This is a genomic window from Psychrobacter sp. JCM 18900, from assembly GCF_904846625.1.
Taxonomy (GTDB): domain Bacteria; phylum Pseudomonadota; class Gammaproteobacteria; order Pseudomonadales; family Moraxellaceae; genus Psychrobacter.
In genome coordinates, this window is record NZ_CAJHBL010000005.1 from 230686 (window position 1) to 284943 (window position 54258).

General features: G+C 42.3%; 54 protein-coding genes (1 of these 54 only partly in view). 27 read left to right on the forward strand and 27 right to left on the reverse strand.

What is annotated here, in order from left to right:
• Both JMX96_RS11040 and JMX96_RS11045 read right to left on the reverse strand, forming a co-directional pair.
• Nucleotides 1-53, reverse strand: partial view of an antibiotic biosynthesis monooxygenase family protein gene (locus JMX96_RS11040; RefSeq protein ID WP_201569050.1) — the 5' end (the start) only. 430 nt of this gene lie to the left of the window's left edge; only the first 53 of its 483 coding nucleotides appear in the window; it begins with the start codon at nt 51-53; its stop codon lies off the left edge, out of view.
• Nucleotides 54-354: 301 nt separating this feature from the next.
• Entirely contained in the window at nt 355-1098 is a 744-nt protein-coding gene (locus JMX96_RS11045; protein ID WP_201569051.1) for an outer membrane protein, read from the reverse strand.
• Nucleotides 1099-1298: 200 nt separating this feature from the next.
• Between JMX96_RS11045 and JMX96_RS11050 the strand changes: the two genes are divergently transcribed.
• Together JMX96_RS11050 and JMX96_RS11055 are read left to right on the forward strand one after the other, a co-directional pair.
• A complete protein-coding gene (locus JMX96_RS11050) occupies nt 1299-2204 on the forward strand; it encodes a LysR family transcriptional regulator (RefSeq protein ID WP_201569052.1) in 906 nt (301 codons plus the stop codon).
• 353 nt (nt 2205-2557) lie between these two features.
• Entirely contained in the window at nt 2558-3454 is an 897-nt protein-coding gene (locus JMX96_RS11055) for a 3-hydroxyacyl-CoA dehydrogenase (protein WP_201569053.1), read from the forward strand.
• A 164-nt stretch (nt 3455-3618) separates the two neighbouring features.
• Here the strand turns inward: JMX96_RS11055 and JMX96_RS11060 are convergent, their stop codons facing one another.
• Nucleotides 3619-3864 (reverse strand): hypothetical protein, encoded by a 246-nt coding sequence (locus JMX96_RS11060; protein WP_201569054.1) that lies wholly within the window; start codon nt 3862-3864, stop codon nt 3619-3621.
• Nucleotides 3865-4119: 255 nt separating this feature from the next.
• The gene (locus tag JMX96_RS11065) at nt 4120-4371 is read right to left on the reverse strand and encodes a hypothetical protein (RefSeq protein ID WP_201569055.1); all 252 of its coding nucleotides are present in this window, start codon (nt 4369-4371) and stop codon (nt 4120-4122) included.
• A 364-nt stretch (nt 4372-4735) separates the two neighbouring features.
• On the opposite strand from JMX96_RS11065, the gene pqqA reads away from it, so the two are divergent.
• From pqqA to JMX96_RS11095, 6 genes are all read left to right on the forward strand, one after another.
• Complete coding sequence (gene pqqA, locus JMX96_RS11070; protein WP_082894360.1) at nt 4736-4810, forward strand: pyrroloquinoline quinone precursor peptide PqqA; 75 nt, start codon at nt 4736-4738, stop codon at nt 4808-4810.
• Between the two features lie 71 nt (nt 4811-4881).
• A complete protein-coding gene (gene pqqB, locus JMX96_RS11075) occupies nt 4882-5793 on the forward strand; it encodes a pyrroloquinoline quinone biosynthesis protein PqqB (protein ID WP_201569056.1) in 912 nt (303 codons plus the stop codon).
• 42 nt (nt 5794-5835) lie between these two features.
• A complete protein-coding gene (gene pqqC, locus JMX96_RS11080) occupies nt 5836-6594 on the forward strand; it encodes a pyrroloquinoline-quinone synthase PqqC (protein ID WP_102078380.1) in 759 nt (252 codons plus the stop codon).
• Nucleotides 6591-6887, forward strand: coding sequence for a pyrroloquinoline quinone biosynthesis peptide chaperone PqqD (pqqD, locus tag JMX96_RS11085; protein WP_201547112.1), 297 nt, complete (start codon nt 6591-6593; stop codon nt 6885-6887). Before pqqC ends, pqqD begins: the two co-directional genes overlap by 4 nt.
• Nucleotides 6884-8056, forward strand: a complete 1173-nt coding sequence (gene pqqE / locus JMX96_RS11090; RefSeq protein ID WP_201569057.1) for a pyrroloquinoline quinone biosynthesis protein PqqE — start codon at nt 6884-6886, stop codon at nt 8054-8056. Before pqqD ends, pqqE begins: the two co-directional genes overlap by 4 nt.
• Nucleotides 8053-9108, forward strand: coding sequence for a dipeptidase (locus JMX96_RS11095; protein ID WP_201569058.1), 1056 nt, complete (start codon nt 8053-8055; stop codon nt 9106-9108). The genes pqqE and JMX96_RS11095 overlap by 4 nt, the downstream gene beginning before the upstream one ends.
• Before the next feature lie 79 nt (nt 9109-9187).
• On the opposite strand, the gene JMX96_RS11100 is transcribed toward JMX96_RS11095, so the two are convergent.
• Entirely contained in the window at nt 9188-10102 is a 915-nt protein-coding gene (locus tag JMX96_RS11100; RefSeq protein ID WP_201569059.1) for a LysR family transcriptional regulator, read from the reverse strand.
• A 175-nt stretch (nt 10103-10277) separates the two neighbouring features.
• Here JMX96_RS11100 and JMX96_RS11105 point away from each other — a divergent pair, with 175 nt between their 5' ends.
• The 3 genes from JMX96_RS11105 (at nt 10278) to JMX96_RS11115 (ending at nt 12771) form a co-directional block, all read left to right on the forward strand.
• A complete protein-coding gene (locus JMX96_RS11105) occupies nt 10278-11252 on the forward strand; it encodes a hypothetical protein (protein ID WP_201569060.1) in 975 nt (324 codons plus the stop codon).
• A gap of 304 nt (nt 11253-11556) precedes the next feature.
• Complete coding sequence (nfsB, locus tag JMX96_RS11110) at nt 11557-12213, forward strand: oxygen-insensitive NAD(P)H nitroreductase (RefSeq protein WP_201569061.1); 657 nt, start codon at nt 11557-11559, stop codon at nt 12211-12213.
• A 168-nt stretch (nt 12214-12381) separates the two neighbouring features.
• Nucleotides 12382-12771, forward strand: a complete 390-nt coding sequence (locus JMX96_RS11115) for an ester cyclase (RefSeq protein ID WP_201569062.1) — start codon at nt 12382-12384, stop codon at nt 12769-12771.
• Between the two features lie 170 nt (nt 12772-12941).
• Here JMX96_RS11115 and JMX96_RS11120 read toward each other — a convergent pair whose 3' ends face one another.
• On the reverse strand, nt 12942-13835 hold the full coding sequence (locus JMX96_RS11120) for a LysR family transcriptional regulator (protein ID WP_201569063.1): 894 nt from the start codon (nt 13833-13835) through the stop codon (nt 12942-12944).
• A gap of 147 nt (nt 13836-13982) precedes the next feature.
• Between JMX96_RS11120 and JMX96_RS11125 the strand changes: the two genes are divergently transcribed.
• Nucleotides 13983-14858: an MBL fold metallo-hydrolase gene (locus tag JMX96_RS11125; protein WP_201569064.1), complete on the forward strand. Its 876-nt coding sequence runs from the start codon at nt 13983-13985 to the stop codon at nt 14856-14858.
• 133 nt (nt 14859-14991) lie between these two features.
• A complete protein-coding gene (locus JMX96_RS11130; RefSeq protein ID WP_201569065.1) occupies nt 14992-15606 on the forward strand; it encodes a GNAT family N-acetyltransferase in 615 nt (204 codons plus the stop codon).
• 20 nt (nt 15607-15626) lie between these two features.
• Here JMX96_RS11130 and dddP read toward each other — a convergent pair whose 3' ends face one another.
• Both dddP and JMX96_RS11140 read right to left on the reverse strand, forming a co-directional pair.
• Nucleotides 15627-16976: a dimethylsulfonioproprionate lyase DddP gene (gene dddP, locus JMX96_RS11135; RefSeq protein ID WP_201569066.1), complete on the reverse strand. Its 1350-nt coding sequence runs from the start codon at nt 16974-16976 to the stop codon at nt 15627-15629.
• A gap of 197 nt (nt 16977-17173) precedes the next feature.
• Nucleotides 17174-18043 (reverse strand): DMT family transporter, encoded by an 870-nt coding sequence (locus tag JMX96_RS11140; RefSeq protein ID WP_261863267.1) that lies wholly within the window; start codon nt 18041-18043, stop codon nt 17174-17176.
• 131 nt (nt 18044-18174) lie between these two features.
• On the opposite strand from JMX96_RS11140, the gene JMX96_RS11145 reads away from it, so the two are divergent.
• The gene (locus tag JMX96_RS11145; protein ID WP_201569067.1) at nt 18175-19065 is read left to right on the forward strand and encodes a LysR substrate-binding domain-containing protein; all 891 of its coding nucleotides are present in this window, start codon (nt 18175-18177) and stop codon (nt 19063-19065) included.
• A 121-nt stretch (nt 19066-19186) separates the two neighbouring features.
• The gene (locus JMX96_RS11150; RefSeq protein WP_201569068.1) at nt 19187-19933 is read left to right on the forward strand and encodes a carbon-nitrogen hydrolase family protein; all 747 of its coding nucleotides are present in this window, start codon (nt 19187-19189) and stop codon (nt 19931-19933) included.
• Nucleotides 19934-20104: 171 nt separating this feature from the next.
• On the opposite strand, the gene JMX96_RS11155 is transcribed toward JMX96_RS11150, so the two are convergent.
• Nucleotides 20105-20692 carry a 2-hydroxychromene-2-carboxylate isomerase gene (locus JMX96_RS11155; RefSeq protein WP_201569069.1) on the reverse strand — a complete coding sequence of 196 codons (588 nt, stop codon included), beginning with the start codon at nt 20690-20692 and terminating at the stop codon, nt 20105-20107.
• A 63-nt stretch (nt 20693-20755) separates the two neighbouring features.
• Nucleotides 20756-21484, reverse strand: a complete 729-nt coding sequence (locus tag JMX96_RS11160) for an SDR family oxidoreductase (protein ID WP_201569070.1) — start codon at nt 21482-21484, stop codon at nt 20756-20758.
• Nucleotides 21485-21586: 102 nt separating this feature from the next.
• Between JMX96_RS11160 and JMX96_RS11165 the strand changes: the two genes are divergently transcribed.
• Together JMX96_RS11165 and JMX96_RS13755 are read left to right on the forward strand one after the other, a co-directional pair.
• Nucleotides 21587-22060: a winged helix-turn-helix transcriptional regulator gene (locus JMX96_RS11165; RefSeq protein ID WP_201569071.1), complete on the forward strand. Its 474-nt coding sequence runs from the start codon at nt 21587-21589 to the stop codon at nt 22058-22060.
• A gap of 34 nt (nt 22061-22094) precedes the next feature.
• Nucleotides 22095-22307 carry a zinc-binding dehydrogenase gene (locus tag JMX96_RS13755; RefSeq protein ID WP_224737985.1) on the forward strand — a complete coding sequence of 71 codons (213 nt, stop codon included), beginning with the start codon at nt 22095-22097 and terminating at the stop codon, nt 22305-22307.
• 166 nt (nt 22308-22473) lie between these two features.
• Here JMX96_RS13755 and JMX96_RS11175 read toward each other — a convergent pair whose 3' ends face one another.
• The 9 genes from JMX96_RS11175 to JMX96_RS11215 form a co-directional block, all read right to left on the reverse strand.
• A complete protein-coding gene (locus JMX96_RS11175) occupies nt 22474-22779 on the reverse strand; it encodes a putative quinol monooxygenase (protein ID WP_201569072.1) in 306 nt (101 codons plus the stop codon).
• A gap of 99 nt (nt 22780-22878) precedes the next feature.
• Nucleotides 22879-23928, reverse strand: coding sequence for a zinc-binding alcohol dehydrogenase family protein (locus JMX96_RS11180; RefSeq protein ID WP_201569127.1), 1050 nt, complete (start codon nt 23926-23928; stop codon nt 22879-22881).
• A gap of 137 nt (nt 23929-24065) precedes the next feature.
• Nucleotides 24066-24929: an SDR family NAD(P)-dependent oxidoreductase gene (locus JMX96_RS11185; RefSeq protein ID WP_201569073.1), complete on the reverse strand. Its 864-nt coding sequence runs from the start codon at nt 24927-24929 to the stop codon at nt 24066-24068.
• Nucleotides 24930-25418: 489 nt separating this feature from the next.
• The gene (locus JMX96_RS11190; protein WP_201569074.1) at nt 25419-26336 is read right to left on the reverse strand and encodes a LysR substrate-binding domain-containing protein; all 918 of its coding nucleotides are present in this window, start codon (nt 26334-26336) and stop codon (nt 25419-25421) included.
• A 297-nt stretch (nt 26337-26633) separates the two neighbouring features.
• Nucleotides 26634-26984, reverse strand: coding sequence for a cupin domain-containing protein (locus tag JMX96_RS11195; protein WP_201569075.1), 351 nt, complete (start codon nt 26982-26984; stop codon nt 26634-26636).
• Between the two features lie 19 nt (nt 26985-27003).
• Nucleotides 27004-28320, reverse strand: coding sequence for an NAD(P)/FAD-dependent oxidoreductase (locus JMX96_RS11200; RefSeq protein WP_201569076.1), 1317 nt, complete (start codon nt 28318-28320; stop codon nt 27004-27006).
• Nucleotides 28321-28330: 10 nt separating this feature from the next.
• A complete protein-coding gene (locus JMX96_RS11205) occupies nt 28331-29686 on the reverse strand; it encodes an FAD-dependent oxidoreductase (RefSeq protein WP_201569077.1) in 1356 nt (451 codons plus the stop codon).
• Between the two features lie 26 nt (nt 29687-29712).
• Complete coding sequence (locus tag JMX96_RS11210; protein ID WP_201569078.1) at nt 29713-31143, reverse strand: aldehyde dehydrogenase family protein; 1431 nt, start codon at nt 31141-31143, stop codon at nt 29713-29715.
• A gap of 1 nt (nt 31144) precedes the next feature.
• Nucleotides 31145-32338: an aromatic ring-hydroxylating oxygenase subunit alpha gene (locus JMX96_RS11215; RefSeq protein WP_201569079.1), complete on the reverse strand. Its 1194-nt coding sequence runs from the start codon at nt 32336-32338 to the stop codon at nt 31145-31147.
• A gap of 326 nt (nt 32339-32664) precedes the next feature.
• On the opposite strand from JMX96_RS11215, the gene JMX96_RS11220 reads away from it, so the two are divergent.
• Together JMX96_RS11220 and JMX96_RS11225 are read left to right on the forward strand one after the other, a co-directional pair.
• A complete protein-coding gene (locus JMX96_RS11220; protein ID WP_201569080.1) occupies nt 32665-34254 on the forward strand; it encodes a BCCT family transporter in 1590 nt (529 codons plus the stop codon).
• 426 nt (nt 34255-34680) lie between these two features.
• Nucleotides 34681-35289: a Crp/Fnr family transcriptional regulator gene (locus tag JMX96_RS11225; RefSeq protein WP_201569081.1), complete on the forward strand. Its 609-nt coding sequence runs from the start codon at nt 34681-34683 to the stop codon at nt 35287-35289.
• Here JMX96_RS11225 and JMX96_RS11230 read toward each other — a convergent pair.
• From JMX96_RS11230 to JMX96_RS11240, 3 genes are all read right to left on the reverse strand, one after another.
• On the reverse strand, nt 35286-36275 hold the full coding sequence (locus tag JMX96_RS11230) for a dihydrodipicolinate synthase family protein (RefSeq protein ID WP_201569082.1): 990 nt from the start codon (nt 36273-36275) through the stop codon (nt 35286-35288). The genes JMX96_RS11225 and JMX96_RS11230 overlap by 4 nt on opposite strands.
• A 24-nt stretch (nt 36276-36299) precedes the next feature.
• Complete coding sequence (locus tag JMX96_RS11235) at nt 36300-37484, reverse strand: L-lactate dehydrogenase (RefSeq protein ID WP_201569083.1); 1185 nt, start codon at nt 37482-37484, stop codon at nt 36300-36302.
• A 121-nt stretch (nt 37485-37605) separates the two neighbouring features.
• Entirely contained in the window at nt 37606-38787 is a 1182-nt protein-coding gene (locus JMX96_RS11240) for an alpha/beta fold hydrolase (RefSeq protein WP_201569084.1), read from the reverse strand.
• 363 nt (nt 38788-39150) lie between these two features.
• On the opposite strand from JMX96_RS11240, the gene ampC reads away from it, so the two are divergent.
• Nucleotides 39151-40326 carry a class C beta-lactamase gene (gene ampC, locus JMX96_RS11245; protein ID WP_201569085.1) on the forward strand — a complete coding sequence of 392 codons (1176 nt, stop codon included), beginning with the start codon at nt 39151-39153 and terminating at the stop codon, nt 40324-40326.
• Nucleotides 40327-40458: 132 nt separating this feature from the next.
• Here ampC and JMX96_RS11250 read toward each other — a convergent pair whose 3' ends face one another.
• Together JMX96_RS11250 and JMX96_RS11255 are read right to left on the reverse strand one after the other, a co-directional pair.
• Nucleotides 40459-41676 (reverse strand): acetamidase/formamidase family protein, encoded by a 1218-nt coding sequence (locus JMX96_RS11250; RefSeq protein ID WP_201569086.1) that lies wholly within the window; start codon nt 41674-41676, stop codon nt 40459-40461.
• Nucleotides 41677-41949: 273 nt separating this feature from the next.
• Nucleotides 41950-43131 (reverse strand): MFS transporter, encoded by a 1182-nt coding sequence (locus JMX96_RS11255; protein ID WP_201569087.1) that lies wholly within the window; start codon nt 43129-43131, stop codon nt 41950-41952.
• A gap of 265 nt (nt 43132-43396) precedes the next feature.
• On the opposite strand from JMX96_RS11255, the gene JMX96_RS11260 reads away from it, so the two are divergent.
• The 4 genes from JMX96_RS11260 (at nt 43397) to JMX96_RS11275 (ending at nt 48563) form a co-directional block, all read left to right on the forward strand.
• Nucleotides 43397-44776 (forward strand): PLP-dependent aminotransferase family protein, encoded by a 1380-nt coding sequence (locus JMX96_RS11260; RefSeq protein ID WP_201569088.1) that lies wholly within the window; start codon nt 43397-43399, stop codon nt 44774-44776.
• Nucleotides 44777-45031: 255 nt separating this feature from the next.
• Nucleotides 45032-46000: an EamA family transporter gene (locus JMX96_RS11265; RefSeq protein WP_201569089.1), complete on the forward strand. Its 969-nt coding sequence runs from the start codon at nt 45032-45034 to the stop codon at nt 45998-46000.
• A gap of 278 nt (nt 46001-46278) precedes the next feature.
• The gene (locus JMX96_RS11270) at nt 46279-47709 is read left to right on the forward strand and encodes a patatin-like phospholipase family protein (RefSeq protein ID WP_201569090.1); all 1431 of its coding nucleotides are present in this window, start codon (nt 46279-46281) and stop codon (nt 47707-47709) included.
• A 422-nt stretch (nt 47710-48131) separates the two neighbouring features.
• Complete coding sequence (locus JMX96_RS11275; RefSeq protein ID WP_201569091.1) at nt 48132-48563, forward strand: DUF6789 family protein; 432 nt, start codon at nt 48132-48134, stop codon at nt 48561-48563.
• A gap of 191 nt (nt 48564-48754) precedes the next feature.
• Here the strand turns inward: JMX96_RS11275 and JMX96_RS11280 are convergent, their stop codons facing one another.
• From JMX96_RS11280 to JMX96_RS11290, 3 genes are all read right to left on the reverse strand, one after another.
• A complete protein-coding gene (locus tag JMX96_RS11280; protein WP_201569092.1) occupies nt 48755-49882 on the reverse strand; it encodes a M14-type cytosolic carboxypeptidase in 1128 nt (375 codons plus the stop codon).
• 208 nt (nt 49883-50090) lie between these two features.
• Nucleotides 50091-51638: an ATP-binding protein gene (locus tag JMX96_RS11285; protein WP_201569093.1), complete on the reverse strand. Its 1548-nt coding sequence runs from the start codon at nt 51636-51638 to the stop codon at nt 50091-50093.
• A gap of 1 nt (nt 51639) precedes the next feature.
• The gene (locus tag JMX96_RS11290; RefSeq protein WP_201569094.1) at nt 51640-52362 is read right to left on the reverse strand and encodes a heavy metal response regulator transcription factor; all 723 of its coding nucleotides are present in this window, start codon (nt 52360-52362) and stop codon (nt 51640-51642) included.
• 408 nt (nt 52363-52770) lie between these two features.
• Between JMX96_RS11290 and JMX96_RS11295 the strand changes: the two genes are divergently transcribed.
• The 3 genes from JMX96_RS11295 to JMX96_RS11305 form a co-directional block, all read left to right on the forward strand.
• On the forward strand, nt 52771-53055 hold the full coding sequence (locus JMX96_RS11295) for a hypothetical protein (RefSeq protein ID WP_201569095.1): 285 nt from the start codon (nt 52771-52773) through the stop codon (nt 53053-53055).
• 177 nt (nt 53056-53232) lie between these two features.
• Nucleotides 53233-53511: a hypothetical protein gene (locus JMX96_RS11300; protein ID WP_058025813.1), complete on the forward strand. Its 279-nt coding sequence runs from the start codon at nt 53233-53235 to the stop codon at nt 53509-53511.
• Between the two features lie 194 nt (nt 53512-53705).
• Nucleotides 53706-54258 (forward strand): c-type cytochrome (locus JMX96_RS11305; protein WP_201569096.1); only part of this gene is annotated, 553 nt, incomplete at its 3' end.

Consider the following 54258-nt stretch of genomic DNA (forward strand, 5'->3'; position numbering starts at 1 on the left):
GAATAGATTGATGATTTAAAATTTGTTTTAAATAGGGTCTGTTGAACATTCAAATATTAGGGCTGCTGATTGCTAAAATTGCACCAAATTAGGCGCAAGCCGACGATAATGTCGAGACCTTAACTAGGATTGCAACAACGTTTGGGGTGATTTTAGCATCAGCCTTTCAGGGCAGTACTATTTTCTGCCAATATATGGCGAAATTATTTAACCTAGAATGACTAGGCGTCAAAAATTTCACTGCATATTGTCTAAAAAATAGTGACTGCCAGCACCACATTTGAATGTTCAACAGACCCTATTTAGATACAGATGAAATATCGAGACTAAGATAAGTTGATAAATTAAAAAACCTTAAAACTGATAGCGTAAGCCTAGGTTAAATTCATGAGCAGAGGCGTCGTTGATCTCAAAGCCATCGCTGAAGCCGTCTTGCCCTGTTTGTACGTCGCCACCAAAATCGATGTATTGATACTCTCCATATAGATGGGTGCTTGGGGTCAATGCATAGCTTGCACCTGCTCCGATATTCCATGTAAATTCGCTAGAGTCGCCATCAGCGTAGTTGTCATAATAGCCATCTGCTTTGCCATCAAATGCGTCAAATCCTGCTACGCCAGTTCCGCCCAAACGAGCAGAATAGTCATTTTTTGAAAGTCCAATACCTGCCTTAGCGTAAGGGGTAAATGAGGCACTAATAGGGAAATCATAAAACCCTTCAAGAGTCATCGTTAAGCTTTCAAACTCACCATCTAAAATGTATTGCTCGCCATCACGAGCGCCCGTACCGTAACGTGAGTCATCAATATCAAAGCTACGTTTTGCCAATCGACCTTCTATACGTAGGTTCTGGTTAAACTGATAACCCAACCCTATACCGCCGACCATACTATTATCAGCTTCAAATGAACTTGGGAAATCGTCATCGGTTGCAATGTTATTACCATAGGCTTTTGAATCAGTGTCCGCAATGCTATAGCCTAGTTGTGCTGTGCCATATAGACCTTCTGTCATATCTGCCATGGCAACTGTAGGTAGTGCAAATAAGCCCAAAACAGCAAAGGTAGATAATGCTTTTGCATTGGTTAAAGATGTCATAAGTGTTCCCTAATTAAGAATGTATTCAAAGCCAATGGTTAATGACTGCTTTATTAAAGACGTACTATTTAATAAAGCAGTATTTAATTAAACACTGTTTAAGACTTAGGGTTTTTGGAATATTAAATTCTTGCAACCCGATGACAACCATCATATGCTACCAACTCATGAATAAAAACAGAGGTTTGTTTATACTTATTATGAAAGATTTCGATTATTTAGCGTTAAGTGGACAGCACTTGTTGGTATTCACCACCTTGCACGAGGTCGGCACAGTGACTAAAACTGCCGAACAACTGGATCTGACACAATCGACCATTAGCCATAGTTTGCAAAAACTAAGGCTAATATTTGACGATGAGTTGTTTGTGCGTTCAGGTAGAAGCGTGATGCCGACCCAAAAAAGTGAATATTTATATCAAGAAATTAAGCCGTTATTAGTTCGACTAGATGAGTTAACGCAGACCCAAGAGTTTGAGCCAAATCTGGCTCATTTTGATTACACGATTTTGGCAAATGATTATCAGGTGGGTGTATTTTTAACACAGGCAATGCAACAAATTAGCGCACAAGTGGCCTCATTTCGCTTGAATATATTGCCTTCTCGCAAGCCTAATATTGAGCAACTTCGGCAACATAATGTTGATGTGGCGTTTTCCCCCTTTGCCCCTGATCACAATGACATTATGAGCGTACGCTTATTTGACGACGTGGCACGGTGCTATTACGATCCTGCGTACCGCTCACCTCCAGTAACCGAGCAAGATTTTGATAACGCTCGCTACGTGGGGCTAAGCTTTACCAAAGGCGCGTCTGCTAGTCAAACGGATAAACGCATTATCCAAGCGATAGATGCCAATACCATCATACGCACCAATAGCTTTGCGACGATGGCAACGTTCATTAAAGGGTCAGAGTTAATGGCGATTGTCCCCAGTAAATTGAATACGTTGGGATTTGAGCATTTAGACAGCGTGGCATTACCTTATCAACCCACACCGATTACCATGCGGATGCTGTGGCACAAAAAATATCAAAAAGACCCTAAGCATCAGTGGTTTAGGGAACAGATTGTCGCGTCTACTGATATTTTTAGAACGCCCTAGAGTCTGTTGAGTACTATTACATCACTGCTTATGTCATTCTTCACGTCGATAGAATTTTGACATCAGCAGTCATTAAAAATGTCGTTATGATATTAAATTAGCCTTCAGTTATCATAAAATCATTAGGTATGAAGCTAGCAATACAGTCAGCAAGTTATTGAATTATTTAATAATATAATAAGTCAAGTAGTATGAAATTATTTGATACTTGCATAGCGATATTTTTGGGTTTTCTTTAATGTTTTTATAAAAATGAAGGTTGAATAATAAGGTAAAACCATCTAATAATAGATCTATGAGTTCTAGACATTTATCTAGCGGCTTATATCCACTACTATTAGGAAATAAATACAATGACGTATAAAAATGTAACTGTCGCTGGAAGCGGCATCCTAGGCTATCAAATTGCTTTTCAGGCCGCATTTCATGGTTTTAATGTCAGTGTCTATGACATCAATGATGAGGTTTTAGAAAAAGCAAAGTCAAAATTTCAATTGATGTGCAAGGCTTTTAGAAAGGATCTGAGGGCAACTCAAGAGCAGTTGGATAAGGCTTTTGATAATCTAAGCTATACCTCAGATTTAGCAGAAGCGGTCAAAGATGCTGACCTAATGATTGAAGCCATACCCGAAATTCCTGAAATTAAAATCGAATTTTATGAAAAACTTGCCAAACTAGCGCCAGAGAAAACCATCTTTGCCACCAATACCTCTACCTTACTTCCTAGTCAGTTTGCAGAGTCAACGGGACGACCTGCGCAGTTTTTAGCGCTACACTTTGCCAATAAAATTTGGATGCATAATGTCGCCGAAATCATGGGGCATCCTGGCACAGATCCTAAAGTATTTGATGAGGTTGTTGCTTTTGCTACTGCCATCGGTATGGTGGCAATGCCGCTGGATAAGGAGCAACCCGGCTATATCATGAACAGTTTGTTAGCGCCTTTTATAGATGCAGCTTTGCAATTGGTTGCAAAAGAGGTTGCCGATCCACATACGATAGATAAAACGTGGATGATAGTAACTGGCGCGCCGTCAGGTCCCTTTGCCATATTGGACACTATCGGTATCAACACTGCATACAACATCACAAAACTATCTGCTGAAAAAACTCAAAATCCTGTGAGGTTCAAGGCTGCTCAATATTTAAAAGAGCAATTAATCGATCAAAACAAACTAGGATTCGCGACTGGTGAAGGTTTCTACACTTATCCAAACCCAGCCTTTATGCAACCTGAATTTTTAAAATAATAGATAGCTTTCAAACTGGCTCTAAAACACAAAAGGCCATTCAAGCTTTATATTGCATCGCTTGAATGGCCTTGTCAGTCGCGCATTTTATTTAACTAAATATCTTAATATTAGGATTTACTTTCGGCGATAACTATTCAAACCTATCTAAGTTATGTTGTTCACTAAAGAGAAAAGTCATATTTCGTCAATGCCACTATCTCAATTGGCACTGCATACTTCCAAGGCATACCGCCCGTACAATAGAACTGGCCATCTTCAAAAGCCACAATGCGAGATGTGAAGTCATTACCTACCTGATCTTCTAGAGCATTCTCATCACTCTCATCACTTACAGCACACCATATATTTTTATGACCGTCCTCAAGCATTGAACGAGTTAGTTCGCTTCCAACAATTACCGTATCCATGTTGTTACTCCTATTCAATGACAATGATTAGTAAGCTAAACAAGCGGTTTTATAACAGCAATCACTTGATCATCTTCGAACCTGTTTTATCTATCGTTGCAGAATATTGGTGGTTAGACAGATGAGCTTATAAATAGATAGTACAGATGTATTGTCAGCTAGAACAAGAAGTTGTAGACAGATGGTAGATTTTCATGCATAGGCTGTAAAACTAATCTGTATGTAGAACGTAACAGTCATTATATTGATAATGAGTTATAGCCCTACATCATCATGAGTAAGTGCCACTCTCTTTACTGAGACAGCGTACTCCCATAGATCACCTTTATCACAAACGAACTGGTCATTATTAAAGGCTACAATAGGAACCAATAATTCGTAGTAACCATTATCTATGGTTGCTACAGCATAATCATCACTAACGTTGCTGACAGCACACCATACATAGTTGCTGACATTTTCCAAGATTGCTTTGGTTAACTCACTGCCTTGTAATTCAGCAATCATCTTCAGGCTCCAGTATCTATCAAGTTAATCTATTACTTTATAGATAAATTCGGTTTTTGCAATATATCTGTATAACTCATAAGTTCTCGAAATACGCTTAACTCACTTCGAGCAGATTTTTTATAGTTATAATTTATACTCAAACTATTCAAAGATATTTTTCATCTTATGCTCGATATACTGTCTTTTCGGTATGATAAATAGGCTTTCATTTGTGCTATAAAAGACTGCTTAATCGATGCTCGTTAACGCTTTACTAACATCTAAGAAATTGACAGCGGGGGGCAGCTTATACTACCCTTTATCACTCATTCACTTTATTAATCTTACTTCTTAAATAGTAAGATCGTTCCGGAGTAATCCCATGCAGTGGACCAAACCAGCTTTTCAAGACATTCGTATCGGTTTCGAAGTGACTATGTATTTCGAAGCACGCTAAAACTCATTAGCACTCAATCCATTAAAAGCCCTAGATGATTAGGGCTTTTATTTTTTTGGAAATATTGATTTATGTATATTCACGTTTTAGGCTCAGCTGCTGGTGGCGGTTTCCCGCAGTGGAACTGTAACTGCGATAATTGCCACGGTGTGCGTCAAGGCACGATTCAGGCAAAAACCCGCACCCAATCTTCGATAGCCATATCAGAAAATGGTGTGGATTGGATCTTATTCAACGCATCCCCTGATATCCGCCAACAATTATTTGAGTTCAAGGCGGCACAGCCAGCACGTCAATTGAGAGATACAGGTATCACCAATGTAGTCTTAATGGACAGTCAACTTGACCATACGACGGGGCTATTGACCCTGCGTGAAGGTTGTCCAATTCCTGTTTGGTGTACTGACATGGTCTATCAAGATCTAACAACAGGATTTCCTCTCTTTAACATGTTGAAGCACTGGAATGGCGGCTTGCAATATAATCAAATTGATCCAGAAAAGACGTTTAAGATTGAAGGATTTGACAATTTAGAATTGACGCCTTTAGTGATTAGAAGCTCTGCACCGCCCTACTCTCCGCACCGCAACGACCCGCATGATGGCGACAATATTGCCCTGATTGTAAAAGACTTAAAAACACAAAAACAACTCTTTTATGCGCCAGGTCTCGGTAAAATTGACGAGCAAGTGATGCAGATTATGAAAAGCTCTGATTGCGTAATGATTGACGGTACGCTCTGGACTGACAATGAAATGCAAGAATGCGGCGTCGGTACGAAGACCGGCCAAGACATGGGGCATTTACATATTAGTGGTGAAGATGGCTCGCTGCATTATCTAGATCAGCTCGATAATGCTCGTAAGGTGCTGATCCATATCAATAACACCAACCCGATATTGAATGAACAGTCTGAACAGGCTGCGACATTAAAACAACATGGTGTTGAAGTAGCATTTGATGGTATGCAGATTGAGCTTTAAGACAAACGGTAAGGCAAAGATAGCAATCGTAAGGTGAGAACAATGCAAGAAGAAAACACAGCGCTAAGCCCAGAAGCGTTTGAACAAGCGATTATGGCTAAGGGTCAGTATTATCATATTTACCATCCTTTTCATATCATGATGCATGAAGGCAAAGCGACCCAGCAGCAAATCCAAGCGTGGGTCGCTAATCGATTTTATTATCAGATCAATATCCCATTGAAAGACGCGGCCATTATGGCAAACTGTCCTGATCAACGCGTGCGTCAAGAGTGGATCCAGCGCATGATTGATCAAGATGGCGTCTATCCTGATGGGGGTGGTCGCGAAGCGTGGCTCGGTCTGGCAGAAGCGGTTGGTTTGACCCGTGAGCAGGTGATCTCTGAAGAGCTAGTCCTACCAGGTGTACGTTTTGCCGTCGATGCTTATGTGAACTTTGCACGGCGTACCTCATGGCGAGAAGCGGCGAGTAGCTCACTTACAGAGTTGTTTGCCCCGCAGATTCACCAGTCGCGTTTAGAGTCCTGGCCCAAGCACTACCCTTGGATAAAAGAGCAAGGCTATACCTATTTCCGCTCACGCTTGAGTCAAGCGCGCCGCGATGTTGAGCATGGTCTGACCATCACACTCGACTCATTCAAAACGGCCGAGCAACAAGAGCGTATGCTAGAGATCCTACAGTTTAAGCTCGATATCTTATGGACGATCTTGGATGCCTTAAGCTTGGCCTATGTGCATAATCAAGCCCCTTATCAAAGCGTTACCACTGACAATGTCTGGCATAAAGGATTGTTCAAATGAGTATACCTGCTAGTTTACCTAAGCTGGATCAATCCATCGTACCGGTATGGCGTCACGGTTATCGTTTTCAGTTTGAGCCTGCGCAAAACGCGTATGTCTTACTGTACCCTGAGGGTATGATTAAGCTCAATGACAGTGCCAGCATCATTGGGCAACATATTGATGGTCAAGCGTCCATTGCTGATATTATCCAAAAGGTGCAAGCTATGTTTGGCGATATTCCCGAAATCGAGCAAGACATCATCGAATATATGCTGGTCGCCCAGCGTGAACATTGGATTGATTTAGTATGACTGTGCCAGTCGGGCTACCGCTATGGCTGCTTGCTGAGCTGACCTATCGCTGCCCCTTACAATGCCCTTACTGCTCAAACCCCATTGATTATGCTCAGTATAAAGAGGAGCTAACGACGCAAGAATGGTTTGATGTATTTGATCAGGCGCGGCAAATGGGCGCGGTGCAGCTTGGTTTTTCTGGCGGTGAACCACTGGTTCGTCAAGACCTAGAAGAACTGGTCGCTTATGCGCACAATCAAGGCTTTTATACCAATTTAATCACGTCGGGTATGGGATTGACTGAAGCTCGGATTGCGCGTTTAAAAGAAGCAGGTCTTCAGCATATTCAAATTAGCTTTCAAGCCAGTGATCCAACGGTCAACAATGCCTTGGCAGGTTCAAAACATGCCTTTGAGCAAAAGTATGAGATGTCACGTCTGGTCAAACAGTACGACTACCCGATGGTACTTAACTTTGTCATTCATCGGCAAAACATCGATCAGATTGACCAGATTATTGACCTCTGCTTAGAGCTTGAAGCCGACACGGTCGAGCTGGCTATTTGTCAGTTTTATGGTTGGGCGTTTGAGAACATAGAGGGTTTACTACCAACCAAAGCGCAAGTGGTCCGAGCTGAACGCATTACCAATGAATACCGTAAGCAGATTGAAGAACGTGGTATCAAGTGCAAACTTATTTTTGTGGTGCCTGATTATTATGAAGAACGTCCAAAGCCCTGTATGGATGGCTGGGGCAAGATTTTCTTAACAGTGGCACCAGACGGTACAGCCCTGCCTTGCCATGCTGCAAGACAGATGCCAATACAGTTTCCTAATGTACGACATACACCACTGTCGGATATTTGGTATGAATCTGCGAGCTTCAATCAGTTTCGCGGTGACGATTGGATGCCCGATATGTGCCAAAGCTGCCCAGATAAAGAGCGCGATTATGGCGGCTGCCGTTGCCAAGCGTTTATGCTAACTGGGGATGCCAAAAACGCCGATCCTGTCTGTGGCAAATCGCCTTATCACTACCTGATTGAGGAGGCACGTATCAACAGCGAGACGCCTGTACCTTTTGAAGAACTGCGCTTTCGCAATCCAAAAAATTCTAAGTCACTGAGCAATAAACAGCTGAATAAAGACAAACTGATTCCTACTCGTATGGTGACAGGTGAAATATGAATGCTAATACTAAGCCTGTGATATTTGATGGACATAACGATCTATTGACTCGCCTTTGGCTAAGTTCAGCTGCCGATCCGGTACATGATTTCATTTATGGTACGTTACCGGGACATTTGGATTTACAACGCTGCCAAGAAGCGAATTGGATGGGCGGATTATTTTCTATATTTTTACCACCCTATGCTTATGTGAAAAACAACCATCCTGACAAATTAGCCAACCCATCACATTCAGATTTTACTCCACAAGAAATCGTCGATATCTGCTGTGAGCAATTGAAACTGGCTCAGCAACTAGAGGCAAGATCTGACGGTCAGATTCAGATTTGCACCTCGTTAGAACAAATTCAGGCCTGTCAGCAGAATAAGCAACTGGCCATTGTATTGCATTTGGAAGGTGCTGAGTTTTTAGCCATACAGCCTGACCTGCTGGATGTTTTTTATGAGGCAGGCCTCAGAAGCATTGGCCCACTATGGAATAGAAAGAGTCTCTTCGGTGATGGCTTGAATGCCTCCTTTCCGCACTCTCCAGATACAGGATCTGGTCTGACCGCTCAAGGCAAAGACCTCATTCTTAAATGCAGTGAAAAGCATATGCTGATCGATGTGTCGCATATGAATGAACGCGCTTTTTGGGATACGATAGAGATTGCCTGCCAGCCTATTGTTGCGACACACTCCAATTCGCATGCTCTCTGTCAGCAAGCACGGAACTTAACCGATCAGCAGCTGGCTGCTATTAAACAAAGCGATGGTTTGGTTGGGGTGAATTTCGATGTGGCGTTCCTTCGTGCAGATGGGCAACGTAATACGCAAACCTCACTTGATGTGATTGTCGACCATCTCGATTATCTGATCGACCATCTAGGCGAAGATCACGTTGGGTTTGGTTCTGATTTCGATGGTTGCCTACTACCTGATGAGTTATCTGATATCAGTCAAATCTCTATGTTGATTGAGCGAATGCAGCAACGCCATTTCTCTGATCAACTTATTGAAAAGGTAACGTCAAAAAACTGGTTTACGGTGCTTGATAAGGTATGGCAATAGTCATAATAATCAAGCAATTACTGTCTAGTGACTGTTGTTTTGCTCGTCTGATTAAATAGGGTAACCATTAATTTTTGTTTTACCTTAACACCTGCTCTACCCGTTCAATCAAGTATTCTTTGACCGCATTAAACAGTGGATCGATTAAGCGCCGTTCTGGACAAATCAAATATAGTGGATAGTTGGCCACTTGCCAGCCGTCCAACTCTACCTCAACCAGTCTCCCTGCCTTTAAATCGCCGGCGATATCTAACTGAGACTTTAATGCGATGCCTTTACCCGCGACTGCCCAGCGGCGTACAACGTCACCGTCTTTACTTCTGCGATTGCCATCCACGGCCACACGTTTAGTCTTTCCAGCTTTCTCAAAAGTCCACTCGCTCAAATACTTTTCATCATGACCCAAACGTAAGCAATTATGCTGCGATAAATCTTCCGGCATTTTTGGGATACTAATATCCTTATCAATTTTGCTCAAATACTCCTTTGACGCACATAATATAGGACGATTATTCAACACTATGGGTAATGCGACCAGTGATGAGTCTTTGGGTGCGCCGTAACGTAGTGCCAAATCAATCTGCTGACCGTACAAGTCCACATAGCTGTCAGACATATGTAGCTGCACCGTCACTTTTGGGTGAATGTCTATAAAATCGTCCAACCAAGGCAAAATTAGGTTTCGACCCAAATCTGATGATGCCGACAGCCGAATTGTACCCGTCAGCTCAGCATCATTGTCATGTAGTCCTGCATAAGCATTGTCTAAGATAGCCACCGCATCTCGGCAATGCTTTAAATATTGTTCACCCTTGCTAGTTAAACGCAGCCTACGAGTAGAGCGAACAAACAACACCGTCTCAATTTCCGCTTCTAATCGCTTGACCGCTGCACTCACAACGGCAGGCGATAGATCTAAGTGCCGAGCACAGGCAGATAGGCTACCCAAGCGAGCGGTCTCAATAAAAATACGTAGATCCTGCAAATTTTTCATCGTCATGCCTTCGTTCAATTAACGTCTAACTTAGCAACAACCATCGCTTGCTGCTGCTAGCCTCATTATTATATAAAAATTATTGAAACTGTTTCTCTAAACCTGCTGATTATCAAAATCATTAATTATAGTAGCATGCACCTATAAGATTTACTCACACATTTGGAGATACACGATGGATACTATAATACGGCCTACGAGCACACAGGATACTCAACACCATAGCCACCATGATGGAGATAATCAACAAAGCGCACTACAGCAAGCACGCAACTTACCACTACCTTCAAAATCAGACATGCTTAGACGTGCACCATCGGTAGAGCATTTTTGGCATCAAAACAGCCAGTTACTAGAGCAAGCATGGGCAGAGTGGGAAACCACTGAGCATGACTTGCCTGTACTCGATGATGCATTATTTGATCCAACTTTACGTGATGCAGTGACGCAAGCATGGCGCACTCCTTCTACGGAGACGGCTGTTAAAAATTTATGGCAAGAGATACTACCTGACGTATATCAGGGGCAATTCTTTGACCCAGCACAACTATCAACACTGCGCCGTTATCTGCAAGCAATCGCAGACGCTAACATTCCTGTACGTCCTCCTTACGGTATCGCATTGAACAGTAATGGGGCCATGCTAGATGCGCGCTCGCTAGGCTATCTGGCCACCCCTAATTTTCAGGCGTTTTATCATAGAGTCATGAATCAATATATGCGCCCTATCGCTCGGTTATTATTTGCCAATGTTTATGGCTATGACACTCAGACCTTTGGGTTCTCGATTCAATACCAGCCGACAGGCGACACATCGCTACAACTTCATACCGATGCTTCAGCGGTGACTATGAATATTAACCTAAATCTGCCAGGCGAAGACTTTACTGGATCAGAAGTTGACTTTGTCGATCGCCATTTAGGGCAAACCAAACGTGCCATTTTTAAACCTGGCATGGCGATTATTCATAGAGGCTCGGTGCCACACGCCGCACATCCAATCACTAGTGGCAAACGTACCAATATGGTGCTTTGGCTGTATGGCGATAATATGCAAGTACCACGAGGAGTTGGGCTTAATAGTCATATTGATGCCAATCAACGTTGGACTGCTACGCACAGTCAGCCTGATAATTTCGCGCCGTTTTAAGATGAGCTTATGCGTTTAATGGATTTATCAATTGATAAAGTACCTTCATTATACGTCCTAATATAGCTAATAAATAACCTTTAAACAGATTAGAAACGCCATATTCTCAAAATAATATTGAAAGTGTTTTCTCTTGTAGCTAGTGGTTCTAATGTATGAACTTTACTATTATGAGTCATCGCTAGGACGGGCTAATCATTCAACTTATCTATGCACGAATAAGGATTGAGTGGCACCGTTTGTTAAATCCGTTTGTATTACCAGCTGACTAAAAAAATGAAACTTACTTTACTTAAGGACAATCATGAAAACCATTAATGAAGCGCTAAACTGGCGTTACAGTACCAAAGTATTTGATGCCAATAAAAAGATATCTGCTGAAGATTTTGTGCAGATCAAAGACATGCTACAAATGAGTCCATCAAGCACCAATATTCAACCATGGAGCTTTGTCATTGCAGATGATGACGCAGGCAAAGCACGCATTGCCAAAAGCACGCAAGGCGCCTTTCATTTTAATACACCTAAAGTCCTAGATGCCTCACACGTGGTGGTTTTCTGTACTCGTATTCATGCCGACGATGAATACATGCAGGCGGTGTTAGAAAAAGAAGATCAAGATGGTCGCTATGCGCAGTCAGAACTCAAAGCACAGATGCATCAAGGTCGCCAATTGTTCTTAGATATGCATCGATTCGATACCAAAGATGAGCCACATTGGCTTGCCAAACAGGTATATCTCAACATGGGCGGGGTACTATTGGGCAGCGCGCTTTTGGGTATTGATACCGTCCCTATGGAAGGGGTTGATTTACAGGCGCTTGATACGGAGTTCGACTTACGTAGCAAAGGATATTCTGCTGTGGCAGTGGTATCGTTTGGCTACCGCAGCGATGATGACTTTAATGCCAAAATACCTAAATCACGCTTGAGTGAAGAAACTATTTTTATTAAGGCTTAAGCAATCATTAGGGTCTAAACATTATCAAATGGTCAATAAGCATAATTTTAACGTTGCTATTGGCCGTTTGAGTTTCTGCTATAGATTTTCTGACGTTTTTTGATAATATTTCTTATTAATTTACTGTGTTGCTTTTAAAATAAACATAAATAATAACTGGAGCCGACGATGAATTTGGCAAACAATAAAAAGAATGCTATCGCGTTCTATCAGACCGCTTACGAGGGTAATCCACAAAGAGCCGTCGCTGATTATGTGGGCGATGATTATATTCAACACAATCCCGCCGTAGCCAATGGTAAATCAGGATTTATTGAATACTTTGAACGGATGCAAGCACAGTATCCGAATAAGTCAATTGAGTTTGTACGTTGTATCGCTGAAGATGACTTAGTCTCATTGCATACCCATCAAGTCTGGCATAATGAAGATAAAACCATCGATGAATTCGTGACGATGGATTTCTTTCGATTTGATGATAGTGGGAAAATTGTCGAGCATTGGGATTCTATCCAACAAATACCAAAAGATTCTGCTAATGATCAAACCATGTATTAGTTCATATATATAGAGAGGTGACAACCCCTTTTATGCGTAATCAGACTGTGCATAATCTACGCCTTTAATCCTTAATCATAGTAGTAATAGAGACCTATTGGCTAACGTTAACATTGGAGCCGTCGTAAGATATTTCCTATCTATTAATATCCTAGTTTATGAGTTTCTTGCTACCAATAAGGCGAACGCTTTATTTCTTCGGCAAGAAAATCAATAAACTTTCTTTGTAGTGGTGTCACCTGCTTTCGATTGGCATAAACTACATAAACACCCAAGGTCTTGGGTTTCCATTCAGGCAATAACTCAATAAGTTGTCCAGATGCAATCAAAGATTTGACTGCGCCAGATGGCTGTAAGCTGATCCCGTGTCCGCGCAACGTGGCAGAGAGCAAGACTTCAGAGATATTGGCGCTGATATTGCCAGAGATAGGAACAGACTCTGGACCATTTGGCCCATCAAACACCCATGCCGACCGTCCAAAATACGCAAACGATAGACAGTTGTGATGTACAAGCGACTGTACGTCTGTAGGTCTGCTACGCCTTTGTAAATATTCAGGTGCAGCGCATACGATAGAGTGGCACTCACCGATACGTCTGGCAACGACATTTGGCTCCAAGTCATTGGTGATACGAATCGCCAAGTCAATACGGGCATCAACTAAATTGACCGAATCATCAGTGGTAAGAATATCAATTGCTGTTTGCGGCCAGTGAGAAACAAAGCGACCAACCACATCCATCAAAAGGCTATCAATCAGCGAAAAGCCGGCAGTGATTCGCAGCTGACCTTTTAGCTCCAAAGTGTTTTGATTGCGTATCTGATCCAACGAGTCAGTCAATCCAAGCAACTGATATGCTACCTCAAGCGTCTGCTCACCAGGTGCAGTGAGGCTCAGACTTCTAGTCGTGCGATGTAATAAGCGCACATCCATCCAGCTCTCAAGCTCTGTCAGATAGCGCGTTACCTTAGCTCTAGACATGTCTAAATTGTCCGCGGCACGGCTCAAGCTACCTTGTTCAACGATAGTAACAAACACCTGCAACGCGGTCAGCCTATCCATCTCTTCATCCTTATTTGCGCGAAAACTGAAACAGTAAATGCCAAATTATAGCGTATTTAAACGAAATACAATCGAATAGAATAGCCACTAACAACGAATACCACCATTAACGTGGTCTATTTACTCAAACGAAAATATAGGTGAATTATGAAAAAATTAATGACAGCTTCTATGGCGGCCAGTGTGCTACTGCTTGCAACCCAAGTAAACGCAGCCGATCTACAACTGCAAGCATATAGACCTGATCAAAATGCTATTTTCCCAGTGACCTCTGTGCTGGCAAGTGGCCAGAAAGATGCTATCTTGTTCGATGCACAGTTTAGTGTCAAAGACGGTGAGGCATTGGTTGATATGATCAAAAAAAGCAATAAAGACCTAAAAATGATTTATATCACGGCAGGCGATCCAGATTACTATTTCGGTCTTCAGCCTTTAGTCAAGGCCTTCCCTAATGTGAAGGTTATGTCTAGCCCTTCTATTATTGAACACATTGAGGCGACTAAAGATGCAAAATTAAAGCATTGGGGCCCAATCCTTGGTAAACATGCGCCTACCAAGATCACAGTACCGCAAACACTTGATCAGTCCACATTGACCTTAGAAGGTCACAAAATCGAAATCAAAGAGATGGGAACCCATCAAGCATATATGTGGGTACCAGAGTCAAAAACCGTTTTCGGCGGTGTGTCAGTAACATCAGGTATGCATGTGTGGACTGCTGATACCCAAACTAAAGAAGCTCGTAGCGAGTGGATGCAATCATTGGAACACATGAAGCAATTAAAGCCAAACCTTGTGATACCAGGTCACTATTCAGGCAACCTACTCAAAAAAGACTATGCTGTTGATTTTACCCTCAGTTATCTAAAAACCTTTGAGAAAGCACTGGATGAGGCAAAAAAGCAAGACTCCAAGAAATCAGAAAAAGTGATTTCTACCATGGAAGTAGCTTATCCCGCGTTATCTGGGGATACTAGTTTACAAATAGGCAGTAAAGTAAATACAGGTGAAATGAAGTGGTAAATACGGACTATTAGATAAAAAGAATTATACTTTGCTAAGTCTGTTAGCGAAATACGAGTGTCAAAATGCTGGCGTATGAATGCTTGGTCAATCAGCATACGCTAGCACTTTTAATGATAAATGAGAGTAACTAATGACAATACAGTATCGTCGTGCTACGCCTGAAGACTTTACAGCCATTGTCGACCTTTTTGTCGTCAATATGAATTTGAGTGTATTTACTACTGCAACAGATAAGCAGGTTCTAAAGCAACTGGCTACCCTATTTCTTGCGAAAGACTGTCATCATGCTACTTTTATACAAGTTGCAGAATATGATGACGTCATTTGTGGTGTGGTGATAGGGGTCACTAAACAAGATTCATACAAGGCATTACGATTCGATGATAAGACTATTATTGAACAGATAGAACACAAGCTGGGTCTATCTGAACAAGGACAACAGGTATTAATTGATTTACAGAAAAAAGAGACAGCTAGTACGAAACGAAAGACAGTCAATTTTGATAGCGAATTACAGTTCTTCTGTGTAGACCCAAACTATCGTCGTCACCGTATCGGAGCGGAGCTAATTCAGGCATTTGAGACTTATCTCGTGGCACAGGGCGTAACCACGTATGCACTACATACAGACACCCTGTGCACTTATCAGTACTACGATAATAATGGCTATCAGCGTGTTGATGAGTATCCCAACCATCTAAACCCGCAGATAATGCACTATACCTATGTCAAATCTTTATCTTAACAAGCTTGTATAGACTATCTTTAATTAGCCAATAAAGCAGCTTCGAAAGGATAGTTAGTAAGGTTTTCAAACCCAGTGTCTGTAATAATGATTTGATCTTCAAGTTTGACACCATTTTTACCACCAACTCGACCTACATACGCTTCAACGCAGAGTGCCATGCCCGGCTCCAACACACCACTATAGCCATGGCATTCAAGGTCTTCGGGGTAACGAATAGACGGATACTCATCACAAAGACCAACGCCATGCATCATCACACCATATCTTTGCGCTCTATATTCTTCAGGCAGTAACAAACCAGATTTTGTCACCTCTTCAAATGTCATTCCTGGTTTTAATATAGTCATGTTGTGTTGGATATGTTCATAAGCTACCTGATAGAGATGCTTTTGCTCTGCACTTGGCAAGCTCTCTCCAATCATCCAAGTTCGAGACAAGTCTGCACACATTCCATAAGGGCCAATCAGATCTGTATCGAATGCAAGTAACTCGCCTTCCTTCACAACTCGAGGGCCACTTTCTTGAAACCAAGGATTGGTTCTCGGCCCTGAAGAAAGAATTCGACATTCTATCCACTCACCACCTCGACGAATATTTTCCGCATGAAGAATAGACCATATGTCATTCTCAGTGATACCGGGTACTGTTGCTTCTTGCATGCACTTCATCGCAACCTCTGTTGAGGCAATTGAACATCGCATGGCATTAATTTCATCTTCGTTCTTAATAGATCGAGCAAACTCCATCACTTCCTGACCATCAAAAACATCGATTCCTAACTGTTTTATCTTATTGAAACCAGCAATTTCAATTTTATCGATAGCCAATCTTTTATTGTCTCCAGCATGCTCCTGTAAAATAGATTGAATTTCTGAAGCAAACCTAGAGGCATGTTCGTCAGTTCTATCACCGGTTTCAAAGTAGAAGAAAGAAGCGCCTCCTCTGACTTCTTTGATCAAAGGAAGGTGTGCTGATAAGTGCTCACAATTGTGAAAATCCCATAAAATAAGATGTCCTGATGCAGATACAAAACAGGCTCTAGAGTGATTGTGGGTTACCCATACCTGCATATTTGTGGAGTCAGTCGCATATCGAATATTAAGAGGATCAAATAATAAGATGCCGCCAAGATCTCTTTTCTGTAGTTCTTTTACGATTCTTTGGAGGCGGTATTCGCGCATTCGTGTAAGGTTAGGAGGTGTCAACCCCAGCTCAGCCCACTCATTGAAAGCAAGATCTGTTGGACCTATCTCGACACGGTCATTATCGTTCAGAGAGCCGTCAGCTTTAAACGCGCCACCTCGACGCCGTGAAGGATCGATTTTTCGATTTGAAGATGTGACTGAAAATGTGGTTATATTGCTCATTATTTGGCCTGCCTATAGTAATAACTTCAACAAACAAGAGCTCTCTTAAAGACTAAAGCCTTGCCTGAATGGTTGTATCTATAGTAATTTGCCACAAAAAATGAGTATGAAAAAACGATTTAAACACACGAATTCATGACATAAATTCATGCGAATATTATTATAGATTCTTTCTCCGCTCTCTCTATTGTAAAACGCTATAGAGCTGTTCTTTTATATTTGACAGACTCTCGTGTGGCGAGCCAAATGAGAGGGATAATAATCAATGCTGAACCTATCAATAAGCTGATATCTGGTATCTCATGGAACCACACGATGCCGATGAACACTGCTCCTAACAGACCCGTATATTCTGCACTGGAGATTTTATGTGCTTCCACCGCTCGGTAGACCAGTACGCAGATACCCGCATAGATCAAAATAAACAAATTCGAGCCTGCTGCTATCCATAGCGCGTACCAACTCAAAGGGGCATTTTCCCAAATAGCCAAACCAAGCCCCAACGGTATTCCGACTAAATTGGTCAAAAACAGTGTTTGTGCAACGGTATGATTCGAAGGCAATTTACGAACCAATAGATTGTTTGTCGCCATGGTTAAGGCCACGATCAGCGCAAATATAGCACCCATATTAATTTGTGTTGGTTTTACCACGACAAGAATACCTATAAAGCCTAGTATTGCCACAATGATGCTTGGTGCTGTGAGTCTGTCTTTATAGAACAGAAACCCTAAAGGCAACATCAGTAAAGGCGCAGTATAAAAAATCGCATTGACCGTTGCTAGCGGTAGCGCTTGGATAGACAACACCATAAATACCGCGCCAAATAACCAAATATGCCCACGTACAAAATGCCATTTTACGTTACTAAGTAGCTTGGCTTTTTGGTTGAATAAACAAAACGGTAGCAGCATCAAGACAGCTGTTAGCTGACGCAATAGCACAAACTGATAGACCGCTGCGCCATCTGGCAACTCTTTTATCAGCGCATCTGAAAGGACTGCAATCATGTTTCCTGCAACCAACAGTATCATTGCAAACCCAACACTCATCTTCGGCATTATCATGCTTATACCTATCTCAAAATACATAAAATTTTAAATTAAGCCATTTAATCTAATGGTCAGGTAAATAGTATATTCGCGTATACTCATGACGTATAATGATATAAAAATGTTTAGTATTAGTTGAACTCATAATGAAACTTCCCCCATTACGTGCCATACAATGCTTTGAATCTGTAGCAAGGCTCAATAGTTTTTCTAAGGCGGCAGAAAGCCTCAATGTAACGCAAAGTGCCGTGAGTCATCAGGTTCGAACGCTTGAAGAATATCTTGGTGAAGCGTTGTTTTATAGGCAGGGCCGAACCCTTTCTTTAACAGATATAGGTACTCGCTATTTCACAGAGGTGAATCAATCGCTGAAGGCTCTGTCCAATACCAGTCAAGCCATTCGCCATGATAAGCCTGGCCATATTCGCCTAGCGCTGTATAGTTCAGTGGCTGTCAATTGGTTGATTCCGCGGTTAGAAAACTTCCGCGAACAGCACCCAGAGATTGAGCTGACCTTAAATATGGTGACAGACCAAGACGACTATAATGAGCAATGTTCGGATTGCTTTATTACCGTCAATCCACCAAAACGTAACGTAGTCAGCAAGCTTTTATTCGCTGAGAAGCTATTCCCTGTCTGTGGCCAAAAGCTTTGGGCAGAAATAAAGGATCAGCCATTGCCTGAGGCGTTATGGCAACACCCTATACTGTCCGTAAAGTATTCTGACAAAAGTGAAAGTACGGCTAATGATTGGCTAAAATGGTGTAAAGCAGGCGGGTTTGAGCTGCCAAGCGAGGTAAAGATTAATCAATTTAGCCATGTACTGCTTGCCGCACAGGCTGCACGTTATAACTTAGGTATTACGCTTACCGACAACTATATGATGCTAGAACAAACACATCAGCAAAATCTTGTCAAAATCCCACTGCATGAATTACTCACTGGCGACAGTTTCTATTTCTTTTATAATGACTTAAAGTCAAATCAACCAGACATCATTAAATTGAGTCGTTGGTTAGAGTCACAATGTCTTTAAAAGTGTTTTAAATAGCATTTTAAATAAGTGTTTCTAAAGACCATCATTAACGAGTATTACCTATAATTGCGACCATAAACACTGTGAAAGTATCAACCCCCTACGATAAAGAGCAAGACCTATGCAAATAATCCTCAATCAAATGGATATTACCGATTATCAAGTATCAGTAAATGCTGCTGCGATATTAAAATCAATCCATGATCATCAAGTTTGTGATGGCTTTATGATTTTTCCAGAACTTGCTTTGACTGGCTTTCCGACGCTAGACAATATTGAAGCGTTGTATCATCAATCAACAGAGCACTTTCACAGCATATTGGAAGCAAGCAAAAATACAGATTCAACCATCATTATTGGACATATTGACAAGCAGGATCAACTTTTCTATAACGCATGTTCTTTTATAAAAAACGGCAAAATCATTCATAAACACCGAAAGTCAAAGCTTTGGCTTGATGATGTTGGGGTATTTACAAGCGGAGAAGACTTGTCAGTGGTTAGCATTAATGATGTGGTTTGTGGTGCTCAGATTTGTTTTGAGCTAGAGTTTCCAGAAGGCTCAAGAGCACTGGCAAAAAAAGGCGCACAGATCATATTTATGCCAAACGGCAATATGTCTCCTTATGCAAATACCCACTATGTATTGACTCAAGCTCGGGCTATAGAGAACCAATGTTTTGTGATTACTTGCAATAGTGTCGGCGTCGGTCATGGCGGTCAGTTTGTAGGAGAGAGCCTAATCGTCTCTCCTACAGGACGAATTATCAAAAAACTTGGTTCGTCGCCAGATATAGTAACAGTAAATATAGATTTAGAGGAACTAGAGCAGTCTAAGCAAAACTATCACTATATAGACTTGTCTTAATGTCACCATAGAGCTTAGTCATTAAACTGAGTGGCAAGGTTATTTTCTGGAGAAACCACAGTGAAGAAAAATCACGGTTACTTATCGCGGCTGATGTCTGGTGACTTGAGAGCCGATGGACTATCGTTGAGCTAGTACAGCGCAATCTATATATCCTATGACTTACTATGCTCAGTCTCTCAAAGCATCTTCAACAAAGCTCAACCGGTCTTGACCAAAAAACATCTCACCATTTACGAAGAAACTTGGTGCCCCAAATACGCCTCGTGCTACTGCTTCTTCGGTACTAGATTTTAAACGCGCCTTGACCTCAGGCTCACTAATACGCGCCATAAAATCAGTTGGCTCAATGCCTACTTTCGACAGAACCTCAGCCACAACTTCTGGTGATTCCATATTTAATTTTTCAGCCCATAGCGCATTGAAGATAGCGGATAAATAACTCTCAAATTTAGGTGTCCCCAAATAAGCGGTAACACCGCGCATAAGCTGCATCGTATTGACTGGGAAAAATGGATTGAAGCGAAAAGGCACGTCATAGATAGCTGAAAAACGCTTAAGGTCTTTGAGCATATAAGCGCCTTTAGCAGGTACGGCAGCTGGTGAGGTGTTACCAACGGCTTGGAACACTGCGCCAAGTAACATAGGCCGCCAAACGATCTCGGCATTGTGACGCTGCGCGATACTCGCTAACTGCGTCCATGCCAAGTAACTGGCTGGGCTGCCCACATCAAAGAAAAACTCTACTTGTTTACTCATCTTTGCATTCCTTGCAATATATTAAAAATCCATTAAAATTTGACGGTTACTAATTAGATAAGATCAAAAAGTTTCCATCCATGGGCGTAAATCTAGCTCATGCGTCCAGCTATCTCTTGGCTGACAGTGCAGCTGCCAATACTGCTCAGCGATATGTTCTGGATTTAAGATACCGTCTTGGTCTTTTAGCTCATAGCGCTCAGGAAAGTTGTCACGAATAAAATCAGTATCAATGGCACCGTCAATGATAGGATGTGCGACATGAATACCCTTTGGCCCCAACTCGCGTGCCATGCTTTGTGCCAGTGCCCGTAGAGCAAACTTAGCGCTAGCAAAAGCCGAAAAACCTTTACTACCGCGTAAAGACGCTGTTGCACCCGTAAAAATAATTGTCCCCCTCTCACGTGGAATCATGACTTTTGCCGCTTCTCTACCTGTCAAAAATCCAGCCAAGGCACCCATCTCCCACACTTTTCGATAGACCCTCTCTGTCGTATCTAAGATGGAGAAATGAACGTTTGCCCCGATGTTAAACACTACGACTTCAATCGGGCCAATGTCTTTTTCAATATGAGCAAACAGCTCAACCATCTCTTGCTCGACACGCGCATCACAACCAAATGGCTTGACTACTCCTCCAGCCGCTTCGATATCACTGACTAATGTCTCTAGCTTCTCAACAGTCCTTCTGGTCACACACAAAGTAAAACCTTCTCGCGCAAAACGTTTGGCAACAGCACTGCCAGTGGCATCGCCTGCGCCGATTACAACTGCTACGGGTGCTCTGTTCATGTCTACTTCCTTATAGGTTCCTTTTTAGAACTAACAAAAACATAGCTTTATTTTTGGACCCTGTCAAGCTAACCTATAACTTAAAGATAAAGGAGATAACCTATGCGCTGGGATGAACTGGACCAACAGTCTTGCTCGGTGGCTCGCACTTTAGCAGTCATTGGTGATCGTTGGACGCTCATGATTTTACGTGATTGTTTTTTGGGAGTCAGACGATTCGACGTATTTGAGCAACGCTTGGGCATTACACGCCATGTCCTATCTAACCGTCTTCGTAAATTGGTTGAATACGATATTTTAAAAAAAGTCGCTTATCAGCAGCGGCCACTACGTGAGGAATATAGACTGACAGAGTGTGGATTAGATTTGCACTCTGTCGTACTGGCATTGGTCAGTTGGGGTGATAAACACATGGCTGATGAACGCGGGGCACCGCTGTTGCATAGACACAAGGCATGTGGTCACATTATGCATCCGGTGACAGTATGCTCCGAGTGCGCTGAAGCCGTTACCGCACGTGATATTGAGGTTGAAATAGGTCCCAAATGGATCGGTAATGATGGAGTGAGTATTTAATATAGTAGCGGTTGATGAATAACTGGAGCTAGACATCAGAACACTTTATTTAAAAGACTTAACCTTTTACGGCTGTACCGTACTACAGCCTGAAGTATTCCAAAACCTTGTTAACTGTATCGAACAACGTAAAATAAATCCAATCGTGGCGTGTACCTTTCCATTAAAAGAGATACATACTGCTCAAGCGGTTTTCTTAGAAAAGAAACATGTCGGTAAAATCGTTTTGAACGTTGCTCAAGAATAATCATCGATCAATAGCAAATAAATAGCGTACAAATGGCTTTGAATATTTTATTCAAAGCCATTCATATCTAAATCAATAAACGCTGTTTTGAAGCATAAAAGTCAACCTTATCAGTCATGACTTTCAACCATTCATTTTATTGTTAGCAGCAGAATATAGATCAAACCTATGAAATGACTGTCATTTCAGTGACGACAAATTCATCGACCATCCCATCTGTTACTTGTACATAGTTTTGGAAATGCGGGCTTTGTACATGTTGCTGAAGACACTCGTTGTTTTCCCAAATCTCATAAACCACGAAACCGTTACTATTTGCATTTTCTTGATGTAAGTCATATTGGATACAACCTTGATCATCTTGTGATGCTGCTGTCAGTTTAAGCAGCTCAGTTTTGACTTGTTCAACGTGCTCAGGTTTGGCTTTGATAGTGGCGACGATGGTAAGTGGTTTGTTTGCTTGCGTGCTCATCTATTTATCCTATGTTTATTATTATCATTGATTTAAATAGGTTCAACGTGTCTGCTAAAAGCGTCACATTGGACCTATTAATCTAAATGGCGTTATGCGTTATGCAGACCAGCCTTCTAATACAATCTTGCCATGCGCTTGCTGTTTTTCTAGCATTTGGTGCGCACTACGTAGATGTTCAGCGGTGATAGCCCCAAGATTGTGAGCGACCGTGGTTTTGATCTCGTCTGCATCAATCAATTTTGCCACTGCATTTAATAAATGATGCTGTTCAATCATGTCTGGCGTATTGAACATTGAGCGTGCAAACATAAATTCCCAATGCAGACTTAAGCTTTTGGTTTTAAGAGGGTTGGCATCTAGTGATTTTGGATCATCAATCAATCCAAGCTTACCCTGCGGCTTTAAGCATTTAATGATTTCTTCATAATGATCTTCAGTATTATTGAGACTTACCACATAGTCTACTTCAGCAATACCTGTTTTTTGTAGTTCATCAGACAATGGGTTGCGGTGATTGATAACATGATCAGCACCCAAATCTTTGAGCCATTGCACGCTCTCATCTCTTGAAGCCGTACCAATAATCGTGGCAGACGTTCTTGTCTTTAACAACTGCGTTAAGATGGATCCAACGCCGCCCGCTGCGCCAATGACCAATACTGAGACGTCATTAGCGTTCTCGCTACTACCGCTGTCATTTGCTTTGCTATCAGAGACAGGCACTTGTAAACGGTCAAATAACATCTCCCAAGCCGTAATCGTCGTAAGCGGTAATGCCGCTGCCTCAGCGAAAGACAAGGAGGCTGGCATGTGTCCAACGATACGCTCATCGACCAACTGATATTCAGCATTGCTGCCTGAACGGGTCAAATCTCCAGCATAATAGACGTTGTCGCCTACTGAGAATAAACTGACATCTTCACCGACAGCCGTCACAGTACCAGCAGCATCCCAACCAATAATAGCATACTCACCCTCTGCAGTAGGACGCCCTTCACGGATTTTGTAATCTACTGGATTGACTGATATGGCTTTCACTTCCACGAGAATATCGCGGCCTGAAGCAACTGGTTTATCAAGGGTAATGTCTTGTAGCGACTGTTCGTTATCAATAGGTAGATTGTTTTGATAACCAATGGCTTTGATAGCTTGCATAATATTGTGTCCTGTTTTTAATGAGAAAGTTTCTAATAGTAAAATTTTTGAGAATATAGTTAGTAATGGTTCAATTGTTCGAAATTTATTAATGCTGCTAAATGCAAATTTTATGCATCTTATGCATCTTATGCAAAAATTGACTGCAATACTGTTTGAGTCTGCTGCTCAAGCTCTGTAATGGCTGCTTGGTTTAGAGCATCAGCATGTGGTCGTCCAAACGCCCCTCTTGCATCGCCATGTGCGCCATCTGTTATATCGTTATCAAAGTATTTACCAGTATCATCAGCGAACTCATCCGAGATGGCCAACTCCGTTAAGATATTTGCGCCCTTGTCTGCTGATGACCAATGCTGACCATACGCTTCGTTGGCCATTTTTGTGTTCAGCAGCGAGCCTGGATTGACGGCAATGACATTAATATCGTTGCTAGCGACGGTGTCAGCTAATGCCATACTCCACATCGTGAGTGCCAGCTTGCTTTGGGCATAAGCATCCTTATCATCGAGGCGGGTCTGGCCTGCAAGTGCTTGATAAGATATTGACGCTTGCGCAGCTGAGCTTAAGTTCACGATACGCGCTTTATCAGACTGCTTGAGCAAAGGTAATAAAGCATTGGTCAGCTCATAAGGCGCTAGGTAATTGACTACGAAACGTACATCCAAACCGTCTTTAGTCAATGCTGATGCCGTGGTATAAATCCCTGCGTTATTTATGAGCACGTCAAGCTTGGGCAGTTTTTCATTGACGTCTGCTGCCATCTTTAGCACATCCGTTAAATCAGAAAAATCAGCCACAAACCCATCAATATTATCTACTGCTGCGCCTGTCGCGACTGCTTGAACTTCTGCAATGACGCTAGCAAGTTTGTCAGCATCGCGGCCATGTAGGTAAACTTGATGTCCAGCTTCTGCCAGTTTTAACGCTGCCAATTTGCCAATGCCATCTGTACTGCCAGTAATTAAAATTGTTTTAGTTGTATTCAGAGTCATAAACCGCCCTTATTATTTGTTTGAATTATTGTTTCAGTTTTGGATACCTGTTCTATTTTATCCGTCGTGATAGCGTCCATTGTAATGAAAGTGTTGTGATTCAAACAGTAGCCATCCGCTAAAACACTTTCAATATAATTTTGAAAGTGAGTTATATTTAAGGGGTTATTTAAACTGTTACCTAAGCGGTTGCTAGTTATACTGAAGATAATGTAACTATCGACAAAGCCACTCTATTGCATTGTAGAGCTCACAAGTGATAGTAATGGAGTCAAGACATTAAGCAGTTCTATCTAGATGGTATTGCACTGAAAACCGTCTAGATAGTCGCGTTGATATAAAAGAAGGGCGGCTCATTGAAGCGGCTCATTAAAGTTGGTTTAGGAAGTTAAGTTAAACAGTCAGTGCCATACAAGAACATTTAATCGACTATGTGCAGTATATTGGCTTGAATAAAGAAATGGCTCATCAGAAAATTCGTTGATTAAATCAATCTTTTACCCCTACAAGTTCAGGAAGCTGTTGTAATAACCATTTCCGGAATTTGGTCACACTCATTGATGTGTTATGTCGACCTAAAGGCTCTAACATATAAAAGTTTTCTGCAGTACGTAGAACGGTATCCACTGGGCGCACTAGAGCGCCACTTTTCAGATAGTCATCTACAAGTGAGCCCCACGCCAAAGCAATACCTTGACCATTGATTGCAGCCTGAAGCAACATCGTGTAATTATTGATATGGACTTTGTTTTTAGGTGTGATAGTAGGATAACCTACTTCACTAAACCACTCAGGCCAAGTCATCCAGTCTATTCGTGCCTCATCAAGATTCAATAAAGTGCCACCAAATATTTTCTCTAGCGATCTATCATTATTAAACTGCACCAAATAATCCGGACTACAGACAGGGAACACTTCTTCTGGAAACAGAGGGGTTACCTCCATTCCTGCGGGTGGTACTCGGCAATAAAACAAAGCCAAATCGCAGTCCATACTATGCAAGTCTACAACATTATCAGTTGCTAGTATTCTCAGGTCTATGCCTTCTTCTTGCTGAAATCGTGCAACCTTAGGCAGTAGCCAAAGTGCTGCCATTGCATGTGTGGTGGCTACTGTGACTTGATTTTCACCGCGCCATTTTTTGATTTCTCCGGTCGCTTGGGCAATATTAATCAGCGCACCATAAATGCTTTGATAATACTGCAATCCAGTGGGCGATAAAGAAATCTTACGGTTGGCTCGAATAAACAACTCTTTGCCAAGATACTCTTCTAATTGGCGTATCTGACGACTGACGGCTCCTTGCGTGACGTTTAGCTCATCAGCAGCTAAGGTAAAGCTCTGGTAGCGAGCTGCTACTTCAAACATAATAAGGCTGTTCATCGGTGGTAATGGCTTGATTTTCATCGACACTCCTAGCTTGTCATCTTGGCAATAGCTAATCTATTCCTTAGATTAGAACGTAAACAGAATTAGATCGTAAATAGAGACCCCTGAAAGCTAGAGTATATCACTAGAAGTCGTAAAAACTGATCGCGGTGTTTCACACTTCAAAAGTAAGGACATTAAGATACATGTATGTTAATCATTATCACTTAAGTGCGTGGCTATCGACTATAATATCAATATTTATAAGAACGATTATAAAAGCACAAAGCTCTTTAAATCCTAGGAATTAAAGAGCTTTGTGCTTAAATATCGCATTTATGTCAATCCATGGATTTCTTTCCAGTTACCAGGGTGCACAACATAGCCAAATAAGGCATGACCACCGTATATAAGCTCTGTTCCTTCAGGAATCCAAAGCATCTGTCCTGGACGCACTTCGTACTTTTGACCATTAGCCGTCAACTCAAAACAGCCTTCTATCACAAAGACAACCTCATCGTAGAGTACTTGCCATGCGACCTCCGCACCTTCCCAGCGAGCAAAGCCTATCCCCATATTTGGAGAAACATCAGGCGTTAACGCCCTAGCCACATAAGCCATGCCTGGAGAGTGGCCACGTACACTAAATTCGAGGTTCTTACTATCTATTAATCTTACTTCACTCATTATTATTTCCTAGCGATTGCTATAGTTCACTGCGACTTTGCCATTTTGCGAGATTGATGCGAAATTTGACCCCCAGTCCTAAAAACGGTTCTGGTGGGTTTAAGCTTGGCATATCAGTCACATATTGAATATCACGCAAATCTTGGGAGTCTGCTCCTACCACCAGATCTGCGAGCAGCGTTCCAGAAATGGTTCCCCACGCTGCACCAACACCGTTGTCACACGCGCTGGCATACACGCCATCTTCTAACTCACCAAAGAAGTTCGTAAAATTACGTGAAATGGCATAAACACCTCCCCATGTATGGGTTAAAGGCACACCTGCTAGCTCAGGATAACGGGCTAAGAATGCTTTTCGATGATCCGTCTGAACCCATTGGCGTGTTTCATCACTGATGCTTTTGCCATATTTTGGTACATGTTTGTAGGTATTACGAATAAGGATACGGCGATCCGCAGTCATGCGTAATGTCGTGCCAGCATGGTCAGCTGGTGTTAATCCCCAGTTTAAGTCACCTTTGTATATCTTCATCTCTTCATCAGTTAGCGGACGAGTCCAACTGGCAAAAGTCATCACGGGTAATAAACGATTTTTGAGATAGCCAAACTCTCGTGTAAAGATACTGGTGCCCAGTAATAACTTAGGTGTAATCACTGTTCCTTTATTACTCGTCAGTACCCAACTACCATTTAATTTCTGTATGTCTGTAATTGGTGATTCTTCAAACAGTTCCACATTCTCAGGTAGATTGTTACCCATTCCTTGTACTAAAGCGGCAGGCTGCATAAGGTAAGAGCCAGGCGTAAAAATAGCACGGCTATAATAATTGGTTCCAAGAACGCTACTGAGCTCTGCTTTTTCTACCCAGTGATAAGGCTCCCCTAGATTTTTCATCAAATGCTCAAAATGTTTTAGGTGCTCCTCACCACGTTCGCCAACTGCGCCTTGGTACTTACCTACCGCCGACCACTGACAATCGATGTTGTGCTGTTCGACCAACCCTTGCAACTGCGATATGGCGGTTCTATTTAGGTGTAATAGCTTTTTCTTAAGCTCAGGATCTGGGTGCTCTAATGAAAACTTATGTGGTAAATCTATCACAAAGCCTGAGTTACGCCCTGAGGCCCCTTCTGCCACACGCTGCGCATCTACCAATATAATACGCGCCTCTGGCTTTAGCTCAGCCAATCGTCTTGCGGCTGCCAGACCAGCAAAACCTGCACCAATAATCGCATAATCGGCTTTTTGTGTTCCAAGCAGTTTTTTGGCAGGTTCTGGCGCAGGCAATACGGAATACCAACCACAGCTTTTGTCATCATTCGGTAAATTAACCATTATTATTCCCTCAAGCTGCCGTTTTATTGAGCGTGATTTTTTCAAGCCATTGATTGCGCTGGCTTTGCAGTGTCGCACCAAGCAGTGCAAAGCCTGTTAGATTGCCTGCCTCATCATAAAAACCTGCAGCCAGTTCTTGCCCATACTGCTCAACCCTCCAGTCCCCAGCGCCAACCCCTGGCAATATACTCAGCGGTAAAACAGGCGTCTTAACGATGATGGGCGTCGCCTTCAATGATGCTGGTGTCGGCTTCCCTAATAGACTATTGACCAAAGCAGGTAGCGCCTGATTAATAGGATTGATATAAGGTGCCCATTCACCATCCACCTCAGCGCAATCCCCCAATGCATATATCGCAGGGTCACTACTCTGGTGATTTAAATCAGTCTGGATACCTCGGCCCGTTACTAAACCTGCTGTTTGAGCCAATGCAATATTTGGTCTCAAGCCAACGGCACTGAGTACCAAATCTGTCTCTATATATTGCCCATCTTGTAGCGCTAACTGATAACGACCACCGAGTGACTGAACAGAGCGGATACTATTCTCCAGCTTCCATTCCACACCAATTCCGCTCAACGCTTGCTGCAACTCACTACCCAACTGCTGCGGAATTAGTCGCTCCATAGGCCATTTGCCCAACCCTACCACTGTGACAGCCATACCATGTGCTGCCAGATCATTGGCAAACTCACAACCAATCAAGCCATCACCTAAAATGGTGATATGTTTTTTATCGGTTAGATGAGAGCGGAACTGTTTGTAATCTGCTAGATCATTCACACTGAATAGCGCGGACTGCTCACCTTCTACCGGAATGACAATTGGCGTTGCACCAGTCGCTAACACTAAGCGGCCGTAGGTATATTCACCTATTGTGGTGTAGAGTCTTTTTTGTGAACGATCAATTTTGTTGATACGAGTGTGTGCATATACACGAATATCTAATCGTCGCTCCCAGCTCAGCGCAGACTCTCTCACTAGATCATCACAGCTTTTGCCTAGGGCAAGCGCATTAGATAATGCGGGTTTACTATAGACCGAACCATCATCGGCGGTGAATAAGGTAATAGACAAGTCTGGAGACTGGCTACGCAATGCTGATGCCAACTGGTAACCTGCATGGCCACTTCCGATAATAACGACTGGTTCAATAGTATTATCAACGATAGCGTTGCCAATACTTTCCTCTTCGTCGTCGGTAATCTCGAGCATCTCAAAATCAGCTTTTGTCACTTGACAGTCAGGGCACAACCAATCTTCTGGAATGTCTTCCCATCTTGTGCCAGGTGCGATTCCATCAGCAGGCCAGCCTTTCGCCTCGTCATAAACCCAACCACAGACAATACATAACCATTTTTTCATTGTGCCTACTCCCTTTTACTCTGTGACTACTTGTTGTGTCTCAAACGAATACCAATATTGCGCGTCTGAACATAACTATAGATGGCTTCCTGCCCTTTTTCTCGACCAAAACCTGACAATCCTACGCCGCCAAAAGGCGTCTCAACCCCGCCTGCAAACCACTCATTAATGAATATCTGCCCGGCAACCAGTTTGTTTGCCACCCGTAAAGTCTGACTTAACCCTTCACCAAATACGCCAGCCACTAAACCAAACTCTGTACCATTGGCCATTTCAATCGCTTGCTCTTCTTCATCAAATGGCATTATCACTAAGACAGGCCCAAAAACTTCTTGCTGCGTGATACTCATCTCATGGCTAGCTTCGATAATCGTTGGCGATACAAAATAACCCTCTAAGTCAGGTGCACTGCCACCTGTCAAAATACATGCGCCCTCTTCACGAGCAGACTCAATCATTTTTAGAATCTGCTGCTGTTGACTCTTAGATACTACAGGCGTTAAATCAGAGTTATCTTCACCTACTCCGATACTTAAGCTCTGTGCCAAATCAACGACTGCATTTTTTACTTCGTCATAACGGCTGCGATGTACCAGTAAGCGTGACATCGCTGAGCATACTTGCCCAGAGTTGTAGAAAATACCGACCTTGACACTGCTCAATAACGTATCTAGATCCACATCTGCTAGTGCGATGGCAGCAGACTTTCCTCCCAGTTCCATCACTGAAGGCGTTGCGCGTTCAGCAGCATCTCTTAAGATGCGTTGCCCAGTTGGTACTGAACCTGTAAATACAATTTGATTGGTTTCTGAATGCTTGACTAAGTGCGAGCCAACCTCTGAGCCTTTGCCGCAAAGTAAGTTCACCGCGCCTTGTGGAAAACCAGCTTTTTCGATAGCTTTAAATAACAATGTCATAGCGATGGGCGAAATCTCAGGAGATTTTACAACCACCGCATTGCCAGCGGCTAAAGCTGGCGCCAAAGAACGCGCGCAAATTGATACAGGGAAATTCCAAGGGACAATCTGTACTGATATCCCCATTGGCTCGTATTGAGTAAAATTGATGTAGTCTTTGCCCAATGGCACAGATATCCCTTCAATTTTGTCTGCGATGCCAGCGTAATACTCAAAGTAACGGGCCGCTTCGATGAACTCATCACGAGCCGTATCCAAGTTTTTACCATTTTCTGAGCACAGCACTAAAGCGGCCTCTTCCGTAATTTTACGAATTTCCTCAGCTGCCTTGAGCATCCAAGTAAGACGCTGCGCTGGGCGTATATCGGTGAGCAATCTTTGGCTCACACAATGCCTTGCTCCGGCCATTGCTAGATCAGCATCCTCGATACTTGCTTGAGCAACAGTGGCATAGGGTGCACCAGTAGCAGGGTTCATCACAGTCAGTTGACAGTGTGAATCTTTCCATTCGCCATTGATATAATTAAGGTAATGTTGCATCTTATGCCTCCTTTTCTAGTGCAGCTTTCGCTTGTGTGGCTAGCCATTTTTGGAAGAAATGTGTTGGTAAATCCATCTCGGGTGAAAACACACCGCCACCAAACCCTGGAGAATGACGACCCTTTTGTAGACCTTCGACCGCCGTAATGTCTTCACTAAATACCACACGCCAAGACTCTAGCGTCGCTGTACGACAAGCTGCATAAATGTCTTTGGCAGATTCATCACTGACAAAATACAAGCGGAGTTTTTCAGTTGTTTTTTCGGCACTAATGGGATCAATCATCATTGCAAATACATGGTCTGCCTGAATGCCCAACAGCACGTTTGGAAACAGAGCCACATATTCAGCGTGACGCAACTTATCCTCTGGCCAGCTTGGGAACTTAGGTAAATGAGTGCCTTGAGTATCAGACAAGTTGTATTTATAGCTGCCTTGTCCTGCGAAGCGGTCTTCAAACATAATGTTGTAATGGTCTTCTAGCTTTGAGTACGTGTTCAACGCTGGATGTACCCAAGGTAAATGGTAGGCTTCGCAGTAGTTTTCGACCGTCAACTTCCAGTTACTATCTACCTCAATCTCTAAACCCTCACTCATATCCACACGGTGGATTTGATCGACACCATTCTCTCCCCAAAACGGCTTCCAACGCTCTAACAAAGGAGCGATATGCGCTTCAAACGGTGCGGCATCCCCTGATATGTTTACGAAGACCATATCCATCCAAACACTAGAACGTAATGCACGTAGACCATGGTCTTCGCATTTAAAACGCTCATCTTTGTGTTTGCCTATACCGCCTACGTGCGGTGTTCCTTTTAAGTTTCCGTCTAAATCGTAGCTCCAAGAATGGTACTGACAGCGAATCACGCCCTGTACCACGCCCTCTTCATGAACCAGTTTCATACCGCGGTGACTACAAACGTTATGGAACACTTGTACCATACCTTCACGATTGCGCATCATCAATAATGGCAATCCCATAAATTCGACAGGTTTGATGTAGCCGTTTTTAATAAGATCAGAGGCAAACCCGACACATACCCAAGTTTTACTTAAGATGTTATCGCGTTCAAAATTGAAATACTCTTCGCTGACATAAGCAGTATTAGGCATACCATTTGCTTCAGTGATGGGGTGCAAAACACTGTCTACTTGTTGGATTGAGATGCGATTGTGGTTAGTTTGGTTCATGCTGAATCTCCATGTAATAAAATGACGCATACTTCCTTGCGTTGGCTGTAGCCATTTATGAGCAATGTGTACTGCTTGATGAAGATTCTGCTAGACATTGCGAAGTTTGACAAACGACTTTTTTGCTAGATATTCATGAGTTTTTATCATGTATTTTATAAAGATTCTTTGTATTAAATACCTACAATTGTTTTCTATTAATAAAACTCATGTATTTATGATAATAAATAGGTTGAAAGGTACTGGCACATAGCACTACTCTGAATGACCCAAACACGCAGCTGACTATGGAAATCTGGCTGTTGTAACGTATTCAAGGAGTGATCATGCTAGCTACATCAGGCATTTTTAAAGGACTAAATCCAACCATAACGGTTGTCTCAAAAATATTGGTTATTGCTTTCGTATTGTTCTGTGCTCTCCAAGCAGAACAAGCTGGAGCGGCCTTCCAAAACATTGCAACTTTTTTATTACAAAATTTTAAATGGTTCTATATTTTATTGATGACTGGCGTTGTTATTTTATTGCTTTTTATAATGTTCAGTCGTTTTGGACATATACGCCTAGGCAAAGACGATGAAGAGCCTGATTTTAGTTTTGTCAGTTGGATCTCCATGCTTTTCTCAGGCGGTATAGGTGTCGGTCTGGTTTTTTGGGCGGTTGCTGAACCTATGAACTATTATATAAGCAATCCTTTTACTCCAGGCTTAAGTGACGAATCTGCAAGTATGGCCATGCAGCTCACCTTCTTTCACTGGGGGTTACATCCGTGGGCAATATTCTGTATGACCGCCTTAGCTCTAGCCTACTTTAGCCATAGAAAGGGGCTACCCTTAAGCTTAAGATCTGTACTTTACCCAATTATCGGTGATCGTATTTATGGTCCTATTGGCCATACTATAGATATTCTTACTATCTTCGTTACTGCATTTGGTATCGCTCAATCTCTGGGGATGAGTGCGCTCCAAATGAATACTGGCTTGAGCCAAGTATTTGGTATTGAAAACAGTCTATTTAACCAACTTTCTTTACTGGCTTTCTTATGTACTATTGCAACTTATTCGGCAGTCACTGGCGTCAACAAAGGTATGAAGTACTTATCTAATCTAAACATGTTGTTGGCACTCTCCCTAGTTATCATTCTGCTTGTCATCGGTCCAACTCGCTATCTAATACATACGCTAATTGAAACCACGGGTAACTATGCTCAAAATATCATAGGCATGAGTTTTTGGAGTGATACCCAAAAAGACTCGGGCTGGCAAAACTGGTGGACGGCTTACTATTGGCCGTGGTGGATGACTTGGGCACCATTCGTTGGGATGTTCGTCTCTCGTATTTCAAAAGGACGTACTATTCGTGAGTTAATTGCAGGTGTACTTCTTGTTCCGACTCTGATTACAGCAATCTGGATGTCAGTCGTAGGTGGCTCTGCTTTAAAAGTTGAGCAGGATGCTCGTCACAGCTATGAAACGCAAGCGGCCGCACTAGTCGAAGCAGGTCTACCTGCTCAAGAAGCTTTTACTGGCGGTCCGGTAGTTGAAGCATTACAGGTTGATATGACTTTCTCTTTGTTTACGATGTTTGAAAGTATAGGTGGTGACTTATTAGGTCAGACTTTGAGTGTTTTTACCTGTATTTTGCTTGGAACATTTCTGATTACTTCAGCAGATAGTGGGACTTATGTCTTGTGCTTTTTAGATGCAGAGGGGGCGCAGACCTCCCCTAAAAAAATGCGCATCATTTGGGGTATTTTGATTGCAATTATTGCAGGTAGCTTACTTTATGCTGGAGGGCTAAAGGCTATGCAGACAGCCTCTATCATTGCAGGCTTTCCAATCTCAATCTTCCTCTTTATCATGTGTATCACTCTATTTAAGAGTCTAAAAGAAGAAGCAAATAGGATGGGCTTATAACGTTTTCAACTTGAACGTTTAAACCGCTGATCAAGATATAACAAAAGCATCATAATAAGACCGGCTTTACCTTATTAAAATAGAAACCCTTATGGGTTTCTATTTTTTTGTTTGATACCTAAAATGACCGTTATTTAGAATTGCTGTTGGTTGGAATTGTTTTTGCTTGGAACTGCTGTTGCTTCAATTTTCTATTACTTGAAACGACTACTACCTACAATAATTACTAGACAGAGCTAAGCAAATCTCTTTTTTGCATAAAAATCAACGTCACCGTCTCTCGTATAAACGAACAGAAATGCCTGAATCAAAGTATGTTAGATTATTATTCTTAACTCAAATGAGGGCATTCTTCTGAATACGTTAATATTTTATAACTGGTTTGAAAAACTTCCTACAGATATTCAGGAGGACATTGGTTCAGCGATGACTCAGCGAACGCTATCTGACGGAGAAGCCTTGTTTCGTATACAAGAACCGTCTAATGAGCTGTACCAAGTAGTATCGGGTAACATAAAATGTAATATATATAGCCATGATGGTACAGAGGTAGTCATCGGTACGCTATTGTCAGGAGAGACATTTGGTGAGCAAGGACTGATAGATGAATTACCCAGAGCGACCAATACCTATTCAGTAGGTGATTCTGTTGTCAATGTATTGAGCAAGAGACATTTTTTTCGACTTAACAACAAGTACCCTGAGATAAACGCTCAGCTCCTAATCATGTTCTCTCACCGAATGCGGGTTGCCTTCGAGATCAATACTGACAATCTGACGCTTCCCTTACATCAAAGATTGTCACGATGTATATATAGGATAGTGGTCAATCAAAGTTCAAAAATGGCACAAAGCAATGAGCTAGAAATTACTATTTCACACGCAGACTTAGCAAGGATGGTAGGAGCCTCTCGGCAGAGCGTTAGCAAAGAGCTTAAACAAATGGAAAGAGACAAGCTTATCTGTATTCAATATGGAAAAATCGTTATTAACAGTATGGATGCACTCTCAAAAGCCTATCATGATGCTAATTAAACAGTCGATTGAAGCGATGCTAAATCATCCATAATTAGCGCGATTTTTTCAGCTTCTGTATCAGACAGACTAGGTAAAGGCGCTCTGACCGTTCTTTGAATAGGCAAGCCCTTAAATCTTAGAGCTTCTTTGATTTTAGCGTGAGAGCTGGTCACATTTTTTATCAGCTTCACGGGGCTAGCACTAAGTAGACTTAACGCCAGAAACTGGGTTTTTTCCGATAGAGTCAACGTATTCACAATCGGCAACATACGCTTTAATGGTGCTCTATATTTTTTGAGATTTTTATCGCTGTTTTGAATAGCACAAAAATACTCATGTGCTTGCTGTGGCAGTACTGAGGCAATAGGACAAATCGCACCTACTGCGCCTAGCTTTATCAAAGGCTCTAATAACAAGCTAAGCCCGCTAAAATAGAGTGTATCTGGTACATCAGACAAGATACGTTTGGCCGTTGGAATATGTACAGAACTGTCTTTGATACCAATAATATTGTCGATTGAAAGAATGGCAATCAACTGATTTGACGTAAATGTCTTTTGAGTGATTTGCGGGAAATAGTAAAACAAAATAGGTTTTGCAGAGTGTTGCGCAATACATTCTAGTGTTTGTAGATAATCTTCAAAAGTGCTTTGGTAATAATCAGGAACCAATAGCAATATGTAGTCAACGTAAGCGCTATATAAGGCTATTTTTTCTATCGCCTGCGTACTGCTATACGCGTGGACACCAGCAATAATCGCCTTGCTACCATCTAGATAATTAAAAGCTGCCTTAATAATGTCATATTGCTCACTGTCTGAAAAATAAGGCAACTCTCCACCGCTTCCAATCAAAGTAACGCCCGGTAAATCTGTTTGATTGTAATACTCCAAACACGCTTTTAAACCGTCAAAATCAATGCTTTCATCTTCATGTAATGGCGTATGAACAACGGGATATACGCCATGTGTCATGGTCATGGTCTTAGTGGTCATGCAAGTCATATGGCTTCTCCAAATAGAGGGTATTTAACTGAGCAGGTTATTAAGTGGTTGATTGAATCGCTCAATGACATCGCTATTGAGCTCTTCGATACGGCTTACCCCCATCAGTCCCATCGTCGCAGCTATCTCCTGCTGATAGAGAGCCAACAGCTTGTTCACGCCAGCCTCTCCTTGCGCTGCCATCGCATATACCCAAGAGCGCCCTATTAAGACGCTGTCTGCCCCCAGCGCTATGGCCTTCACGACATCGACACCATTGTGTATGCCACCATCCAATAAAACTCTGGTGTGCTGCCCGACGCTATTCGCTATACTCGGCAACTTATCAATGGTAGACGAGACACCATCTAGCTGACGGCCGCCATGATTGGAGACAACAATGCCATCTGCACCTGCATCAACCGCTGCTTTGGCATCATCTGCATCCATGATACCTTTGATAATAATATTGCCACTCCAATTATTACGAAGCCATGCGATATCTTTCCATGTGGCACTTGGATCAAACTGACTCTCTACAAACGCTTTGTATCGATCAAGGTCGCTTGCACTCTCAACTTTGTGTTTCAGGTTGCCTAAACTATGTGGTTTTCCTAAAATGCCAATATCGAGCAACCATCCTGGCCGCATGAATAACTGCGTTAGATAAGACATTTTTCCTTTTGTAGAGCCACCTAACATGCCATTTCGATAGTCTCTTAAACGCATACCAGGCAGTGCTAAATCGACCGTGAATACCAGCGTTTTACAACCTGATGCAGCAGCACGGTTTAACATATCTAGCACAAGTGCCCTATCACGCAGCATATACAGCTGAAACCAAAAAGGCTGATTGGTCGCACTTCGCACTTCTTCAGACGAACATATCGCCACAGTAGACAGGGTAAACGGTATGCCATTCTTTTCTGCTGCCCTCGCCGCTTGTACTTCTCCACGCCTTGCAAACAGTCCAGCCATGCCGACAGGTGCTAGTGCCAACGGCATAGACAGAGACTCTCCAAAAAGAGTCGTTGAGGTATCGACAGCAGACACGTCTCGCATGACTCGCTGTCTTAGCGTATATCTTTTAAAGTCTGCTGTATTCGCCTGCAATGTTTGCTCAGCATTTGCACCGCCCTCTATGTAGTCGAACAAAAAATTGGGCAAGCGTTGTTTGGCCTGTTTTTTATAGTCATTGGTCGTAACAGCCACGACATCATATTTACTCATTGTTTTTCTCCAAAGCTACCTCTAAGGTCAGCCACCTTTAAAGTCAGCCATATTCAAAATCAGCCACGTAGTGAGCATTGCAGATTCAAATAATGAACCGCAATGCCAAGTATTTGCGCTGTTATTTTTTATCTTTGAGAAATTCAATCATGATGTCATTCACTGCTTTTGGCTGCTCTTGTTGCACCCAGTGCCCTGCGCCTTTTACAAAATGAATCTCTAGCTGCGCGATACTCGCCTTCATTGCTTCAAAGTTGCCATAGCTTTGATACGGCCCCCAGTCTTTTTCGCCTGCTATAAATACCACGGGCACATCAATAGATTTACCGCTGAAGGTTTTTATCGCATGGAAATATTTTGGATTGGTGGCACAGCGATAAGAATTCATAGTGCCTTGGAATTGCGTGCGAGTGAACTCATCAGAGAAGACCTTTAGCTCGTTATCGGGTAACCATTCACAGGCATCTATTTGCGCTTGGGTTGGCATAAACTCCATGACTTGCTCAGGCATGCTTTTGTCCAGATCCATCACATAGTATTTTGGAATTTTAGAAAACTCCTCAAGCGTTTTGGCTTGTAGGCTGTGCGGGTTGTTCTCCTGCCAGTCACCGCTTTTGGCATGATTGTATGCCCGCATAAAATCATGAATTCCCTGAGGTGCATTCATAATCTCATCATTAGCATGCGATGAGGCAAAGTACATTTGATAATGTTTGCGGGGTGGTACTAAAGAGCCGAGTTGCTCTTCCATACTTTTGGTCAAGGTTGGATCGTAGTTTGTAGTATCTTTTGGTAGATTGGCTGAATTAAATGGAAATTGCGGCGTGCCTGGCCAAGGTGTACTCATGATGATTAAAGACTTAAAAATATCAGGACGGATAAAACTACATAGTGCTGCCGCAGGAGAACCAAAATCATGTCCTGCAACGGCTGCAACTGTTTTATAGCCTAATGCATATACCAGTCCAATCATGTCTTGTACGTTGTTGTATAAACTAAACTGGTCAAGATTACAGTCGAAACCTGTCTCCCACCCTGTTGTTCTGCCACTACCGCGTAAGTCAGGGGCAATCACATGAAACCCTTGGTCAGCCAAAGGCACCAGCTGCTTGCGCCAGCTATAGGCCAGCTCTGGATGACCATGCAAAAGCAGCACGACTGGTCGGCTTCCTTTCTCAGACTCCGTTTCTTCAAACCCTGCTTCTAAAATATGAACATTTAGACCGTTATTGTTATCAACAAAACGTGATCTGATTTTTGGATCAAGCGTATCGGTACCATAAGCATTTTGATTACTATTCATCATTCATCCCTGATTAATTTATTTAGTGATAAGTTAAGGTTTATCATTGACGACATCCCTTGCCTGTAGACTATAATTTCATAACAGCGCTTAGAAGTTTGTCGTGCACACGACAATTCCCCAATAAATGAGAGATAAATACACTTAAATACTTATAGTAGAAGTATGCATTGGCCTTTAATCTATATTCAATAAACCGATTTCAGCTTGCCGGAATATTGGTATTCTGTAAAAATACGGAGGTTCTGTAGAAATAAAATAGGGAAATACGAAATGACATTCTGGAAGTCAGTAATCTATTTTTAGACTCGCTAAAGGAACAAACCACCGCTACCTCTAACAAAACGGACAAGTAATATAATCATGAAAAAATCAGTGCAAACACTTTTTAGCCGAGTTGGTCTGACTGCTGTCGTTGCCGCCTTATTGATATCTGTACAAGTACAAGCAGCAGACAGCGATAATCATCTAAAAAGTACAGTAGATGCACAAGCCAAGTCGCTAATGAAAGCACATGATATTCCAGGTATGGCGTTTGGTATTATTGTCGATGGAAAGTCGTCTTTTTATAACTACGGTTTGGCTGACAAACAATCTGGCAAGGCTGTTTCAGAAAACACTATCTTTGAGTTGGGCTCTATCAGTAAGACCTTTGCCGCGACTTTGGCCAGTTACTCAGAGCTCAATGGCACACTCGACTTGGAGGATACCGCTGATAAATACATTCCTTATCTACAAGACAGCGCCATTGGTAACACCAAGCTTATCAACCTAGCCACCTATTCGGCAGGTGGTCTACCACTTCAAGTACCTAACGATATCAAAAACAATAAGGAATTGTTCCGCTACTATAAGTCGTGGCAACCTGCCTTCCCTATCAACTCAAAACGTCTATACTCTAACGCCAGTATAGGACTGTTCGGCCATATATCAGCCTTTAGTATGGGCGCGGATTACACACAGGTGATGGAAGATAAAATACTGCCCTTACTCAATATGCCTAGTACCTTTGTCAATGTTCCTAACGACAAAATGGACGATTATGCGTTTGGTTATAACGCTGCTGGAGAGCCGATAAGAGTTAACCCTGGGATTTTGGACGCCGAAGCTTATGGTATTAAATCAACCAGCGCGGATATGACCTATTATATGGCGGCTAATATGAGGTTAATCCCTTTGGATAAAGAGATTCAACAGTCATTGCAAAACACTAGAAAGGGATACTATCAAGCGAGCACTTTTACACAGGGATTGGCGTGGGAGATGTATCCATTCCCCACTCAGCTAGACACACTGCTTGAAGGTAATTCAACGGATGTGGTGCTCAAACCACAGCCCATTACAGCAAACAATCAGCCGACACCTGTTTTAAACGATGTATGGGTGAACAAGACAGGCGCTACCAATGGTTTCGGTGGATATATCACTTATATTCCCGCAAAAAAATCTGGTATTGTCATTTTGGCAAATAAGAACTACCCCAACGCAGAGAGGGTCAAAGCGGCTTACACTATCCTGCAAAGTGCGATGGCTAATTGAAGTAGAAGAAAATAGAACGTTGCTGTGTCTCTAGTGACATTCACCTTTTTTAAACCAATATAATGAATGTAAAAAAGTCCTTTATATCAGTATAAAGGACTTTTTTTCTGAAGTTGAGATCGTTAATTTGTACTATTTTTCAAACTCTTTGAAATCTGCTTTACGAATTTTGGCGTGAATACCTTTGGTCTTATCCACGACTTGCGATACTTCAAAATCTGTCGCTGCACTTAGGTAAGCATAAGCGATTGCCTCATCAATGCCATACTCTTGATTTAAGAAACGAATCGCTTCACGAGTAGACTTCTTCATCGCCTCATCCAAATCTTCATCTAGCCCTGGCGTGATCCAAAATTCAGCATTCTCTGCCAACGGTTGCACAATCTCTTTACCCGGAATCTTATCCTTACCTGCTTTTAGCAATGTAAATTTAAAAGTGGCGCGAGCAGACGCTTCAAGGGCAGTCAATGCAACCTCGCCATCGCCTTGGGCAAAGTGACTGTCACCTGTATAAAACAGTGCACCTGCCACTTGTACCGGATAATAAACCGTTGCCCCTGCACCCAATTCGTTGATATCAATATTGCCGCCATACATCGCAGGTGGAACTGAATGTACTCGCTCTGAGGTGTTTGCTGCGACACCCATTAGACCCATAAATGGACTAAGTGGAAAACGTATAGACTTACCAGAATCTGTTTTTAGAATACCTTCGTATTCACCTTTGGCATTTTTTTCGATAGGCGTAAATACGGAGACATTGCCGTAGCGCTCAGGGTGAGCGGCAGACGCGTTGTCTTGTTTTGCTTTTTTGGGAAACTCGCCTGCCAATGCGCCTTTGCCATGGCGGTTAGAGATGACACCATACGGCACGCGCGGCTCAACGTTGATGACTTCTACTTTTAGGATGTCGCCTGGTTGCGCCCCTTTGATTTCGATAGGGCCTGTCACGATATGTGGACCATCTTTATCAAAGTCATGTTTTAATTTTGATTTTGTTATTGTTTTTGCTTCATCTAAAATAAAGTCGTCTTTGACCCCTTTTGACTTAAAGTATTTTGCTGCATCACGGCCCTGATCTTCGAGCAGACCTTCGTGTGAGACGGTATCAAAAGTCACCACACTACCAGAGGTAACAGACATAACGGGGCTGGCGTCTCTGTTGGGCAAATATCCCCATGTTATGGTGTCTAAAGTAGAAGGTACATAGTAATTGCCTTTGTATTCACCACTACTCAACTGAGTAGGTTTATCTGCTATTTGCTTAAGAACCGTAAAGTCTTCTGCTTGGGATACTGATATACCAAACGCGCTTAGAATAAACAGTGAAAGAATGGTTTTTTTGAACATAGAACATACCCTCTTTAGTTAAAACATGACAATATTGTCATACCTGTATAAGGGCAAGTTCTATGCCATGGGCAAAACGGTGTTTTCTACTAAAGTTAGGGATAAAAGCACTATATTGATACAATTGTTTGCTTTATCGTGGTGCCTCAGCATAAAAAGAGCATTGTTTTAGAGCATAGATATTGCATGCAGAGGTATTAAATTAAAAGGTATTGAATTAAAAAATATTAAATGAAAAGATAATGAATAGAAAACTGCATTATCAATCTTATTTTAAGACACGCTATGCAAATTGGCGTTCGAACGACATCCAATTCTCAATATAGGTTGACTGGCAAATAAGACAATCACACCAACTAAGGAAAACACACCAAAGGCGTAGAACGCAGTAGCAGCACCATACCGATCCACAATCAAACCAGTAAAGATGACGGGGACACTAAACCCTATATATGCCATCAGAAAATAGCCTGCACTCGCACGTGCCTGCTCATTTCCAGCAGATTTTGCGACTCCTAACATACCGCCCAAATAGACAAAGCCATAGCAACTCGTACTGGCCAAAAATGCCGCCAAAAGAATCACTGGTAGGTTGGCATTCAACGTTCCCCAAGCCAATAAAGCATAAGCTGGTAGTAAGATCAGAAGACCAAGCTTGCTTGAAACTTGAGGGTCAAGCTTTCGGGCGATTGGCTGAACGATCAATCCACAACTGATGGCTAACATAGAGGATATCCCTGCATATTTAGCGAGTCCATGCGTGGCGAGTACTGAGGGAATAACTGACAATACCAATCCTGTCGTCGCCCAACAAATCAAAATACCGCTGCCATACCAGATGACCTCACGGTTAAAATAAGGTAGCCGTAGCATAGAGGTGGGCAAATTAGTGCGTTTAGGTGCCGTCTCTGGTAATTGATATAACAAAAACATAGCGAGCAGCCCGCTCGCTAGCAGTAAGAAAAAACTGGCTGGCTGATCGGTTTCATAAAACATCAAAGAAACCGTCGTCAATACAGGGCCAAGACCAAAACCTATCGTTGTACTGGCTGTCACCCACGCTGTCGCACGCATCGTATCTGATGAGCCAAGCAGCTCAATCATATAGGCAGTCGCCGTAGCAGCCATTAGAGCCGTTCCCACACCAAGTATGAATCGTGCTACTGCTAACGCTCGCGTGTACGGATAAAATAACATAAGAGCCGTCGCTGCTACCGATAGTGCCAAAGAGATTAAAATCACCTTGCGCCGTCCGATACGATCAGACAATCCACCAAAAGCTAACAATACAGGTATGACGCCTAATACATAAAAGGAAAACGCTATCGTAGTTGCTAGTACGCCATAGCCATCATTGTGTGCGTAAACGGCATAAAGCGGCCCTTGGATATTGACGCTTGTCGTTATCACGCATAAGGCAAAGGCCAAATATTTATTATATTTTTTCGTGGTCATATATCGCTGCTTTTTGAAGAATAATCGTTGAATTGACTGAGGTAAGTGCGTTTCACAATAGAAACACATCTACCTCTACATCGTTTACGTTCAATAATTAAAACAAAAGCACAGTAGGTTATCTATATACAATACAGTACAATTAGACAGAACTGTTTGGTCTATAAAACCCATACAGTTCGGATATCCTATCCATATATCGTCATAGCTATAACCTTAAGATAAAGCCTTCACAAAATTCGCCCTACCAAAAACTGTAAAAAATATGAATAAGAAGCTAACACGCATCGAAGTTGTCATGGCTGACGTAAAAGAGAAAATAGCGACCGTTATCTACATGCCAGAGTCGCGACTACCCTCCGTCCGTGCCGCTGCCAAAGATTATGGGTTCTCGCCATCTACCGTGGTTGAAGCCTACGAGCGCCTGCAAACTGAGGGCATTATTTACTCCCGTCCTGGTGCAGGGTTCTATGTGGCAGAGACGACAGCGCCTCTATCATTGACAGATATAGCACCAAAAATTGATCGAGTGGTAGATCCATTGTGGGTATCGCGGCAGTCGCTTGAGCCACCTGATGGTGCACTAAAGCCAGGCTGCGGTTGGTTACCAGCGGATTGGCTGTTTGAGGCAGGTATACGCCGTGGTCTGCGAAATGTAGCAAAAGCTGACGCGTCTATTATTAGTGAGTATGCAACGCCGCTAGGACTGTTAGCATTACGCCAATTACTCACGCGGCGTATGGCAGGATTGAGTATCAATGCAGAACCGTCACAGGTCATATTGACGGATTCGGGCACTCAAGCGATAGATTTGATTTTTCGATTTTTGCTGACACCAGGTGATACGGTTGTCGTCGATGATCCTTGCTATTTTAACTTTCGAGCACAGCTGCTTGCCCATCGGGTCAAAGTAGTTGGCGTCCCTTATACGCCAAATGGGCCAGATGTAAAGGCCTTTGCAGCGATTTTAGATGAGCATAAGCCGCGCCTGTACATCACCAATGCTGCCATTCATAATCCTACGGGCGCAACGTTATCACCTGCTACGGCATACCGTGTATTACAATTGGCTCAAGCGGCTGGTTTGTACATTATCGAAGACGATATTTTTGCAGATTTTGAAGTCAAGCCTGCGGCGAGATTGGCGGCTTTAGATGGATTATCACGAGTATTCTATATCGGCAGTTTTTCTAAAACGTTATCCGCATCCCTACGCTGTGGTTATATTGCAGCGCCTATAGAATGGGTTGAGAGCTTGGTAGATTTAAAGATAGCGACTGGCTTTGGTGGCAGTCAGTTGGCGGCAGCTGTTGTTTTCTCAGCACTGACTGATAGCGGCTACCGTAAGCATATGAATGATATCCATACTCGGCTGGCAAGCGCGCGTACTCATACGCTACCACGATTGGCCAAATTAGGCATCGTACCGTGGCTGCTCCCACAAGCAGGTATGTTCCTATGGTGCCGATTACCTGAGAATAATAATGCGACCGAATTGGCCAATCGCTGTTTATCACAGGGTGTGGTCTTGGCGCCAGGCAATGTTTTTAGCCAATCGGACAATGCTGAAAACTTTATGCGATTCAATGTGGCACAAATGAGTCATTCAAAAGTTTTCGAGGTATTGGCTCAATCGTTAGACTGACCAATCAGAGACTTATATAGTCATTCCACTGTAAAAGTATTACAGCGTTAAACTCGCTTGAAGTATCACATGTACATCTACACTCGGTTGCCTTGTACTACTTTTAAATTGAATCGGCTATAGTGCTAGCACCTTCTTATTATATAGTGACCTTTCGACTATAATTCTAAGCCTAAATATCAGCCAAACATAAGCCGAACACGATTAAATCCAACCATCCCCGACAACGGATACTATTTCTCTAGGATAGCTCATATGTCCCCTATATATACTGCATTGGCTGTACTGGTTACCTTTATCTGGGGCGTAAATTTTACTTTTATTGCGTGGGGTCTTGAGAGCTTTCCACCATTGATGCTTACCGCCCTGCGTTTTTTCTTTACTGCTGTGCCACTGGTCTTGTTTCTAAAGCCACCTAAATTCAACCGTACCTTGTTTATTTATGCCATCGGTACATTTGTCATGCAGTACGCCTTTGTATTTACAGCGATGCATCTGGGTTCATCCCCGGGGCTGACGGCACTACTGCTACAAATTCAGATTTTTATCACGGTATTGCTAGCGTACTTTATATTGGGTGAAGCAGTCAGCCGTATGCAAATCGTCGGTATGTTGGTCGGTGTACTAGGACTCAGCGTGATTGCGTTAAACCTTGGCGGTGATATGCCTTTGGCAGGGTTCATCTGTATTTTGATTGCGGCCATCGGTTGGAGCTTTGGTAATATTGCCTCCAAGCAAGCATCAAAACAGGCCTCAGAAAAAGCGTCAGAGCAAACGGCTCTAAAAGCGATGCAGCAAGGAACAGGGGTATCTGTTGCCACATCTAGCACTGGAAAAAATAAAGCCTCTGCTTTGTCTGCGTTAGCACTGGTAGTCTGGGGCGGTCTCATTGCTTGCGTGATGTTGACGATATCTTCTCTTATATTTGAGACTGATGCATGGCAGCTGGCGACGTTTACTGAAGCATCACTCAAGTCTTGGCTCTCACTTGGGTTTATCGTCTATATCTCAACCTTAATTGGCTTTGGCCTGTGGGCACACTTACTCAGTCAAAATACCGCCTCCAAGGTTATGCCGTTTGCACTATTGGTGCCCGTATTCGGTATGGTGACCTCAGTACTACTCACAGGAGAAGTAGTGACGTGGTGGAAAATGCTGGCCATGATGTTGATCTTATCAGGACTGTTATTAGCAAATGTGAAAATGAAAAGAAGGGCTATTTGAATGGTTACTCAGTTTTATCTTGACTCGCTATTACCGTCCAGTTAAGGTTTATTCATAGTAATTAAATTGCCCACCGTGACTCACACTAGTAAGAAATCAATCTATATTAGCTTTGTTTTATATACGTCATATTTAGAAGGTGGCCCCTGCTCTTAAGTTTAATGCCCTTAAGTGTTAAGTCACAACCGACATGGAAGTCGAAAACTGACGTGATTTGCTCTGTTATCAAGTAAAAAGTACAGAGCGCACCGTAGTCTACAAACTTTGAGGTGATTTGCATGCGTATAGACATACCGACTTACTATGATCGTCTGCTGCAGAAACTCTCAAAACTGATGGTTTCACCTCGATTATGCGTTGCGTTTTTTTTATTTATCATCATTGTTATCTCGCTGTTATTCACTGGTTGCGCAAAACGAGTCTGGAATAAGCCTATTGTAGAGAAGAGCACTGCTCGCTATGATTTTCATAACAACCTCCCAAACAACTCAGACGAAGTCTTTGTTGTACTTGCCTTTTCTGGCGGTGGTACACGGGCAGCAGCACTCAGCTACGGGGTGCTAGAAAAGCTACGTGATACACCAGTAACTATCAATGGCGTAGAGCGCAGACTATTAGATGAAGTCGATGTCATCTCTTCAGTATCTGGCGGGAGCTACACGGCAGCTTATTATGGGCTATTTGGCGATGACATTTTTGAGAAGTTTGCTCCAGAATTCTTGTATGAAGACTGGCAATCACGACTGATTAGACTTGCGATACGTCCGCAAAGCCTAATAGCGATGAGCAGTTCTGAATACAATCGTGGGGATTTGGTGGCTAACAACTTAGACAACAGTCTATTTCAACAAAAGACCTTTGCTGATATGAGCCGTGGAAAATTGCCTTACGTTATCCTAAATGCAAGTGATTTAAACAACGCCATGACTTTTTCATTTACTCAGCAGCAGTTCGACTTTTTGTGTTCGGATTTATCAAGCTACCCAGTTGCCAATGCGGTGATGGCCTCTTCCTCAGTCCCTGGCATCTTTGCCCCTATTGCCCTACACAACTTTTCTGATTGTTCGCAGCGCTCGCAGCCCTGGGTTAATGACGCACTAAATCAAGACAGTCATTTGCCGCGTAGTTATGCGATAGCTCGCGCACTAGATAGGTATTCGCAGCCAGATCGAATGCCAGTAGTGCGCTTGGTAGATGGCGGGGTAACCGATAATCTTGGCGTGCGCGGCTCAATGATGAGTCCTGTGACCCAATATGGTGATGTGCCCAACATGGCAGGCGCTTTCAGTCCTGCGAAATTGCGCCAAGTCAGACAAGTACTGGTCGTTGTAGCCAATGCTCAGACCTATTCAGAGCATGAGTGGTCAGTAGAAAATAAAGACCCGAGTTTTCTTGATACCATTTCAGCGGCGAGTGAAGTCGCACTAGGCACACTAAATAACGAAACTGTCTCATTGGCCAAAAAAGAATTTTTACAATGGGGAGAGCATGTAAATGCTCAGCGACCTGCAAGTGCGCCTCAGGTAGAAGTGCATTTCTCCGTATTGACCTTTGATCAAGTCAAAGATAAAACAGAGCGTGCAAAGTTCGATGCCATGCCGACCACCTTTCATTTACAACCTGAACAAGTAGATGATCTACGCTATTTGGGCAGTGATTTACTTGAACAATCTAAAGAGTTTCAAAATTTCCGCAATGCCCTTCAATAACCGTCATCTTGCTTGCCAATAACCAAGTATGCGTGACTGTCAAAATTTCTTAGCAGCATCATGACTGATAGCATGCCAGCCTATATTTATCGCTTTTCTCTATCTCTGCCTGCTATATCCGCCTCATTTCTATTCGAACTGAACATTCATAACGTGCTTGTGGTTACAAGTAATATTGAACGATTACTCAAAATTACTTGAATGACTGTTCAAAACCTTTTATCGTAGAAACGATACATATTGGGGTTTTTAATACTTGGCAGGTAGTACACGAGAGTCTTGAAGATTACTCATATTCTTCAATATCCCTACCGTATATATAAGCGGCCGTCTATCTCCAATGTATTACGACTGGATAATCACCAAAATTAAAAACGTCAAAAAAATAATAACGATTCAAACCTTAAGAAGGAATGACTACTATGAACAAATATATGGCTGGAATAATAGCTGCTTTTATCGCGACCATCGTTATGTCGCTACTTCTCATGCTAAAAAGTGCAATAGGCCTCATGCCTGATTTAGATATTATTGCGATGCTTGAATCGATGATGGGTGGCAGTCATGTAATGGCTTGGATTGCTCATTTTATGGTCGGATCGATCGGCTATGGTATCGTCATGGCATTGATAGCAGGTACGGATAGAAGTAAGAACTTTACGCTGACTGGCGCAATGGTAGGTGCAATTGGTTGGTTTATGATGATGATTGCTATTATGCCCATGATGGGCAATGGCTTATTTGGTTTATCTATGCCAAGCGGCATTATGATTCCAATCGCCACTCTTATGCTACATCTCGTATTTGGTGTAGTATTGGGCAAAGTTTATGCCAAGCTGGTTGCCGCACACTAAACACTTGAACACCAATTAGCTATAAGAATGTTTGATTGAAGTTCGATATCAAAAATCAACATTAGAAAATGACATCAAAAATATAAACTTAAGTGCCTTTATAAGTATTTGAAATAAGCTGCTAACGATGACCACTAAAACACTTGGCCATCATTAGCAGCTTTTTATTTTCTGCAGCTTTTTTTCTATAATTATCGTAAATCATCCACGACAGCTAGCATTGCTACCAGTGATGCTTCGCCTAATTTGATAGAACGCTCTGGCGACCAACCCATCTCTTCATCGGGCAGATTATCATTGTCTTTAAATGGCATCTCTAACGTATTAGCGAGGCAATCAAAACGCTCTGCTACCCAATTGGTGGCAACGGTCATATTGGCAGCACCTGGTGCATCGATCTCATAGCCAATCTCAGACTGAAAATCAGCACTGGCTAACTTTAATACGTCTGAAAACTTATCACGTAGTCCAGCAAGACGGTCACTGTAGCTTGGCGTCCCTTGTGAACCAGCGAGGAATACGTATGGCAATGCTTCATCACCATGCACATCATAAAATAGATCCACGCCCGTCGCTTCCATTTTATTAATCACATGAAATACTTCAGGGCTTTTGTCTAAGCTTGGACTCTGCCATTCACGGTTTAGGTTGGTTCCGACAGCGTTAGTACGCAGGTGTCCGCGCACGCTGCCGTCGGGATTCATATTAGGAACGATGTAGAAGTTTGCTTTGTCTAGTAACTGTTTGCCAGTCGCATTATCGCTATCTAACAAGCTATACAACAAACCCTCGATCAGCCATTCAGCCATCGTTTCACCTGGGTGCTGACGAACAGTAATCCATATATTACGCTTGTGAGCAGCACCGTCACCTATTTTGACTAGGGTCAAGTCACGTTTATCAAGCGTTTCGCCTAGATGCTCTAACGTCACTAGCGGATGCACTTGCACAGCGGCCAATAAATCTTGATGACGCTCATAGCTATAAGGCGCAAAATACGCAATCTGAATGGTTTCGCACTCTAACTCTACCATGATGGTCAATTTGCCATCTTTATAAGACGTTGGCAGACGGAACCAATGCTGACGATCATAAGAAGCCACCGCTTGGTAGTTCTCCCAACCTTCTAGATAAGACGCCTCTCCTGCATTCAGAATATTGAGAACATACTGCTCCCCTATTTGACCTGATAGACGAAAGTTAAACCATTGAAAAAACTCGCCACCAACATCTGGACGAATCGCTAATTGAATGTCTTTTTTGTCATCTGCATTAATAATATCAATGTTGCCTGCATCAAAATTAGCCGTGATATGCATAGTTATTCCTTAATTGATTTTTATGATTGTGTTTTAAGTATTATGTTCGTTATCGACTTACTATTTTACCTATTGCCTTTTAATAATCTCTAACTTTGTATGGGGCATTAGATATACATTTACTTGGTCATTACCAGCTCATTTTCAAGGCAATCACTTGCCAAATCTATCTATTCAGATTGAATATCTATCGTTGACTGCTAAAAGATTAAACGTCCGCCAATAACTCGACACTCACTTGAAAGTAATCATCGTCTTTTATAGTAATACTGACGTTACCGTTATGCGCCCCAACGATAGACTGTACGATAGATAGCCCCAAACCTGTTCCTGTATGGCGATTTATTGTTTTGTGATGTCGATAGAAGCGCTCAAACAACTTATCTGCCTCACTTTGTGTCAACGGCTCATCTAATCGGTTGGTGACGGTCATTCGTAAAATAGCTTGTTTTGATTGTTGAAGACTGCTTATTGTTGTGCCCACCATCTTATCTGAGTTTACTCTATCTGCCCTAATGGTTATAACGCTATCTTGAGCAGCATAATAAATCGCGTTCGATATCAGATTAGCAAAGAGCCTTTGTAATAAACTTTTATCTCCTAAGACAGTGCTGAACTCACCTTTGGTTTCAATAGCGATACCTCTGTCTTCTGCAATCATTTCGTAGTAATCAACGAGCTTGGTGATTAAACTGTCCGTATCCACGTAACTGATTTGCGAGTCACTCAATCCTTTTTGGGTTTTTGCCAGCAGCAGCATATTATTTATCATGGCCGATAGCTGCTCTAACGTGTCATGTTGATGGTGTAGCTGCTCAATGTATTCATCGCCAGCTCTCGGTTTATTTAACATGACTTGCGTTTGCGTGCTGAGTGTCGCTATTGGAGTGCGCAGCTCATGGGCGATATTGTCTGAAAACCGTGACAATGATTCAAAATTACTTTCAAGCTTGGCCATCATTGAGTTGTAAGATTCTGCTAATGGTCGCAGCTCTAACGGCATATCACTGACCGTGACTCTATCATCCAATCTGTCAGGATTCATTGTTTTCATTTTTTGGACGATGGTCGCCAAAGGTGCAAAACCCCAGTACACACCCAATGCCGCTACTGAGACGAGCAACAAGGTAATCGCGAACAAAATCATACTAAGCTGACGATTGAACTGTAATAAATACTGATGATGCACATCTATAGGCAGTGCGATAAGCGCGAGCATTTTGTCGTCTTCAATGACCATTGCTCGATAGTATCGACTATTGATATTCATCACAAACTGTTGCTTATCATTATCTTGTTTCAGTGATGACAGATTAAACCCTTCCCCTAGCTCTTGAGCAAAGTTATTGGGGGTACTAGACAGTATCTGCCCTTCTTTATTAGCGATAATGGTTTTTAGATCGTAATCTAGCCAAGAAGAATGCTGATGATCAGCTTCATCTGATATCGCTGTGGTAAAAGTATCTCCATCAGGCATTACGTCAGGTGCCGCTCTTAGCGACTGTTGACTATTTAATGAATATTGAGAGCTAGGTAGGGTTTGGGAAGTTATAGGGCTACTAGGTTCTATCACTCGTTTACGTAAGTTAAAAGCCGCATGGGTCATAATCTCAGCGTCCATTTGCTCAAAATGGCCTTTAACAGAACGCTGTATCCATATATAAATAATAACCTGTGATATGACAACAAATATCGTGAGCAATAGCACAGTACGCCATAATAGTGGCAAACGCCGATTATCAAACCTATATTTCATATTAGACATTGCCAGCTTCGTGAGATGGTTTGCTATCAAGCGCTGTATCGACAGCTTCTAACCGATAGCCCATCCCGCGCACCGTATGAATCAGCTTTTCGTCATGATCATCGTCTATTTTTATACGAAGACGCCTTATCGCCACATCAATCACATTGGTATCATTTTCAAAGTTCATATCCCATACTTGGGAGGCGATGATTGAGCGTGGAAGCACTTCACCGCGGCGCTCTAATAAAAACTGTAGTAAGGAAAACTCTTTTGCCGTGAGCTTAATAGGCTTATCTCCTCTATGCACCGTGCGCTTGGCAATGTCCATCTTGAGATCCGCTATTTGCATAATCGTACTTTGATAGTCGGCTTGATTGGCACGTCGTAATAAGCTTTTCATCCTGACGATCAATTCTGCAAAGGCGAAAGGTTTGGTCAAATAATCATCACCACCAATCTCAATCCCCTTTATCTTGTCACTCAAGTCATCTTTTGCGGTTAGAAATAACACAGGTGTATGCTTGCCAGCCGCTCGGTAATTACGCACCAGCTCAAAACCACTAACGTCAGGTAGCATCACATCCATCAATATCACGCTAAATTCTTCCGTCATCAATGCATGATAGCCGTCTAATCCTGTTAGCTGATGATCCACGATAAACCCAGCCTCGGTTAAGCCTTTTTTTATATACTCGCCAAGCTTCAATTCATCTTCTACCAGCAGTACTTTCATGGTAATTCCTCAATACGGTCATGATTGTTTAACGCTCTAACCAGCACAGGTGACAACATTGACTGGTAGCTGACAAAGATGTCATGTGCTCGTAATCAGACTGTCAGTTTTATTTTGCTAATCTATATAAACGGTACATAGGTGCTCGTTTCAATACTTAGCTACTATCCAATACTTAGGGCGTGTCCTCAATTCAAACGAGTGTCTCTAAATGGGCTAAAAACAGCTAAATTTTGCCAAACATCGTCAAATAGTTGGTCAATATCTCGATATTATCTGCACTATTTTCCTCGTTTGACGGCAATTTATCTCATTTTTATCACCATTTTTAAAATAAGGACACGCCCTAGCTACGATGAATTATTTTTATCGGTAATCAATGTAAACAACTTACAAAAGAGGTTTTATATGAAAATTCACGGTTCATTCAAAAAAGCAGTACTGCTGTCGGTATCTGTACTTATCGGTACTACCACTGCCAATGCGCATACGACGGATCTAAGCACTTCAATCATCAACAACTGCGACGCTGTGACTGAGTTTGCAAAAAACTTGGATCATAACGATGCTCAGCTCTCAAATTCACAAATGAAAAGCTATATCGATGCGAGAGTGGCTTGTGAGATTGAACACAAAGATCAACATCTACAGTCTGAAAAATACTTCATCAACAAATATGGTAGCGATAAGTGATATCAGCTCTGATGTCATACTAAAGGATTACTGACAACATTAAAAACCATAAATAGTAAGATGACAGAATTGTAATCTTACCGTCATCTCTCTGTCAGAATCACTAAAGTATGCTTTAAAGTAACTTAATATCTTAAAGTCTTTTCGACTACATACCAATTTAAATAAGGATTTACCATGTCATTATTCAAATCAATGCCACTGTCTAAATCAATCGTAGCAACTGCTATAGCCTTAGTTGTTTCAACCTCTGCGTTGGCACACGACCCAAAAATGCATGCTGAAAAAGACCAGATGAACTGTGAGAAAATGCAAAAGCATATGCAGATGATGCAAAAAATGGATCATAGCAAAATGGATATGAATGATCCTGCTATGAAAGCCATGATGGCTAACATGAGCAAAATGAAAGCGATGTACCAAAAGCACTGTGTGAGCAGCGATAGCGACTCTTAAATATCAATTTATAAGTTCAACACTATAGTCAGTTCAATATAATTTCGATACAAGGAAACCGAGTGCAAGTTATACATTAGTATGCTTAGCGAGGATGACGCTGTAGCGGATTTATATAGACTTGACTATATTGTTAGAGAAGCTGATCAAGCAGTAATGGGATATTAAAGAAAATGGATTTTTAGGACAAACCTATGAAGTTCTTGTTAGGAATACTTTTTACTGTCTTTGTCGCTATTGTGGGTATTTTTATTACGGTGACTAGTGGCATGATAAATATCGGTGCTGATCGAGCTCATAGTCCGCTGGTTTACGATTTTTTAGAAACTGCTCGCACACGCTCAATTGAACATGCCAGTAAGAATATTTTGGTTCCCAATTTAAAAAAGGCGGAAATGATCAGCTCGGGCGGTGCAGATTACAAAGATATGTGTGCAGGCTGTCATTTGTCTCCCGGCGTCAACAGCACAGATTTAAGTAGCGGTATGTATCCAAAGCCTCCTAATTTTACCGAGGCGGATATCGTTAAGCGCTATCAAAACGAAGCCGGTGCCAGACAAAGCTTTTGGGCGATTAAACATGGCATTATGGCGTCTGGCATGCCCGCTTGGGGCGCTACTCACGATGATGATAGAATGTGGGCAATGGTCGCTTTTATCAGATCGTTACCTGAATTAAATGAAAACCAGTACACCATGCTAACGACTAGGATAGACGATGATATGTTGGGCATGTCATTTGATGGTG

Bases quoted from the DNA above. Each gene is read 5' to 3' on its own strand.
- JMX96_RS11045 (WP_201569051.1), bottom strand. From the start codon at position 1,098: ATGACATCTTTAACCAATGCAAAAGCATTATCTACCTTTGCTGTTTTG.
- JMX96_RS11050 (WP_201569052.1), top strand. From the start codon at position 1,299: ATGAAAGATTTCGATTATTTAGCGTTAAGTGGACAGCACTTGTTGGTA.
- JMX96_RS11055 (WP_201569053.1), top strand. From the start codon at position 2,558: ATGACGTATAAAAATGTAACTGTCGCTGGAAGCGGCATCCTAGGCTAT.
- JMX96_RS11060 (WP_201569054.1), bottom strand. From the start codon at position 3,864: ATGGATACGGTAATTGTTGGAAGCGAACTAACTCGTTCAATGCTTGAG.
- JMX96_RS11065 (WP_201569055.1), bottom strand. From the start codon at position 4,371: ATGATTGCTGAATTACAAGGCAGTGAGTTAACCAAAGCAATCTTGGAA.
- pqqB (WP_201569056.1), top strand. From the start codon at position 4,882: ATGTATATTCACGTTTTAGGCTCAGCTGCTGGTGGCGGTTTCCCGCAG.
- pqqC (WP_102078380.1), top strand. From the start codon at position 5,836: ATGCAAGAAGAAAACACAGCGCTAAGCCCAGAAGCGTTTGAACAAGCG.
- pqqD (WP_201547112.1), top strand. From the start codon at position 6,591: ATGAGTATACCTGCTAGTTTACCTAAGCTGGATCAATCCATCGTACCG.
- pqqE (WP_201569057.1), top strand. From the start codon at position 6,884: ATGACTGTGCCAGTCGGGCTACCGCTATGGCTGCTTGCTGAGCTGACC.
- JMX96_RS11095 (WP_201569058.1), top strand. From the start codon at position 8,053: ATGAATGCTAATACTAAGCCTGTGATATTTGATGGACATAACGATCTA.
- JMX96_RS11100 (WP_201569059.1), bottom strand. From the start codon at position 10,102: ATGAAAAATTTGCAGGATCTACGTATTTTTATTGAGACCGCTCGCTTG.
- JMX96_RS11105 (WP_201569060.1), top strand. From the start codon at position 10,278: ATGGATACTATAATACGGCCTACGAGCACACAGGATACTCAACACCAT.
- nfsB (WP_201569061.1), top strand. From the start codon at position 11,557: ATGAAAACCATTAATGAAGCGCTAAACTGGCGTTACAGTACCAAAGTA.
- JMX96_RS11115 (WP_201569062.1), top strand. From the start codon at position 12,382: ATGAATTTGGCAAACAATAAAAAGAATGCTATCGCGTTCTATCAGACC.
- JMX96_RS11120 (WP_201569063.1), bottom strand. From the start codon at position 13,835: ATGGATAGGCTGACCGCGTTGCAGGTGTTTGTTACTATCGTTGAACAA.
- JMX96_RS11125 (WP_201569064.1), top strand. From the start codon at position 13,983: ATGAAAAAATTAATGACAGCTTCTATGGCGGCCAGTGTGCTACTGCTT.
- JMX96_RS11130 (WP_201569065.1), top strand. From the start codon at position 14,992: ATGACAATACAGTATCGTCGTGCTACGCCTGAAGACTTTACAGCCATT.
- dddP (WP_201569066.1), bottom strand. From the start codon at position 16,976: ATGAGCAATATAACCACATTTTCAGTCACATCTTCAAATCGAAAAATC.
- JMX96_RS11140 (WP_261863267.1), bottom strand. From the start codon at position 18,043: ATGATAATGCCGAAGATGAGTGTTGGGTTTGCAATGATACTGTTGGTT.
- JMX96_RS11145 (WP_201569067.1), top strand. From the start codon at position 18,175: ATGAAACTTCCCCCATTACGTGCCATACAATGCTTTGAATCTGTAGCA.
- JMX96_RS11150 (WP_201569068.1), top strand. From the start codon at position 19,187: ATGCAAATAATCCTCAATCAAATGGATATTACCGATTATCAAGTATCA.
- JMX96_RS11155 (WP_201569069.1), bottom strand. From the start codon at position 20,692: ATGAGTAAACAAGTAGAGTTTTTCTTTGATGTGGGCAGCCCAGCCAGT.
- JMX96_RS11160 (WP_201569070.1), bottom strand. From the start codon at position 21,484: ATGAACAGAGCACCCGTAGCAGTTGTAATCGGCGCAGGCGATGCCACT.
- JMX96_RS11165 (WP_201569071.1), top strand. From the start codon at position 21,587: ATGCGCTGGGATGAACTGGACCAACAGTCTTGCTCGGTGGCTCGCACT.
- JMX96_RS11175 (WP_201569072.1), bottom strand. From the start codon at position 22,779: ATGAGCACGCAAGCAAACAAACCACTTACCATCGTCGCCACTATCAAA.
- JMX96_RS11185 (WP_201569073.1), bottom strand. From the start codon at position 24,929: ATGACTCTGAATACAACTAAAACAATTTTAATTACTGGCAGTACAGAT.
- JMX96_RS11190 (WP_201569074.1), bottom strand. From the start codon at position 26,336: ATGAAAATCAAGCCATTACCACCGATGAACAGCCTTATTATGTTTGAA.
- JMX96_RS11195 (WP_201569075.1), bottom strand. From the start codon at position 26,984: ATGAGTGAAGTAAGATTAATAGATAGTAAGAACCTCGAATTTAGTGTA.
- JMX96_RS11200 (WP_201569076.1), bottom strand. From the start codon at position 28,320: ATGGTTAATTTACCGAATGATGACAAAAGCTGTGGTTGGTATTCCGTA.
- JMX96_RS11205 (WP_201569077.1), bottom strand. From the start codon at position 29,686: ATGAAAAAATGGTTATGTATTGTCTGTGGTTGGGTTTATGACGAGGCG.
- JMX96_RS11210 (WP_201569078.1), bottom strand. From the start codon at position 31,143: ATGCAACATTACCTTAATTATATCAATGGCGAATGGAAAGATTCACAC.
- JMX96_RS11215 (WP_201569079.1), bottom strand. From the start codon at position 32,338: ATGAACCAAACTAACCACAATCGCATCTCAATCCAACAAGTAGACAGT.
- JMX96_RS11220 (WP_201569080.1), top strand. From the start codon at position 32,665: ATGCTAGCTACATCAGGCATTTTTAAAGGACTAAATCCAACCATAACG.
- JMX96_RS11225 (WP_201569081.1), top strand. From the start codon at position 34,681: ATGACTCAGCGAACGCTATCTGACGGAGAAGCCTTGTTTCGTATACAA.
- JMX96_RS11230 (WP_201569082.1), bottom strand. From the start codon at position 36,275: ATGACTTGCATGACCACTAAGACCATGACCATGACACATGGCGTATAT.
- JMX96_RS11235 (WP_201569083.1), bottom strand. From the start codon at position 37,484: ATGAGTAAATATGATGTCGTGGCTGTTACGACCAATGACTATAAAAAA.
- JMX96_RS11240 (WP_201569084.1), bottom strand. From the start codon at position 38,787: ATGAATAGTAATCAAAATGCTTATGGTACCGATACGCTTGATCCAAAA.
- ampC (WP_201569085.1), top strand. From the start codon at position 39,151: ATGAAAAAATCAGTGCAAACACTTTTTAGCCGAGTTGGTCTGACTGCT.
- JMX96_RS11250 (WP_201569086.1), bottom strand. From the start codon at position 41,676: ATGTTCAAAAAAACCATTCTTTCACTGTTTATTCTAAGCGCGTTTGGT.
- JMX96_RS11255 (WP_201569087.1), bottom strand. From the start codon at position 43,131: ATGACCACGAAAAAATATAATAAATATTTGGCCTTTGCCTTATGCGTG.
- JMX96_RS11260 (WP_201569088.1), top strand. From the start codon at position 43,397: ATGAATAAGAAGCTAACACGCATCGAAGTTGTCATGGCTGACGTAAAA.
- JMX96_RS11265 (WP_201569089.1), top strand. From the start codon at position 45,032: ATGTCCCCTATATATACTGCATTGGCTGTACTGGTTACCTTTATCTGG.
- JMX96_RS11270 (WP_201569090.1), top strand. From the start codon at position 46,279: ATGCGTATAGACATACCGACTTACTATGATCGTCTGCTGCAGAAACTC.
- JMX96_RS11275 (WP_201569091.1), top strand. From the start codon at position 48,132: ATGAACAAATATATGGCTGGAATAATAGCTGCTTTTATCGCGACCATC.
- JMX96_RS11280 (WP_201569092.1), bottom strand. From the start codon at position 49,882: ATGCATATCACGGCTAATTTTGATGCAGGCAACATTGATATTATTAAT.
- JMX96_RS11285 (WP_201569093.1), bottom strand. From the start codon at position 51,638: ATGAAATATAGGTTTGATAATCGGCGTTTGCCACTATTATGGCGTACT.
- JMX96_RS11290 (WP_201569094.1), bottom strand. From the start codon at position 52,362: ATGAAAGTACTGCTGGTAGAAGATGAATTGAAGCTTGGCGAGTATATA.
- JMX96_RS11295 (WP_201569095.1), top strand. From the start codon at position 52,771: ATGAAAATTCACGGTTCATTCAAAAAAGCAGTACTGCTGTCGGTATCT.
- JMX96_RS11300 (WP_058025813.1), top strand. From the start codon at position 53,233: ATGTCATTATTCAAATCAATGCCACTGTCTAAATCAATCGTAGCAACT.